Source organism: Lysobacter humi (ex Lee et al. 2017) (assembly GCF_054781815.1).
Genome location: NZ_BAAGTR010000010.1, coordinates 57,672 through 114,069, shown reverse-complemented (window position 1 = coordinate 114,069; position 56,398 = coordinate 57,672). Strand labels below are relative to the sequence as shown.

Here is a 56,398-nt window from a genome sequence, read left to right as displayed (position 1 = left end):
GAACATCGCGCGGGTCACCTCGCGGTCGACGAACCAGCTGAGCTCGTCGACGCCCATGCGGTCGGACGCCACCGCATAGGTCAGCAGCGAGCCGCCGATGTCGACCTTGTTGATGATCGGTTCCTGGATGTCCTGCGGCAGGTCCGAGCGGATCCGGCTCACCGCGGCGCGCGTGTCGTCGAGGGCGGTGGCGAGATCGGTTTCCAGTCGGAACTCGATCGCCGTGGTGCTCGCGCCCTCGCTCACGCTCGAGGTCACGCGCTTGACGCCGTTGAGCGTCGCCACCTGGTCCTCGATGCGGCGCGTCACTTCGGTCTCGAGCTGGCTCGGCGACGCGCCGGGCTGCGGCACGGTCACCGTCACCATCGGAAAGGCGATGTCGGGAAAGCGCGCGACCGGCAGCTTCCAGAAGCCCCACAGGCCCGCCACGCACAGCACGAAGAAGATCATCAGCGCCGGCAGCGGCCGGCGGATCGCCCAGGCGGAGACGTTGATCATGGCGCGCTGGCCTTCGCCGGCGGCGCGGCGGTGTCGGCGACCACGCGCACGGTGTCGCCCTCGCCGACGAACCCGGCGCCGCGCACGATCACGCGAATGCCGACCTCCAGACCGTCGAGGATTTCGGTCCAGCCCTGCGTGGTCGCGCCGGTGCGCACGCGCAGGCGGCGCACCAGGCCTTTGCCATCGACGCTGAAGACATACGGATTGCCGTCGCGCACCACCACCGCGGCGGCCGGGACCGCGAGCACGCGCGCCGCGCCCGTCAGGATGCGGCCGGGCACGTAGGCGCCGACGCGCAGGCCGTCGGGATCGTCGAGGTCGGCGTAGACCGTGCCGGTGCGCGTGGCCGCGTCGACGCCCGGGCTGACCGCGCGCACCTGGCCTTCCACGGTGCCGCCGCCCGGCACCTCGAGGACCACCGGATCGCCGACGTCGACGCGCGCGAGCTCGGCATCCGCGAGCTCGGCACGCCATTCCAGGCGGCCGTCGCGGATCAGGCGCAGCAGCTCGGTGCCCGCGGCGACGACCTGCCCGGGCTGCACGAGGCGCTTGGAGATCACGCCGTCGTCCGGCGCGCGCAGCTCGGCGAAATCGCGGCGCAGCTGCGCCGCGTCGAGCGCGGCGCGGGCGGTCGACACGCGTGCATTGGCCTGGTCGCGCGCGGCGCGCAGCTCGTCGAGCTGGCCGGCGGAGATGTACTTGCCGCGCGCGAGCGGCTCGGCGCGGCGCAGGTTCGCCTGCGCGAGCGTCGCACCGGCCTGCGCCTCGCGGTAGGCGGCCTGCGCCTGCGCGAGGTCACTGCCGAGCGTGCGCGCGTCGAGCTCGAGCAGCACCTGCCCGCGGCGCACGTACTCGCCCACGTCGACATAGAGCCCGGTGACGCGCAGCCCGCTCACCTCGACGCCGAGCTGCATCTCCTCCCAGGCCGACACCGGCCCGGAAACGCCGATCGCGCGCTCGATCTCGCGCAGCTGCGCGGGCTCGGCGGAGACCGCCATCGGCGGCGTCGCCTCCGGCGTGTCCGCGGCGTCGTCCTTCTTCGCACAGCCGGCGAGCACGAGGCCCGCCATGCCGATCCATGCCCAGTGCCGGAGCTTCGTCATCGCGTGGGGAGTCGAGTCGGGCGTCGTGCCCGTGGAGGCCGCAAGGATACGGGACGGTACGTGGCCGCCCCAGTGCCGCTCAGCCAACGGCGCCCGGGCCGATCAGGTCCCACAGCGTGCCGTAGAGGTCGCGAAACACCGCGACCGTGCCGTAGGGCTGCACGCTCGGCGGGCGCACGAATTCGACGCCGGCCGCGAGGTAGCGCCGGTAGTCGCGGTCGAAGTCGTCGGTATGCAGGAACAACGCGACGCGCCCGCCGGTCGCGTCGCCGATGCGCGCGGCCTGCTCCGGCGTCGACGCGCGCGCGAGCAGCAGTCCGGTGCCCGTCGATCCGGGCGGCGCGACCACCACCCAGCGCTTGCCCTGCTCGGGCATGTCGCGATCCTCGACGAGCGAAAAGCCGAGCCGGCCGACGTAGAAATCGAGCGCCTCGTCGAAATCGCGCACGACCAGGGTAACGAGCGCGATCGACTGGCGCATGGGTCAGCGCGCGGGCGGAAGGCGGAAGAAGGCGCGCGCGGTCGAGGTCGTCGCGGCTGCCGCGGTGTCGACCGCCTCGCCGCGGTCGCGCGCGAGCTCCTCGACGATGTGCGGCAGGAACGCCGGCTCGTTGCGGCGGTCCTTCGGCGACGGTTTCAGCGTGCGCGGCAGCAGGTAGGGCGCGTCGGTCTCCACCATCAACCGGCTGGCCGGCAGGTGCGGCACGATCTCGCGCAGGTGCTGGCCGCGGCGCTCGTCACACAGCCAGCCGGTGATGCCGATGTGCCAGTCGCGGTCCAGATACGCGAACGCTTCTTCGCGCGTGCCGGTGAAGCAGTGCACCACGCACGGGCCGATACGGCCCTCGAAGTTCTTCATGATCGCCACGAAGTCCTCGTGCGCATCGCGCTGGTGCAGGAACAACGGCTTGCCGGTGTCGACCGCGACCTGCAGCTGCATCTCGAACGCGCGACGTTGCGCCGGGCGCGGAGAGAAGTCACGGAAATAGTCGAGGCCGCACTCACCGACCGCGACGACCTCGTCGTGGGCGAGCAATGCGCGCATCTCGGCATCGCATCCGGCGGTGTATTCGACCGCGTGGTGCGGATGCACGCCGGCGGTGGCGAACAGCACGCCGGGATGGGCGCGCGCGAGCTCGACGGCCTTCGGCGAATGCTCGCGGCTCGCGCCGGTGACGACGAGCTGCGAGACGCCGGCCGCGCGCGCGCGCGCGAGCACGGCGTCGCGGTCGCGGTCGAAGGACTCGTGGGTGAGGTTCGCGCCGATGTCGATCAGTTCCATCGCGTGATTTTAGCCGGGCACCGCGGGCGCGACCGATAGAATCGCGCGGTGGCGTTCCCCATCGATCCCCTGCTGCCGCGCATCCGCGAGAGCCTCGCGGCGCATCCGCGCCTGGTGCTGGAGGCGCCGCCCGGCGCGGGCAAGACCACGCAGGTGCCGCCCGCGCTGCTCGAAGCCGAGTGGCTCGCGGGCCGGAAGATCCTGATGCTCGAGCCGCGCCGCGTCGCCGCACGTGCCGCGGCCGGCTTCATGGCCTCGCGGCGCGGCGAGGACGTTGGTGCGACCGTCGGCTACCGCATCCGCTTCGAGAGCCGCGTCTCGGCGTCCACGCGAATCGAGGTCGTCACCGAGGGCATCCTCACGCGCATGCTGCAGGACGATCCGATGCTCGAGGGCATCGGGGCGATCGTCTTCGACGAATTCCACGAGCGACACCTGGCCGCCGACCTCGGCCTCGCCCTCGCGCTCGACGTGCAGGCGCAGGTGCGCGACGACCTGCGCCTCGTGGTCATGTCCGCCACGCTCGACGGCGAACGGCTCGCGCAGTTCCTCGACGCGCCGAGGCTGTCGAGCGAAGGTCGCAGCCATCCCGTCGAGATCGCGCATTTCCCGGCACGCCGCGACGAGGCGCTCGAGCACCAGGTGCGGCGCGCGGTCGAGCATGCCTTGGCCGCGCATCCGGGCGACGTGCTGGTCTTCCTGCCCGGGCAGCGCGAGATCGCGCGCGTCGATGCGTTGCTCGGCCACGTCGATGCCGACGTGCTCGCCCTGCACGGCGAGCTGCCCGTCGAGCAGCAGTCGCGCGTGCTGCAGCCCGCGGCGGATGCGCGGCGCCGCGTGGTGCTGGCGACCAACGTCGCCGAGTCGAGCGTCACCCTGCCCGGCGTGCGCGTGGTGATCGACACCGGCCTCGCGCGCGAGCCGCGCTTCGATCCCGTGAGCGGCTTCGCGCGGCTCGACGTCGTGCCGATCGCGCAGGCATCCGCCGACCAGCGCGCGGGCCGCGCGGGCCGCGTCGCCGACGGCTGGGCGTATCGCCTGTGGCCGCAGTCGCAGCGGCTGGAGCCGCAGCGCCGGCCGGAGATCGCGCAGGTCGACCTGTCCGCGCTCGCGCTCGAGCTCGCGCTCTGGGGCGGTGGCGACCTGCGCTTCCTTGATGCGCCGCCGCCGGGTGCGCTCGGCGCCGCGCGCGACCTGCTCGCGCGGCTCGGCGCGCTCGACGGCGCGCAGGTCACCCCGCCCGGCCGGCGCATGCTCGCGCTCGGCACGCATCCACGGCTCGCCGCGATGCTGATCGCCCCGACCGACCCGCGCGAGCAGGCGCTCGCCTGCGACCTCGCCGCGCTGATCGAGGCGCGCGACCCGCTGCGTGCCGCGCCCGGGCTGCCGCGCAGCGACGCGCTCGCGCACCGGTGGCAGGCGCTCGCCGCGTTCCGCGAGGGCCGCACGCCGCCCGAGGCCTCGCGCGCCGGCCTCGCGCAGATCGACCAGGCGGCGAAGCAGTGGCGCCGTCGCCTGCGGCTCGACGCCACGCCGCCGCGCAGCCTCCCCGCGCATGCACTCGGCGATGTGCTCGTGCATGCCTTCCCCGATCGCATCGCGCGCCGACACGCGACCGATCCGCTGCGCTACCAGCTTGCGACGGGGCGCACCGTGCGCCTGTTCGATGCGAGCGCGCTGCACGGCGAACCGTGGCTCGTGGTCAACGAGTTGCGCGACGAGGCTCGCGACGCGCGCATCCTGCAGGCCGCGCCGGTCGACGAGCATCGCCTCGAACGCGACTTCCCCGCGCGTTTCGTCGGCGAGGACCGCGTGTACTGGGACGATGCCGCGCGCGCGATCGCCGCCGTGCGCGAGCGGCGCTTCGACCACATCGTGCTCGAGTCGCGGCCGCTGCCCCGGCCAGACCCCGCGCGCTGCGCCGACGCGCTCATCGATGCCGTGCGCCAGCTCGGGCTCGATGCATTGCCCTGGACCGACGCCCTGCGCCAGTGGCGCGAGCGCGTGCGCTGCCTGCGCGCATGGGCGCCGCTGCCGGTCGATGATCCGGGCGCGCTGCCGGATCTGGCCGACGTCGCACTGCTCGCCACGCTCGATGACTGGCTGCGCCCGGCCCTGCACGGACGCACGCGGCTCGACGCACTCGACCAATCCGCGTTCGGCGACGCCCTGCGCGCGCGCGTCGACTGGTCGCAGCGCCAGCGCATCGACCGCCTCGCGCCCGTCCGCATCGCCGTGCCCTCGGGCATGGAGCGCGCGATCACCTACGCCACCGATCCCGACGGCCAGCCGTTGCCCCCGGTGCTGGCGGTGAAGCTGCAGGAGCTGTTCGGCCTCGCCGACACGCCGCGCATCGTCGACGGCCGCGTCCCCCTCACCCTCCACCTGCTCTCGCCCGCGGGCCGCCCGCTGCAGGTCACGCAGGACCTGCGCGGCTTCTGGGAGCGCACGTACCCGGAGGTGCGCAAGGAGATGAAGGGCCGCTACCCGAAGCATCCGTGGCCGGAGGATCCCTGGAGTGCCCGGGCGACGCACCGCGCCAAGCCACGCGGCGGATGAGCGACTACGTCGGCCGACCGGGTGGCGACGGTGACGTGGCGGCCGCAACGCTGGGCCGGTTCGGTCGTGGTGTAGCCGCTAAGCGGCGATCGACTGCCCCAGCGCCGTAGTATTTTTCGACCGCGCAGTCCACGACGCGTTCTCGACACCGCAGATCGCTCGTCCACGCTTTCGCGCTGCAGCGGATGTCGATGCGCAGTTGAGAGCGCCCGCACGCCGATGCGAATGGACGACGGCAAGCGGCCGTTCAGCATCGGCGGACTGGGCTCACGCCGCTTCAACGAAAGCGGGTGGAGACTGGCCATCGATTCCCTGCAGGACCTCCCACATGAGCAAGTTGGATCTTCTGCCCGAACGCGCGCTCGATCTGGCGAGCCAGGCGGGCGATGCGCTGCGCACGATGGCGCCGAAGGCGTCCTCGCTCCTCGACACCGGCATGAAGCTCGGCGCCGCGCGCGCCGGTGCGAAGGCCGGGCTGATGCTCGTACGTCGCAATCCGGTGATCGCGGTCGCCACCCTCGCCGGCGCCGGCCTGGTCTGGTACGCCGCGCGTCGCCGTGCACGCAATGCCGAGGACGGCAAGGGCCAGACCCTCGAAGGCAGCGCGAAGCGCATCGAGGCGCGTCGCGAGGAAGGCGGGTCGAGCCGTCGCGGCAGCCGTAGCACGGGCACCGCACGCCGCAGCAGCGGCAGCCGGTCGCGCAGCACCGCCTCGCGCGAGCCGCGTACCGAGCACTGAGTTCCTCGTCGCTCCATCCACGCTGCCGGCCTCGCGCCGGCAGCGTCGTTTTCGGGCGCGAGCCCACGGCCGGGCATGCGGCGCATGGGACCCGATCGATGCATGCGACAAGTGGGCGAATGCCGATGGCAGACCCGCGATCCCGCAGCGACCGCGTTGGATGGTCAGCCCGACACGCGTCCCGGCGGATGCGCCGCGAACCAGTCGACGATGGCGCCCATGTGCGCCTCGAAGCCGCCCGGCACGCTGATGTTGAGTACGCCTGCCCGGACGTCGCCGGCGTTGCGGAAGTCGTGCACCGCGCCGCCCGGCGCCAGCACGAAGGCGCCCTTCGGGCAGTCGACCCAGGCGCCGTCGAGCAGGAAGCTCATCGTGCCTTCGAGCACGTAGAAGACGTCGTCCTCGTCGTGCGAATGCGCGTCGGGGCCTTGTGTGCCGGGCTCCAGCCACCATTCGGAGATCGAATAGCGATGCGCGGTCTCGACCTGGTCGGCTTTGAACACTGCCGACATCCCGCCCATCGCATAGGAGCGGCCCTGGCCCGGCTGCAGGACGATTGCGCGTCGGACTCGCTCTTCCATGCGTACTCTCCTGGCGTGCTGCGACGCACGGGCGGCCGCGGCTACGGTGGGGCGATGATGAAGGACACCAGCTGTGGCGAGGTCGGCTGCGGCACGGCGCCGAGCGATTCGTACAGCTTGATCGCGCGCCGGTTCGCGACGCGCACGCCCTGGATGACGAACTCCGTGCAGCCGCGCTCGCGCGCCTTCGCACGCAGCTGCTCGATCACCGCCGTGCCGTAGCCCTTCGAACGCTGCGCGCGCTCCATCTCGATCTTCTCCAGCACGAAGCGCGCACCGGGCTCGTACCAGCCGTAGGCGCGGCCGGCACGCTGGCCTTCGAGCCAGGCCTCGATCACGTAATGCTGGCGTGCCCCGCTTTCCTCGTACTGCCAGTCGGCCTTCAGGTGCAGGGGGCTGGGCTTCACGACGGGTCCGGCGATGCAGGGCCGCACACCTTACACGCGGCGCGCTCAGGCCTGCGGCAGCTCGATCACGAAGCGCGCGCCACCGCCCTCGCGATCCTCGTACCAGAGCTGGCCGCCGGCCTTCTGCACGATCTGCTTGGCGAGCGACAGGCCGAGGCCCGAGGAGATGCCGTCGTCGCCGTCGTGCAGGCGCACGAACGGCTTGAACAGCTCGCGCTGCTTGTGCGCGGGAATACCCGGGCCGCGGTCCTCGACCACCAGCTGCCCGAAGCCCGGTGCACCCGTGCGACCCGCGATCAGCAGCTCGCTGCCCGGTGCGTACTTCATCGCATTGGTCACGAGGTTCTCGCTGACCTGGCGCAGCACGCGCTCGTCGATGCGCACCCCGATGTCCCCGGGCGGGCGCGTGACGGTCACGCGGATCCCCTTGGATTCGAGCTGGTACTCGTAGCGCTGCACCAGCCAGTCGATGGTGTCGGTGAGCGAGGCGCGCTGCGCGGTCGCGCCGTCGTCGCCGCGTGCGGTGTTCTCGAGGTACTGGCGGATGTAGCCGAGCGCATCGGTCGCGCTCTCGTGGATCATCGTCATGTAGCGCGGCACGCGCTCGGGCTTGGTCGCGCCGGAGATCAGCATCTCGCTCGCGAACAGCACCGAGGAGAGCGGGTTCTTGAGGTCATGCGCGACGAGGTTGACGAGCTCCTCGCGCTCGCGCGCCACGCGCTCGAGGCGGTCGCGGGTGAGCTTGAGCCCGACGTGCGCGGACACGCGCGCGAGCAGCTCCTCGGGCAGGAAGGGCTTGGTGACGTAGTCGACCGCGCCGGCATCGAAGGCGCGCAGCAGCAGGTCGCGATCCTGCGCGGCGGTCACGAACACGACGGGCAGGCTCGGCGGCGCGGCGCCGGCGCGCATCTCCTCCATCACCTGGAAGCCGTCCATGCCCGGCATCATCATGTCGAGCAGCACGAGGTCCGGCGGATCGCTCTCGCAGATCTCGAGCGCCTTCGGGCCGTTCTCCGCGGTCACCACTTGGTAACCCTGGCGCGACAGAAGCATGCCGACCACCCGAAGGTTGGCCGGCTGATCGTCGACGACCAGGATCTTGGCGGCGGTACCGGTCTGACTGGCCATGCATCCTCGCGAAACGAGCCGGTCCGTCGACTCGGGGTAAGCGCCCGACCTTAGCAGAGCGTCACGATGTTATGCCGTGCGCCCTATTCAGGATCGGTGAACGGTTCACTGCCGTGAGCCGGCATCACGCCATGCGCCGGGCGCGAGATCGCCGAGCCGATGCACGCCGATCGCCACGCGCACCAGGCGCAGCGTGGGCAGCCCGACCGCCGCGGTCATGCGGCGCACCTGCCGGTTGCGGCCTTCGCGGATCACCAGCTCGAGCCACGCGTCGGGCACCGTCTTGCGGTAGCGCACCGGCGGATCGCGCGGCCACAGCGCGGGCGCGTCGATGCGCCGGGCCTGCGCCGGACGCGTCGGCCCGTCGTTGAGGAGGACGCCGCGTTGCAGCGTCTCGAGCTGCGCCGCCTGCGGCTCGCCCTCGACCTGCACCCAGTAGGTCTTGGCTTCCTTGTGACGCGGATCGGTGAGGCGGTGCGCGAGGCCGCCGTCGTCGGTGAGCAGCAGCAGCCCCTCGCTGTCGTGGTCGAGGCGCCCGGCGGGATAGACGTCCGGCGGCAGGCCGAAGCCGGCGAGCGTCGGGCGCGGCGGCGTGCTGCGGTCGGTGAACTGCGAGAGCACGCCGTACGGCTTGTTGAAGGCGATCAGCACGGCGACGGGCGGGCCTCAGGCGGCCGGCAGATCGCGCATGCGGGCGACGCGCAGGCCGGCGACGGCATGCAGCAGCGCGAGCGTCGCCGCGATCATCAGGTCCGCGCGGCCGGGCCAGACGAGTTCCGCCGTCGTGGCCGCGGCCACCGACACGATGCCGAGCGCGGCATAGGCCGGCGCGCGGTAGAGCCAGGCGTAGGGCAGGTAGTGCGCGCCCATCAGCGCGGCGATCGCGAGCGGCACGAGCGCCGGCACGCGCAGGAGCAGCACGAGCACGACCGGCCAGCCGAGCGCCTGGCTCGCGGTGATCGCACCGACCAGGCCTCGGAACGCGCTGCCGCGCGCGGTCAGGTCGCCGCCGAGCGCGCGGTTGACCGCGTAGCCGATCGGGTACGCGAGCGCGCCGCCGAGCACGAACAGCAGCGCACGCGTCGGCGCCTCCGGCCGGGCGGCGACGATCACGCCCGCGAGCGCGGCCCAGTACGCCGCGGCCGCGAGCGTCATGCCGGCGCCGCGACGGGTGATGCGCGCGAGGCGCATGCGCGCCTCGCCCAGCGGTGCGACGCCGTTCGCGCGGGGCTCAGGCACGCGGCTTGACGAAGCGCAGCGTCATTCGGTCGCTCTCGCCGATCGCCTTGTACTTCGCGGCGTCCTTCGCATCGTGGCGATTGGCCGGCGGCAGCATCCAGACGCCGTTCGGATGGTCCTTGGTGTCCTTCGGATTGGCATTGACCTCGCTCTGCCCGTCGAGCACGAAGCCCGCGGCCTGCGCCATCGCGATCACCTGCGCCTGGCCCACGTAGCCGGACTTGTCGGTGGCCGGTACGTCGGCCTTCGCGCGGTGCTCCACCACGCCGAGCACGCCGCCCGGCTTGAGCACGTCGAAGAAGCCCTTGAACATCGCCTCGGCGTTCCCGCTCATGCGCCAGTTGTGCACGTTGCGGAAGGTGAGCACGACGTCCGCGGAATTGGTCGCGCCGAACACGGGCGCCTTCTGGTTGAACGGGACGATCTGCGCGCGATCGAAGCGCGCGGCGTCGCCGGCGAACTTCGCACGCAGGTCCGCGAGGCCCTTGGCGTAGTAGTCGCGCGCGCGCTCGTTGGTCTCGCCCGCGGGGTCGATCACCGCCGCGACGTAGCGGCCGTCGTCGCGCAGGTAGGGCGCCAGGATCTCGCTGTACCAGCCGCCACCGGGGGTGATCTCGATGACGGTCTGGTCCGGGCGGACCATGAAGAAGGAGAGCGTCTCCTTCGGATGGCGCCAGACGTCGCGCGCGCGATTCTCGGGGCTGCGCCAGCTGCCGGCGATCGCCTCGTCGAGCGCGGCACCCATCGCATTGGTGACCATCGGCGCGCCGCCGTCGGCCGGCGCGGTGGCGCAGCCGAGCGGGAGCAGGCAGCAGGCGAGCAGCAGGCTGAGGCGGGAGGCGGTCATCGCGGGGGCTCCGGAAAGGGGGAGCGGCGAGCCTACTGCAAGCGGCGGGATTCCGCGTCCGCCGCACGCCGGCTACCATGCGGGCGGGCCACGGAATCGGCCGTGCGCAGCATTACGACAGGGAGTGTCGATGTTCCAGAAGCTCGCGATCGCCGTCCTCACCCTCGCCCTGCTCGGAGTCTCCGCCGCCTGGGGCTACAGCGAGTGGTCACGCCGCCCGGCGACCCCGAAGATCGTCGCGCCGCCGCCGACGGCCAAGCCCACCCCGGTCGCCACGATGGCGCCGCCCGCGCATGCGCCCGAGGCCGAGACCGAAGCCGCCGAAGGCACGCGCTTCCTCGTGGAGTACGTCGCCCCGCGTGACGAGGCGCTGCTCGAGCCCTACCGCCTCGCGCGCGACGTCGACCTGTTCACGCGCCTGCCCGAGGTGCGCGGGCTGAGCGGCATGCTCGTGCTGCCACGCCCGCTCAAGCTCCTCACCGCGGAATGCCGGCAGGTCAACGCCTTCTACAACCCGGACAAGGCGGAGGTGGTGCTGTGCTACGAGATGATCGACACCCTCCTGCGCCACGGCCACCGGCTGCAGACCGAGAAGCAGCTCGATGACGGCTTCGCGGTCGACTACCTGCGCGCGAACCTGCGCTTCATCGTGCTGCACGAGCTCGGCCATGCGCTCATCGACCAGCTCGACCTGAGCACGACCGGGCGCGAGGAGGATGCCGCCGACCAGCTCGCCACGATGCTGATGCTGCGCGCGATCGACCCGGCCGAGAGCCCGGAGGACGTCGCGCGGCAGCTGCAGATGGCGGCGAACTTCTTCGTCGCGGCCGGCGGCGCCGAGGCCGGCTACGACCTCGGGCATTTCGCCGACGAGCATTCGCTCGGCGAGCAGCGCTACTTCAATACGCTGTGCCTGCTCTATGGCAGCGATCCGGGCCGCTACCTGCGCGTGGTGACGCGCAGCGGCCTGCCCGAGGAGCGCGCACTGCGCTGCCCGGACGAGTCGCGCCGCGTGACGGGCGCCTGGGCGCGGCTGCTGATGCCGCACATCGCACCCAAGTACCGGATGAGCGCCGACGAAGGTGCGGTGCAGGTCGCGGAGCTGCGCCGCCAGCAGGCGGAGAACGGGGACTCGCCCTATGTGCGCGGCGACGAGGCTCGCGCGCGCGCTCCGGCGGCGCCGTCCGAGGCCGAGGCGCCCGTCGATGCGCCGTCGGACGGCGGCCGCGACGGGAACCCCTATACCGAGGAGTAGCCCGGCCCTCCGGCGCCACCCGCGGGCGTCGCCGACGCGCTGACCCGCTGACCCGCACCATGCGCCCGGGCCGCCGGGCGCCACCGCGCGCCTCGACCGCGCGCTCCGTCGGCTGCCTGCCGCCGATCCGTCATCCGCGCGGCATCGTGCTGTCATGCGCGCGGCCTAGCCTGCACGCATCGATCGGGCAGGAGGTCGCATGGAACTGTTTCGAAGTCACGGACTGGTAAGCGTCGAGCCGCAGCGCGGCGCGCGGGCGAGCTACGGCGCGCGTGCGCGGCGGCGCTATGGACGCCTGCATGCGGGTGCCACGGTCCCGCATGCGGCGGTGCCGACCGAGCGGACCCGCGAGGACGACCTGTTCCCTTGGGTGGACCAGGACTTCGAGGAGTACTTCTTCGAGTGACGCCCGTCGGGGGCGAGGGCCGGCGGCGCAGGGAGCGCGCCGCCGGCCTTGGGCTCAGCCGCGCAGGGCGTCGATCGCCGCGTTGAGCGTCGCGCTCGGGCGCATCGCGGTGGCGAGCTTGGCCATGTCGGGCTTGTAGTAGCCGCCGATGTCGACGCCGCGGCCCTGCACGTCGACCAGCTCCTGCAGGATCTGCGTCTCGTTCTCCGTCAGCGCCTTCGCCACCGGCGCGAACAGCGCGGCGAGCTCCGCATCCTGCGTCTGCGACGCGAGCGCCTGCGCCCAGTACTGGGCGAGGTAGAAGTGGCTGCCGCGGTTGTCGAGCTCGCCGACCTTGCGCGCGGGCGACCGGTTGTTGTCGAGGATCTGCGCATTGGCACGGTCGAGCGCGTCGGCGAGCACCTGCGCACGCGGCATCGATGCGAAGTTGGCCAGGTGCTCGAGCGAGGCGGCGAGCGCGAGGAACTCGCCGAGCGAATCCCATCGCAGGTAGTTCTCCTCGGTGAACTGCTGCACGTGCTTGGGCGCGGAGCCGCCCGCGCCGGTCTCGAACAGGCCGCCGCCCGCCATCAGCGGGACGATCGAGAGCATCTTGGCGCTCGTGCCGAGCTCCATGATCGGGAACAGGTCGGTGAGGTAGTCGCGCAGCACATTGCCGGTGACCGAGATGGTGTCCTGGCCGGCACGGATGCGCGAGAGCGAGGCCTTCATCGCCTCGACCGGCGACAGGATGCGGAGGTCGAGCCCGCTCGTGTCGTGATCCTTGAGGTAGCCCTCGACCTTCGCGATCAGCTGCGCATCGTGCGCGCGGTTCGCATCGAGCCAGAAGATCGCCGGCGTGTTCGACAGGCGCGCGCGCTCGACGGCCAGGCGCACCCAGTCGCGGATCGGCGCGTCCTTCGTCTGGCACATGCGGAAGATGTCGCCGGCCTCGACCGGCTGCTCGAGCAGCACGTTGCCGTCGCCGTCGACCACGCGCACGGTGCCGGCCGCGTCGAGCTGGAAGGTCTTGTCGTGCGAGCCGTATTCCTCGGCCTTCTGCGCCATCAGGCCGACGTTCGGCACCGAGCCCATCGACGCCGGGTCGAACGCGCCGTTCGCGCGGCAGTCGTCGATCACCGCTTGGTAGATGCCGGCGTACGAGCGGTCGGGAATCACCGCCTTGGCGTCCTGCAGCTTTCCTTGCGCATTCCACATGCCGCCACTGTCGCGGATCATCGCCGGCATCGAGGCGTCGACGATCACGTCGGACGGCACGTGCAGGTTGGTGATGCCCTTGTCGGAGTTCACCATCGCGAGCGCCGGGCGGTCGGCGTAGACGGCCTGGAGGTCGGCCTCGATCGCGGTGCGCGTGGCGTCGTCGAGCTGCGGCAGGCGCGCATAGAGGTCGCCGATGCCGTTGTTCGCATCGAAGCCGATGCGGTCGAGCGCCTCGGCATGCTTTTCGAGCGCGACGCGGTAGAAGCGCTTGACCACGACGCCGAACAGGATCGGGTCGGAGACCTTCATCATCGTGGCCTTCAGGTGCAGCGAGAACAGCACGCCCTGCGCCTTGGCGTCCTCGATCTGCGCGTCGATGAACGCAGCGAGCCTGGTGGTGGACAGCACCGCGGCGTCGATCACCTCGCCGGCCTGCAATGCGGTCTTCTCCTTCAGCACGCGCGTCGCGCCGTCGGCGCCGACGAATTCGATGCGCACGGTCGTGGCATCGGCGACGGTGGTCGATTTCTCGCTGCCGTAGAAATCACCGCCGTCCATATGCGCGACGTGCGACTTCGACTCCGCGCTCCACTTGCCCATGCGATGCGGATGCTTGCGCGCGAACGCCTTCACCGAGGCCGGCGCGCGGCGGTCGGAGTTGCCTTCGCGAAGTACCGGGTTCACCGCGGAGCCCATCACGCGCGCGTAGCGGGCGCGGGCGTCGCGCTCGGCGTCGGTCGACGGCTCGTCGGCGTAATCGGGCAGCGGATAGCCGGCGGCCTGCAACTCCTTGATCGCCGCCTTGAGCTGCGGCACCGAGGCCGAGATGTTCGGCAGCTTGATGATGTTCGCGTCCGGCGTGGTCGCCAGCTGGCCGAGCTCGGCGAGGTCGTCCTTCACCGCGCGGTCGCCGAGGACTTCCGGGAACTGCGCGAGGATGCGGCCGGCGAGCGAGATGTCGCGCGTCTCCACCGCGATCCCGGCAGTGCCGGCAAAGGCCTCCACGATCGGCAGCAGCGAGGCCGTGGCGAGGAACGGGGCTTCGTCGGTGAGCGTGTAGAGGATCTTCGGGGTCTTCGACATGGGGTTCTCGCGGACAGGCATGCGCGGGCGCATGCGGGGCGATACGGGGATCGCGGGGCCGCGCATTGTCGCGCCTGCGTCGGGACGCGGCAAAACCCGGACGGCCATCAGCTCATGCGCAGTGGCCGTGCGGCTGCGTACGTCACCGCGGCAGCTCGATCTCGGCCGCTACCGCGCGCAGCACGTCGATCAGCGCCCGCAGCTTGGGCTGCGACTGGCTGCGCATCGGGAAATAGAGCGACAGCCCGGGCGTGTCCGGCACCCAGCCGTCGAGCACGGTGACCAGCCGGCCGCCGGCGACGTCGTCCGCGATGCCCGCGCGGTCGACCAGCCCGATCCCGAGGCCGTCGCGCAGCGCCGCGAGCAGCAGGTCGCGGTCGTCGAGCACCAGCCCGCCATCGGGCTGCACGCGCAGGCGGCGGCCGTCGCGCTCGAGGTCCCAGGGCTCGACCTGCCCCGAGCCGGGCAGGCGGTAGGCGATCGTCGGCCAATCGGGCAGGGCGTCCGGCGACGCCGGCGCGGGCCGGCCGTCGAACAGCGCGGGCGCGGCGGCGAGCGTCCACGCCAGGGGCGGCGTGAGCGGGACGGCGACCATGTCGCGCTGCACGGCGTCGCCCAGGCGCAGGCCCGCGTCGAAACCCTCGGCGAGCAGGTCCACCGGCAGGTCGCTGACCGAGATCTCCAGCGCGAGCCCGGGCCAGGCGCGTCGGAGACGGGTCATCGCCGGCGCGACCAGCGGGCCGACCACCGCGCGCGGCACCGTCAGGCGCAGCCGGCCGCCGGCCACGCCGCGGCCGACCGCAGCGAGCGCATCGTCCACCTCGGCCGCCACGGGGCGCAGGCGTTCCGCGAGGGCCCGGCCGGCATCCGTGAGGGCCACGCGGCGGGTGGTGCGGGCGAAGAGGAGCACGCCCAGGCGGGTCTCGAGCGCGCGGATCGCCTGGCTCACCGCGCCGGGCGTGACGCCCAGACGACGCGCGGCTGCGGTGAAGCCGCCGGTATCGGCGACGGCGAGGAAGACATCGAGGCGCTCGAAGCGGCTGGCCATCGTCATTGTTTAGCACGACTACAAGACCCATCCAGCGAGAGCCGGTTTTTCCGTGCAATCGCCCGCGCGATGATGGCGCTCTTCCTCAGGAGCCCTGCCATGACCGACCTCGCCCTCGTCACCGGTGCCTCGTCCGGCATCGGCCTGGAGATCGCCCGCGAGCATGCCCGCCACGGCGGGCGCCTCGTGCTCGTCGCCCGCGGCGAGGCCGCGCTCGCGCGCGTGGCCATCGAGTTGAGGGCGGCCGGCGCGGCGGACGTGCAGGTGCTCGCCCGCGACCTCGCCGCGCCCGGCGCGGTGGCCGAGCTGGTGGAGACGCTCGATGCGCGCGGCCTGGCGCCGACCATCCTGGTCAACAACGCCGGCTTCGGCGGGCATGGCCTGTTCTGCGAGCGCGACTGGAGCGACGACGCGGCGATGATCGACCTCAACGTCCGCGCCCTCACCGAGCTCACGCGCAGCCTGCTGCCGCGCATGGTCCGCGCCGGGCGCGGGCACGTGCTCAACGTGGCCTCGACCGCCGCGCTCGTCCCCGGCCCGCTGCAGGCGGTCTACTACGCGACCAAGGCCTACGTGCTCTCGCTCGGCGACGCGCTCTCGGAGGAGCTGCGCGGTACCGGCGTGCACGTCACCACGCTGCTGCCCGGCGCCACCCGCACGGGCTTTGCCGCACGCGGCGGGCTGGAGGACACGCCGCTGTTCCGCGGCCGGGTCGCCGAACCGGCACAGGTCGCGCGCGAGGCCTATGCGGCGATGCGCGCGGGACGCCGGCGCGTGTACGGCGGCGTGCCGCTGGCCACGCGCCTGCAGCTCGCCCTCGCCCCGCTGATGCCGCGCGGGCTGCTGCTGCGGCGGGTCCGCGGCATGCAGGAGCGCGGCTGAAGGGCGGGACGCGGCGCGCGCCTCAGGCCTGGCCCCAGCGCCCGCTGCGTTTCATCGCACCCCACTGGTGCTTGCGCCGCGCGATCCATTGCCACATGCCGCGCACGCGCCAGAACGTGTTGAGCTGGCGGTAGCCGAAGTTCTCCAGCACCGCCATCGCGAACAGCACCAGCATGTCGCGGCCGCGGTCGTAGACGCGGAAGGACAGCGTCTCCAGCAGCAGGCCGTTGACCGACAGCAGGATGCCCATGCCGATCGCGACCGAGAGGAACACCACGAGCGCGACCGGCGAGATGATCCCGAGCAGCCAGCCGACGATCATGAAGACGTAGCCGCACAGTTCGATGATCGGCCCGATCCATTCGAACAGCGCCATGAACGGCCAGGCGAGCCAGCCCGCGGCGCCGGCGCGCCAGCCGAAGCGCCACGGCGGATGGAAGACCAGGCTCTCGGCGAGACCGCGCTGCCAGCGGCTGCGCTGGCGGCCGAGCGTGCCGGCGTCCTCCGGGCATTCGGTCCAGCAGATCGGATCGGGCAGATAGCGGATGCGGTAGGGCACGCGATGCTCGCGGTGCCAGCGGTGCAGGCGCACCACGAGCTCCATGTCCTCGCCGACGGTGTCGGTGCGGTAGCCGCCGACGGCCTCCACCTTCGCGCGGTCGAACAGGCCGAACGCGCCGGAGATGATCAGCACGCCATTGACCGGCGACCAGCCGAGCCGCCCGAACAGGAAGGCGCGCAGGTATTCGACGATCTGCAGACGCGCGAGCAGGTTGGTCGGCAGGCCGGATTTGACGAGGAAGCCGCCGCGCACTTCCGAGCCGTTGGCGATGCGCACGGTGCCGCCGGCGGCCACGGTGCGGCCGTCCTCGATGAAGGGCTGCACCACGCGCAGCAGCGAGTCGCGCTGCAGGATCGAATCGGCGTCGACCGCGCAGAACAGCGCATGCCGCGCGAGGCAGATGCCGACGTTGAGCGCATCGGCCTTGCCGCCGTTCTCCTTGTCCACCACGCGCAGGTTCGAATAGCGCAGGGAGCGGTACACGCCGCGGATCGGCTTGTGCGGCACCGCGTTGCGGACCACCTCCGGATGCGGGACGAGCTCGAATTCCTCGATCAGCACCTCGAGCGTGCGGTCCTTCGAGCCGTCGTTGATGACCACCACCTCGAAGTCCGGGTACTGCAGCTGCAGCATCGAGCGCACCGAGGTGCGGATCGTCGCCTCCTCGTTGAAGCCGGGCACCAGCAGCGAGATCGGCGGCTCGATGCCCAGGTAGGGCGCGTCGGTGCCGTACTCGGCGCGCTGGCGCATGTAGCTGCGCAACGAGAACATCGAGAGGATGTTCAGCAGCAGGTAGCCGCCGTTGAGCAGCACGAAGTAGCCGATGAAGAAGATCTGCGCGGCGAGGATGATCCGCTCGGTCACGGCGATGCTTCCGCGTTGCGCTCGGCGAGCGCGCGGGCGAGTGCCTCGCGGCCGTAGCGGTCCTCGATCGCCGGCACCAGCGCCTGCAGCTGCGCCTCGCTGATGCGTGGCAGCGCGACGAGCGTGTCGGCCGCGCGCCGCCGCACCCACCAGCTGCGGTCCGCGAGCAAGGGGACGAGCACGTCGACGTCGTCGGCGCGGCCCTGGCGCGCAAGCGCGTCCACCGCGGCCAGGCGCACGCCCGGGTCGTCGTCGACGAGCATCGCCGCGAGCAGGGCGTGGTCGCGCGGATCGGTGAGCTCGCCGAGCGCCTGCACCGCGGCCTGGCGGTTGCGCGGGTCGGGATCGCCGCGCATGCAGTCGCGCGCCCAGGGGGCGATGCGCGCGGGATCGGCGGCCGCGAGCAGCGGGCGGAGTCGCGCCGTGCGCGCGGGGTCGGCGCCGTCCAGCGCGTCGAGGAGCGCCGGGGTGACCGCCTCGCGCCCGGCGTGGCGGCACAGGCTCGCCAGCCGCTGGCCGCCCCAGTCGTCGCGCCGCAGCGCGACCGGCAACAGCCGGCGCATCGCGCGCGGGGGGTCGATGTCGATCAGCGCGTGCGCAGCGGCGAGCGCGACGAAGGGATTGCCCGCCTCCACCACCGGTGCGACAGCGCGCCAGTGCGCGTCGTCGCCCAGGTGCCGCAGCGTCTCCAGCGCGACGAGCCGGCCGCGCACGCCCGGCCGGCGCAGCAGGCGCAGGGCGTACCCGTCGAGGCCGAGCGCGCGGAGCAGCGCATTGAGACGATCACCGGCCTGGCCACGCAGCTGGCGCTGCATGCGGTTCCAGAGCATCAGCCACCACAGGCGCTGGCGGCCACGCGGCGCCGGCAGGTCGATCACGGCGTCGCCGGTGATGCTCGCCTGCGCCAGACGCGGCCGCCAGCGGCGTTCGAAGGCCTCGCGCCGCCGGCGCTCGCGCGTGGCGAGCGCGGAGACCGCGAGCACCTGCAGCAGTACCGCCAGCGTCACCGCCGCGAGCCCGAGCGCGGTCCATGCGGCGAGGCGCAGCGCGGGGTCGGGCGGCAGCCAGGCGAACGGAACCATGCCGGCCATGCCAGCGGCCGCGCCGACGGCGGCCGTCAGAAGCGGCGCTCCAGCCCGAGCCCGATGCCCCGGCGGGTGTAGAGATCACCCTGGTCGACGCCGCCGATGTTCCAGAGCAGGCGCCAGTCGGTCGCGAGCGGGTGGCGCCCGAACAGCGTGGCCGCGGTGACCTCGCTGGCCACCACCTGCGTGCCGAGCAGGGCGGCCTCGCGACCGGAGGCGACCTGCACACCGACCTCGCCGCCGTCGCCGTAGGCCCGCACCGCGCGCAGGTCATGGCCGGTGGCGTAGCGCCCGGCGAGCCGCGTGGTGTTGAGCGTGTAGCCGAAGCGCCAGTCGCCGGCGTAGCGCTCGATGCCGAGTGCGAGGCGCTGCACGTCCACGTCGCGGTAGCGGCTGTGGCGCAGGCTGGCCGCGCCCACCCAGCCGCCGGTCCAGACCTTCTGCAGGCGCAGGTCGCCGTACTGGCGCGGCAGCACGTCGGCGCCGGGCACCACGCCCAGTTCGGGTTGCAGTGTCCAGCCGTCGCCGAGCGGCAGCACCAGGCCCGCCTCGAGGCCGCGGTCGACGAGGCCGAAGCGGCGCTCGGCGAAGACCGCCCCGTAAGCGCCGACGCGATCGCGCGGGAGGGCCACCACGTCGAGCCGCAAGGCATCCCAGTCGTCGTAGGCGCCGTCGAGACGGTCGTGGCGGGCGGAGAGCACGAGGCGGCGCCGGCGGTCGGCGGTCGCCGGCGGCTCGGTCGGCGACGCGGACCCGTCGGCGACGGTGGCCGTGCCGGTCAGGGGCGCCGCGGGGTCGGGGATCACCGCCCCGGGTCCCGGGCCTGCGGCGCCGCCCGTCGCGCGACCGGCGTCGGGCGGCGGCACCGGGGCCGTCGTGGCGCGGGCCTGCGCGAGCAGGGTGACCACGTCGGCGTAGCCCGGGGCGAGGGCCAGTGCGCGCTCGAGCGCCGCCACGGCCTCGGCAGGACGGCCGGACCACAGCAGCGCCTGGCCGTAGCCGAACAGCACGTCGGGATCGTCCGGGCGCGTGGCGAGCATCGCCACATACATGGGCAGCGCGCGCTCCGGGTCACCGCCCCAGGCGGTCACGCGGGCGAGCAGCAGGCGGGCGTCGCCGTCGGCGGGCTGCGCGGCGAGGCGCTGCTCCAGCACGGCCGCCGCGCCGGCGAAGTCGCGGGCCTCCACGAGGCGCCGCGCCTGCGCGATCGCGTCCGGGGCCTGCGCTGCTGCCGGCAGTGCGGCCAGCAGCGCGAGGGTGAGCACGAGGCGGCGGCTCATCCCGCCCTCCGCAGCAGGCGGCGGATCCGGGCGAGCAGCTCCTCCGGCTGGAAGGGCTTGGTGACGTAGTCGTCGGCGCCGAGCTCGAGGGCGCGGACGATGTCGGCCTCGCGCGACTTCGCCGTCAGCATCAGCACGGGAGCGGCGGCCCAGCCGGGCGTGCCGCGCAGCCGCTCGACCAGCTCCAGGCCGTCGTGGAACGGCAGCATCAGGTCCATCAGCACGAGGTCCGGCACCGGCCCGGAGCGGATGCGATCGAGCGCGGCACGGCCGTCGGCGACGTGCTCGACCCCGAAGCCGTGGCGCTCGAGCAGGAAGCGGACGATGAAGGCGACGTCCTCCTCGTCTTCGACCATCAGCACCTGCGGATTCGACGTCATGGGGTCTCCTCGGAAGCCGCCGTGGCGGGCCAGTGGCGCAGATTCTCCGCGATCAGGCTCGCCAGCGCCGCGGCATCGCTGCGTGATTTCACCAGCCGCTGCAGCACGCCGCGGCTCTCCGGGAGTACGCGGTCCTGGGCAGAAAAGATGACGACCGGCACCGGCGGCCGCGCCTCGCCGAGCTCGGGCAGCAGCTCGGCACCGTCGCCGTCGGGAAGCATCAGGTCGAGCACGACGAGATCGTGCCGGCGGCGCGCCAGCTCGATCCGCGCCTCGGCCAGCGTGGCGGCGGCGTGCAGGTCCAGCGGTGCGCTCGCGAGCAGGCCGCGCAGCACGTCGCGCACGTCGGGATCGTCCTCCACGTGCAGCACCTGCGGCCGCTCGCGCCGACCCTGCAGGCAGCCGCGGATCGCGGCGGCCACCTGGCCGGGATCGAGCGGCTTGTCGAGCCAGTCGACCACCCCGACCGCGCCGCCGCGCAGCTCCGGCGCGGCCTCCACGCCGAGCAGCAGCACCGGCAGGTGGCGGTAGCGCGGCTGCAGGCGGACCTCGCGCAGGAAGGCCGGCGCCGCACCGCCCGGCAGCGCGAGGTCGATCGCCAGCCCGCGCACGCCCGGCGTGGCCAGGCGCGCGCGGGCCTGCGCGGGATCGGTGGCGAGGTCGCATATCACGCCCTGCATCGCGAGCAGGCGCACCAGTTCGGCGGCGACGGCGGGCTCGGCGGCGAGCAGCACGATGCGCGGCGCGTCGCCCGCGGTGGGCCGCGGCGCGGCCGTCGGGGCCGCCGCCGGCAGCCAGACCGCGAAGCGCGTGCCGGCGCCGGTCGCGGTCTCGAAGCTGATCCGCCCGCGCATCTGCTCGACCAGCGAGCGGGTGATCGCGAGCCCGAGGCCGGTGCCGCCGCGCCGGCGCACGTCGGAGGCGTCGGCCTGCGCGAAGCGCTCGAAGACGTGCGGCCGGAACGCCTCCGGAATGCCCTCGCCGGCGTCGGCCACCGTCAGGCGCAGGCCGTCGTCGACGCGCGCGAGGCCCACGTCGACGCGCCCGCCGGGCGGCGAATGCTTGATCGCGTTCGACAGCAGGTTCGCCATCACCTGGCCGAAGCGGTCCGGGTCGACCTCCGCCTCGCCGTCCTCGCCGGGCGCCAGCACCACCGCCACGCCGAAGCCGTCGGCATAGGGGCCGATCTGCTCGACCGCCTGCTGCGCGAGCGTGCGCAGGCCGCTCGTGCGCAGTTGCAGCTTCAGCCGGCCGGATTCGAGCTTCTCGATGTCGAGGATGTCGTTGATGAGCCGCACCAGGCGCTCGGTGTTCTTCTGCGCGATGTCCAGCAGCGGCCGCGCGCCCTCGGGGACCTCGCCCGCCAGCCCGCCGACGACCATCCCGAGCGCGCCGCGGATTGAGGTGAGCGGCGTGCGCAGCTCGTGGCTCACCGTGGAGATGAACTCGTCCTTGAGCCGCTCGGCGCGCAGGCGCGCGGTGATGTCGACGGCCACCGTGAGCACGTGGCGCGTGCCGTCGGCGAGCACCAGCGCGCGCTTGAGCACCTGCAGCCAGCGGTCGGCGCCGGCGGCATCGACGAGGTGCACCTGCGCGGCGCGCCATTCGTCCGCGCCGTCGGCGACCGCCGCATCGCCGTCCAGCAGCGGCGCGAGGCCCTCGTGCCCGGCGATGGCCTCCGGCGCGTGGCCCTCCACCTGCGATGGATCGAGCCCGACTACGTCGCAGAACGCGACGTTGCAGAGGCTGAAGCGACCGGCCGCGTCGCGGACCGCGATCAGGTTCTCGTCGGTGTCGACGATGGTGCGAAGGAACTCGCGCTGGTCGCGCACCGCGCGGCGGTTGCGCGACGCCTCGGTGATGTCGCGGACGATCACGAGGCGGCCTCCGCCCGCATCGACGCTGCGCACCTCGTACTCGGTGCCGTCGTCGGCCGCCCAGTCGAACGGCGCGGTGGCGCCGTCATCGCCGACGGGCTGCCCGCGCAGCCGGGCCTGCAGCGCGGCGTGCGGCGTCGACGGCGCGCCGGCCGACAGCCCCTGCGTGTGGCCGTCCGGCCCGAGCTCCCACAGCGTGTCGGGGATCGCGCGCAGCAGCGCGGCCTGGCGCGCCGCCGCGGCCTGCGCCTCGGCGGCGAGACGCCGGCGTACGCGGAGGCTGCGGTCGACCGAGGCCAGCGCCGCCAGCAGCAATGCGAGCGCACCGAGTCCACCGACGATCGTGAACAGCCGGCTCCGCTCGACGAGGCGTTCGACCTGGCGATGCTCGTCGGCGAGCCGATCGCGCTCGCGCGCCTCGAGCTCGCCGAGCAGTGCGCGCACCCGGTCCATGGCCTCGCGTCCGCCCGCGGTGCGCACGCGTTCGGCCGCGGCCGCCGCGCCCTCGACGCGACGCGCGTCGACGTTCGCGGCGGCGAGCTCGAGGCGGCGCTCGACGGCCGCGTCGAGCACATGCAGGCGATCGGATCGGTCGCGCACGGTGCCCAGCAGCGCATGCAGCTCACGCAGTCGCAGCGCGACGTCCGCACGCCCGGCGTGATACGGCCCGAGGAACGGCGCGTCGCCGGTGATCACGTAGCCGCGCATGCCGGTCTCGACGTCCTGCAGCGCCGACAGCGTGCCCTGGATGACGGTGATCAGCTGCAGGCTCCGCGTCACCGAGGCATTCGCCTGCAGCAGCGCGTCCTGCACGCGCCGCATCTGGATGCCGATGAGCGCGACCAGGGCGAGCGCGAGCGCGAAGCCCAGCATGTGCTGGCGGGACGGAGACAGCATTGAGGCATTCCGGGCGGACCGCCGGAAGGTTAGCCTCTTCGCGGTGAGCGTCGCCGTTCGCGATCCGGGCAGGCCCGGCCGCCGCGCGTCGTGCACCAGCCGCCACCCGGATGCCCGACATGCTTCTCCATCGACTGTTCGCCTTCTGCATCGCCTCGTCGATGCCGCTGTCCGCCACCGCGGGGGATGCCGGCATCGACGTCGACGAGCGTATCGAGACCTACGACGTGGACGGCGGCGATGCGACGACGCTCACCCGGCAGATGGCCGAGCGCGGTCCGCTGCATCAGGGGCGGCGTGCCTGGGCGTACACGGCGTGGGAGGTGCGCAGTCGGTACACGCCGGTCGCCGGCATTGCGGGCTGCCGCATCGAAAGCCCGCGCGTGCGGGTCGAGATCGTGACGACGCTGCCGCGCTGGACGGCCACGAACGCGGCGCCGCGGCTGCGGGCACGCTGGACGCGCCTCGTCGCGAACCTCGTCGAGCACGAGGACGTCCACCGGCAACACGCGCTCGACGCCGCGGACGGCGCGCAGGCCGCACTCGAAGCCCTGCCTGCCGAGCGCGACTGCGAACTCGCCGCCCTGCGCGCGCAGGAGGCGCTGCGCGCACAGGTGCAACTCGCCAAGCGTCGCAGCTATGAATTCGACCGTGCCACGAAGTTCGGCACGCGGGCCGGGGTCCGCCTCGAGGAGTGATCGCATCCGTCGGGGCTTGCGCATCGCACGAATCGCAATGTGTCACGACCGGTTGCGAAGCGGGTACCTTGGGGTACGTGCGCATGCGTCGCGGCGTCCATACCCGACTGCAGAGTAGGCGGCCGCTGGCCTGCCGCGCCCGTCACTGACCGCGGGCGGCGAGGATCGAGCCGAGCGAGCCGGGCTTGGCGAAGTAATACCCCTGCCCGAGCTCGCAGCCCAGGCTCATCAGCGCCTGCCGCTGCGCCTCGTTCTCGATGCCCTCGGCCACCACCTCGAGCTTCTGCGCGCGCGAGAGCGCCAGGATCGCCCGCACCACCGCGGTGCTGCCGCCCTCGTCCTCCAGCCGCAGGTCGTTGATGAAGGAGCGGTCGATCTTCACCGTGTGCAGCTTGAAGCGGTGCAGGTAGGAGAGTGACGAATAGCCGGTGCCGAAGTCGTCCAGCGCGATCAGCACGCCGTGCTCGCGCAGGCGGTCGAAGACCTGCCCGATCTGCTCGGGATTCTCCAGCAGCGCGCCTTCGGTGACCTCGATGCGTACCTGCGAGGGATCCACGCCCTTGGCGGCGATGAGTTCGAGGAAGCGCGTGTCCAGATCCGTGGAGCGGAAGTGCCGCGGCGAGAAGTTGAGGTTGACGTACTGGCCGGGCACGAGCAGCTTCGGGATCATCTCGAGCGCCTGCTCGAAGATCTGCCAGTCGAGCACTTCCATCGTGCCGCTGGCCTCGGCCACGTGCAGGAACGCACCCGGTGCGAGCACGCCGCGCTCGGGATGGTTCCACCGCATCAGCGCCTCGTAGCCGATCACGCGCGCGTCCGACAGGCGCACGATCGGCTGGAAATAGGGCTCGAACTCATGGCGCTTGAGGCCGCGGCGCAGGTCGCTCTCCACCTCGAGCAGCTGGAGCGCCTCGTCGTGCAGGTCCTCGTCGAACAGTTCGAAGCGGTGCCGCCCCCCGGCCTTCGCGCGGTACATCGCGATGTCGGCATCGCGCAGCAGGTCCTCCGGGCTCGAGTAGCGTGGCGAGCTGAGCGCGATGCCCACGCTCGCGCCGGTGAAGAGCTCCTTGCCGCCGACGCGCACCGGGTCCTTCAATGCATCGAGTACGCGTTGCGCCATGCGCAGCGGCGCGTCCGCACTGTCGACTTCCATCAGGATCGCGAACTCGTCGCCGCCCAGGCGGGCGACCATGTCGCGCCCCGGCCGGATGCAGGCCTCGAAGCGCCGCGCCACTTCCTTGAGAAGTGCATCGCCGACGAGGTGGCCGACCGAATCGTTGATCACCTTGAAGCGGTCGAGGTCCATGAACAGGACCGCGAAATGATGCGACGGATCGCGCTCGCGATGCGCGATCGCGCGCACCAGCTGGTCGCGCAGGTAGGCGCGGTTGGGCAGGCCGGTGAGCGAGTCGTGCAGCACCTCGTGCTTCAGGCGCAGTTCGACCTGCTCGCGCACCTCGATCTGCTCGGACAGCTCGCTCGTGCGCTCGGCGACACGGCGCTCCAGCCCGGCATAGGCGTTCTTGAGCTCGGCCGCGGCGCGCTGACGCTCCAGCCCGTTGGCGATCTGGTAGCTGATGAAGGTGAGCAGCTCGCGGTCGCGCGTGGTGTAGCCCACGCCCGGCGTGTAGCTCTGCACCGCGAGCGCGCCCATGACGCGGTCGCCGAGCACCAGCGGCACGCCGAGCCAGACGTGCGAGTCGGGGCCGGAGGTGACGATCTCGCCGCGGGCCTCGAGCTCGAGCATTTCCGCATGGCTCGCCGCGTCGTTGGCGTCGAAGAGGCAGGCACGGCCCTCGCGGATCACGTATTCGGTGAGCCCACGGCCGAGTCGCCGGCTCTCGCGCTGCTGTCGGAAGGCGTCGACGTAGTACGGGAAGTGCAGGTGCGCGCCATCCTCGGCCAGCAGCGCGATGTAGAAATTCCGCGCATCGATCAGCTCGCCGACGATGCGATGCACCGCGGCATAGAACTCGTCGAGGTCGGTCGCCGTGTGCGAGAGTTCGGCGATGCGGTAGAGCGTCTCCTGGATGCGCACCGAGCGCTGGCGCTCCTGCACCTCCAGCGTGAGCGCCTGCGTGCGTTCCTCGACGCGACGCTCGAGCTCCTCCTGCGCCATCTTGCGATCGAGCGCGGTGAGGATGTGGCTGCCGACGTACGACAGCAGCGCCTGGTCGGCGGGCGTGTAGCGCGGGCGCTCGACGTAGCTCTGCACGACCAGCACGCCGCGCACGCGGTCGCCGATCAGCACCGGCACGCCCAGCCAGTCGTAGCAGCCCACGCCGATCGAACGCTTGGGCCCGGTGATCTGCGCATGGATCTCGCTGATCGAGCCCATCAGCGGGCGCTTGTCACGGATCAGGTACCACGTCAGCCCGTGCTCCATCACCGACATCGGGATGAACTCGTTGGCGTCGCGGATGATCGGGTCTTTCGTGTCGACCAGGTAGATGAAGCGCAGCGCGTCGGTCTGCTCGTCGTACAGCGCGATGTAGAAGTTGTCGGCGTACATGAAGCGGCCGACGATCGCGTGCAGTTCACGCAGCATGGCATTGATGTCCATGCCCGAGCTCGCCATGTCCGCGATGGCGAACAGCGCCGACTGCAGCTGCTCGGAGCGCCCGAGGTCGTGCAGCGATTCGGTCAGCCGGATCTTCTGCAGCACCGCGCCGACCACCGGCGCGAGCAGGCGGCACTGCGCCTGGAGCGCGGTAGCCTGGCCGGGCGCGTCGTCGACGAGCAGGCCGAAGCCGGCGGCCTGCGGACCCGGCACGCAGGCGGCGATGCGGCCGGCGGCGTCGCCCACCACCCGGCCGGGTGCGGCCGAGGCGCGGTAGACGAGCGCGTAGTCCTCGTCGACCACGCTGCGTCCGGCGCCGGTGTGCAGCGCGCCGGCCGCGCCGGTCCACACCAGAGGCCGGTCGAAGCCGGCGGCCTCGAGGTAGGCGACGATGCGCTCGGCGAGATCGCCCAGCGACGGCGCGCCGAGCAGGTCGCCCAGGCTGCGCGCGAGCGGGCGCACCGAGGGATCGGCGTCCGGAACCGGCAGGGGCACGGGGGCGATGGCCATGGAGCGGACGGGTCGACAGCGGGGCGCTGAGAACGGCTATCGACCGTACCGCGGGTTTCTTGACCGCCGTGTCAGGCCGCCGTGCCGCTCCCGCAGCACTTCTTGTACTTGCGGCCGCTGCCGCAGGGGCACGGCTCGTTGCGCGCGGGCCCCGCCTCGCGGCGGATCGGCTCGCGCGGTGTGAGCATGTGGATGCGGTGCTGGTGCAGGTCGTTGAGCATGGCCGGCAGCGAGCCGATGATCTCCAGCCGCTGCTTGTACTCGATCGGCTCGCCCGGCTGCGTGGGGTCCTCGGCGACGATCTCGCCGCTGGCGAGACGGTCGAGGAGGTCGAAGATCTCCTCGATCCAGTCGTTCTCGTCGAGCCAGCCCTCCCACTCGGCCTCGCGCAGCTCGACCGCGGCGAAGAAGCCGGCCGCCCAGTCGCGGCCGACGTCGAGCTCGTCGTCCTCGTGCTCGTCGAGGTTCTCCGGCAGCCACAGCAGCGGCGCGAGCGTGTCGGGCAGGTCGTCGTCGCCGAAGCGCACGCGCTGCTCGGCCATCGCGGCATGGCTGGCGAGCAGGCCCTGCACCTCGCGCGCCTCGTCCTCGTCGGCCCACCGCGGCGGCGCGCTGCCCCACACCGGCGGCGACCACTCCTCCACCGGCACCGCCGACGGCGACAGCGCGATCGCGGTGAGGTAGCCGTCGAGCGCCTCGAGGTTCAGGCCGCGGAACGGAACGGCGCGCTGGTCGAGCAGGTCGGCGAGGCGTTCGATCTGCGCGTCGGTGAGCGGCGGGGTGGCTTTCATGGGCGGGGCCGGGCGATGGGGGCGCCATGGTAGTCCGCGGCGTGCGAGGCGCAAAAAAACGGCGCGACTCGTCGTCGCGCCGGGTCGCCCCGCACTGCGGACCTCTTCAAGCGGCGGTCGCGACCGCGATGAGCGGCGGGCACGACGTCTGAGCGGCAGCCGGCGCACGCGCCGGTGAGTCGACGGCCAGCGTCGCCGCCGACGCGTTAAGCCGGAGGGACGCCCGTGTTAATCCGCGACGCGCATCACTGCCGTTCGTCGCGTGCCGCCGCCGGCGCCGGCGTGCCGGGCGTCGCCCGCCATGGATTGATGTCGAGCCCGCCGCGCCGCGTGTAGCGCGCCTCGACCGACAGCCGCTCCGGCGCGCCGGCGGCCTGCAGGTCCACGAAGATCCGCTCCACGCACTGCTCGTGGAACTCGCAGTGGTCGCGGAAGGAGACGAGGTAACGCAGCAGGCTCGCATGCTCGAACGCCGCGCCCCGGTAGGCGACGGTGACGCGCGCCCAGTCCGGCTGGCCGGTGACCGGGCAGTTCGACTTGAGCAGCGCGCTGGTCAGCACCTCGTCGACCGTGCCCCGCGCGGGGTCGAGCGCGATCAGGCCGGCATCGGGCGGACCGTAGTGGGTGATGTCGGTCTCGATCGCATCGAGCAGTACCGCCGGCTGGCGGCGATCGATCGGCGGCAGGCCGAAGGTGACGCTGACGTCCGCACCGGCCGCATGCGAGACGTCCGCGGCGATGCGCGCGCGCACCTCCTCGTAACCGTCGAACACCGTCGAGTTGAACGAGTTGAGGTAGAGCTTGAGCGACTTCGATTCCACGAGGTTCGGCGAGCTCGCCGGCACGCACAGCGTCGCCGTGGCGACATGCGGCTTGCCGCGGCGATCGAGCCACGACAGCTCGTAGGCATGCCAGCGATCGTGACCCGTGAACGGCAGCGGCGCGGCGATGCCGAGCCCGGCGCGGCCCTGCGCGCGCGGGATCGGAAACAGCAGCGCGGCATCGTACTCGCGCGGGTAGTCGACACTGCGCCCCAGCGGGATCGCCGGATCGAGCGTCGTGCTCATGTCGCCTTCCCGTGCAGGAAGTCGAGCGTGGCCTGCAGCATCGTGCGCAGGCCAACGTCGAGCGCGCCCTCGTCGAGGCGGAACTCGGGCGAATGGTTACTTGGCGCGGCGGCCGGATCGGTGCCCTTCGACGTCGCGCCGACGAACCAGAACAGGCCCGGCACTTCCTTCGCGTAGTACGAGAAGTCCTCGGCGCCCATCTGCAGCGGGGGCTCGAGCAGGTTCGCATCGCCCACCACCGCGGCCAGGCTGGGGCGCATGCGCGCGGTGAGGTCGACGTGGTTGAAGGTGACCGGATTGCCCGGCGCGTCGGGCACCTGCGCATCCACCGTCGCGCCGTGCGCGGCGGCGACGTGCGTGGCGACGTTCTTCAGGTCCGCGAACACCTTCTGCCGCATCGCCTCGTCGAACGTGCGGATGGTGCCGATCATCTGCACCTCGTCGGGGATGATGTTGTAGCGGATGCCGCCGTGCACCGCGCCGAAGCTCACCACCACCGGGAGCCTGGCGATGTCGGTGCGGCGCGCGACGATCGACTGCGCGCTCGTGACGACTTCCGCCGCCGCGGCGACCGGATCGATGCCGCCCCACGGCCGCGAGCCGTGCGTCTGCCGGCCCTTCACGGTGATCGCGAAGCGGTCGGACGCCGCCATCAGGGGGCCCGGCCGCACCGCCACCTGCCCGACCTGCAGGGTCGAGAAGACATGCAGGCCGAAGATCGCGTCGGGCTTGAAGTCGCGGAACAGGCCTTCCTCCAGCATCAGCGCGGCGCCGCCCTTTTCGCCGGTGGGCGCGCCTTCCTCGCTCGGCTGGAAGACGAGCATCACCTGCCCGGGCAGCTCGGCGCGCATCTTCACCAGCGACTGCGCGATGCCGAGCAGGATCGCGGTGTGCGCATCGTGCCCGCAGGCATGCATCACGCCCGTCGTCTGGCCGTTGAACGTGGTCGTGACCTTCGACGCGAACGGCAGGTCGACGCGCTCGGTGACCGGCAGCGCGTCCATGTCGGCGCGCAGCGCGAGCTTCGGGCCGGGGCGGCCGCCTTCGATGATCGCGACCACGCCGTGGTTCGCGATGCCGGTGCGCGGCTTCAGCCCCATCTTCCGCAGCGCATCGGCGACCTTCTTCGCCGTCTGCACCTCGCGGTTGGAGAGCTCCGGGTACTGATGGAAGTCGCGGCGCCAGGCGACGACCTGCGCGCCCACCGCCTGCGCGGCGGCATCGACTTCGGGCCGCGCGGCGGCGCGAGCGTCGTGCACGGAGAGCGCGGCGAGCGCCGCGGCGAGGGAGGCGGTGACGAGCGTGGGGCGCATGGGGGCACTTCGTGAGCGGGGCATCGATGCTATCCCAGCTTTCCATGGCCTCGGCTGCAAAAGCGCGCGCGGCATGCGACGCTGCGCGCACTTTCCATTCATCGGGCTGACCGTGGCCAACGACTCCTCCCGCCTGCTGCAGGGCGATGCCGCACTCGTCCGCGCCATCGGCGTGTTCGCGCTCGCCGCGGCGGTGATCAACTCCACCATCGGCGGCGGCATCTTCCGCATGCCCGGCGCGCTGTCGGCGCAGGTCGGGCAGGCGGCGCCGCTCGCGCTGATCGTCGGCGCCTTCGCGATCATCCCGATCGCGCTGTGCTTCGCCGCCGCCGGCAGCCGCACGCATGCCACCGGCGGGCCGTACACGTACCTCTCGGTCGCCTTCGGGCCGTTCGTGGGCTTCGTCGCCGGCGCGCTGATGTGGATCAGCCACGTCGCCTCGAGCGCAGCGGTGGCGGCCTCGTTCTCGCAGCAGGTGGCGAACCTCGCGCCTTCGCTGGGCGGCGACGGCGCGCGCGCCGCGCTCATCATCGGCACCTACGGCCTGCTGTTCGCGCTCAATGCCTTCGGCGTCAAGCTGGGCGCGCGCGCGGTGGCCACCCTCGCCACGATCAAGCTGGCGCCGCTCGCGCTGCTGGTGCTGATCGGCCTGCCGTTGGTGGACTGGAGCCAGGTGAGCTTCGCACCGGGTGACGTGCCTTCGCTCGCCGCGCTCGGCGGTTCTCTGGTGCTGGTGATGTTCGCCTACTCCGGACTGGAGACCGCGCTGGTGCCGTCCGGCGAATTCGACGACCCCGCGAAGAACGTGCCGCGCGCGACGCTGGTGGCGATCCTGCTGGTGGTCGCGCTCTACCTCGGCCTGCAGATCGTCGGGCAGGGCCTGCTAGGCGCGCGGCTGGCGACCAGCGACGTGCCGCTGGCGGAGACGGCCGGCGAGATCTTCGACGGCGGCCGCACGCTGCTGCTCGTCACGACCTGCGTGTCGATGGCCGGCTTCCTGCTCGGCAACCTGCTCGGCTCCTCGCGCCTGCTGTTCGCGCTCGGGCGCGACGGCTACCTGCCGGGCGCCTACGGCCACGTGAGCGCCGGCCACCGCGTGCCGCTGATGGGCCTGGCCACGCACGCGGGCCTGGCCTGCGTGCTCGCGGTGGGCGGCACGTTCGACGCGCTCGCCGCGATCTCCGGCGGCGCGATCTGCCTCGTCTACGCCGCGGTGGCGCTGGGCGCGTGGCAGCTGCAGCGTCGCGGCATCGCCGAGCGCGGCGCGCCCTTCCGCATGCCCGGCGGCGCGCTGATGCCGATCGTCGGCTTCGCGATCATGGCGGCCATCTGCACCACGCTGAAGCCCGAGGAATGGCAGGCGATCGGCATCTCGCTCGCCGCGCTCGTGCTCGTCTACGCAGGCCTGCGGCTGATGCGCCGCCGCGTGCACGTGCCGGCGCCCTGACGACGCGACGTTGGCCGCGGCACGGGCGGCGACGCATCGCCACCGCGACGGCTGCCCCGATACCGCCCGCATCGCGCCTCAGCCGCGCAGCATCTCCGCATGGTGCGCGAGGTGCTCGTCGATGAAGGACGCGATGAAGTAGTAACTGTGGTCGAAGCCCGGCCGCAGGCGCAGCTCGAGCGGATGGCCGGCCGCCTCGCAGGCCTCGCGCAGGCGCTCGGGCTGCAGCTGCGTCTCGAGGAATTCGTCGGCCAGGCCCTGGTCGACGAGCAGCGGCAGGCGCTCGGGCGCGGACGCGACGAGCTCGCAGGCGTCCCAGTCGCGCCAGGCTTCGCGGTCGGGACCGAGGTAGGCGGAAAACGCCTTCTCGCCCCAGGGCACCTGCGTCGGCGCGACGATCGGCGCGAACGCCGACACGCTGCGGTAGCGCCGCGGATTGCGCAGTGCGATCACCAGGGCGCCGTGCCCGCCCATCGAATGCCCGCTGATGCCGCGCGCCTCGCTGGCCGGGAAGTTCGCCTCCACCCACGCCGGCAGCTCGTCGACGACATAGCGGTGCATGCGGTAGTGCGCGGCCCACGGCGCCTGTGTCGCATCGACGTAGAAGCCGGCGCCGATGCCGAGGTCGTAGCCGTCGGCGTCGGGCACGCCCGGCCCGCGCGGCGAGGTGTCGGGCGCGACGAGGATCAGGCCGTGGTGCGCCGCGCACTTCTGCGCGCCCGCCTTGGTGATGAAGTTCTGCTCGGTGCACGTCAGACCCGAGAGCCAGTACAGCACCGGGCACGGGCCTGTGAGCGCTTGCGGCGGCAGGTAGACGCCCACGCGCGTGGTGGTGCCGAGCGTTTGCGAATCGAGTTCGTAGACGTCCTGGAACCCGCCGAACGATGCATGGCGCTCGATGCGCCTCATCGGAAGTGCACCACGCTGCGGATCGACTCGCCCGCGTGCATCAGGTCGAACGCGCGGTTGATGTCGTCCAGCGGCATCGTGTGCGTGACGAACGGCGCGAGCTCGATGTCGCCGCGCATCGCGTCCTCGACCATCCCCGGCAGCTGGCTGCGGCCTTTCACCCCGCCGAAGGCCGTGCCCAGCCATCTGCGCCCGGTGACGAGCTGGAACGGCCGCGTGGAGATTTCCTGCCCGGCGCCCGCGACACCGATGATCACGCTCTGGCCCCAGCCGCGGTGCGCGCATTCCAGCGCCGCGCGCATCACCTCGACGTTGCCGATGCATTCGAAGGAATGGTCGACGCCCCAGCCGGTCATCTCGACGATCACCTGCTGGATGGGCTTGTCGTGATCCTTCGGGTTCACGAAGTCGGTCGCGCCGAACCGGCGCGCCATCTCGAACTTCGACGGATTGGTGTCGATCGCGACGATGCGGCCCGCCTTCGCCTGGCGCGCGCCCTGGATCACCGCGAGCCCGATGCCGCCGAGGCCGAACACCGCGACCGAGTCCCCTTCCTGCACCTTCGCCGTGTTGTGCACCGCGCCGAGGCCGGTGGTGACGCCGCAGCCGAGCAGGCAGACATGCTCGGGGTTCGCGTCGGGATTCACCTTGGCGAGCGAGACCTCGGCGACGACCGTGTATTCGCTGAAGGTGCTGCAGCCCATGTAGTGGTAGAGCGGCTGGCCCTCGTAACTGAAGCGCGAGCTGCCGTCCGGCATCACGCCCTTGCCCTGCGTGGCGCGCACCGCGACGCACAGGTTGGTCTTGTTGGATCTGCAGAACAGGCATTCGCCGCATTCGGCGGTGTAGAGGGGGATCACGTGGTCGCCGGGCCTCACCGAGGTCACGCCCTCGCCGACCTCGACCACGACACCCGCGCCCTCGTGGCCGAGCACCACCGGGAACAGGCCTTCCGGATCGTCGCCCGACAGCGTGAACGCGTCGGTGTGGCAGACGCCGGTGTGCGTGATGCGCACCAGCACCTCGCCGGCGCGCGGCGGGGCGACGTCGATCTCGACGATGCGGAGCGGTTCACCGGGGGCGAAGGCGACGGCGGCGCGGGATTTCATTCGGGACGGCTCGGGACGGGGAAGCGTGATCCTACGGCGAACATGAACCCGCGTGCCGCGACCGGCCGGGGGCCGCGGACGTACACGGCCTTTTGACATAGCCTTCACTCCAATAGGCCGTTTCGCCGCACCGCCGGGACCCACGATGTCGATCCAAGAGCGCCACCACGTCACCACTTGCGGCGAAGGCGCGCCCGCGTTCGTGTTCGCCCATGGCTTCGGCTGCGACCAGTCGATGTGGCGTTTCGTCGCCCCGCACTATGCGCGGCGCCACCGGACCGTCTGCTACGACCTCGTCGGCAGCGGCCGGTCCGACCTCGCGGCATACGAGCCGCGGCGCTACTCGAGCCTGCAGGCGCATGCCGACGACCTGATCGAGGTGATGCGCGCGACGACCGACGGCCCGGCCGTCTTCGTCGGCCACTCGGTCAGCGCGATGATCGGCCTGCTCGCCGGCATCAAGGCGCCCGAGCTGTTCGCGGCGCAGATGTGGCTCGGGCCCTCGCCCTGCTACATCAACGACGGCGACTACGTCGGTGGTTTTTCGCGCGCGGACGTCGACTCGCTGCTCGAGACGCTCGACAGCAACTACCTCGGCTGGGCCAGCACGATGGCGCCGGCGATCATGGGCGCGCCGGACCGGCCCCATCTGGGCGAGGAGCTGACCAACAGCTTCTGCCGCACCGATCCGGAAATCGCGCGCCACTTCGCGCGCGTGACGTTCCTGTCCGACAACCGCGCGGACCTGCCGCGCCTGCAGGTGCCGACGCTGATCCTGCAGTGCAGCGACGACCTCATCGCGCCGCAGAGCGTGGGCGAATACCTGCATCGCCAGCTGCCCCGTTCGAGCCTGCGCGTGATCCAGAACGTGGGGCACTGCCCGCACCTGAGCGCGCCCTGCGAGAGCATCGAGGCCATGGACGGCTTCCTCGAATCGCTCGGCGTGGTCCGTGAGCCCGCCTGAGGATCCGACGCGCGGCGAGAGCGACGCGCTGTACGAGGACGCGCCCTGCGGTCTGCTGATGACCGGGCGCGACGGCACGATCCTGCGCGCGAACCGCACGTTCTGCCGCTGGGTGCAGGTCGAGCCCGATGCACTGGTCGGCCGCCGGCGCTTCCAGGACCTCCTCACCGTGGGCGGCAAGATCTTTCACCAGACGCACTTCGCGCCCCTGCTGCAGATGCAGGGCTCGGTGTCGGAGGTGAAGCTCGACCTCGCCCGCCCCGACGGCCCGCCACTGCCGATCGTGCTGAACGCAGTGCGGCACCCGCGCGACGACGGCTGGGAGGACGCGATCGCCGTGTTCGTCGCCCAGGACCGCCACGCCTACGAGCGCGAGCTGATGCTCGCGCGCAAGCGGGCCGAGGAGCTCGCCGCGCGCCAGCTCGAGGCGCAGGAGCAGCTGCGCCGCGCCGACCGTCGCAAGGACGAGTTCCTGGCGATGCTCGCCCACGAGCTGCGCAATCCGCTCGCGCCCATCAGTACCGCCGCGCACCTTCTCGCCAGTGCGACCGAGCAGGCGCAGCTGCAGCGGATCGCCGACATCATTGGCCGGCAGGCGTCCCACCTCACGCACCTGGTCGATGACCTCCTCGACGTCTCGCGCGTCACCCGCGGCCTGATCCAGCTCGAGCGCGAGACCCTCGACCTCGCCGACGCGGTCGAGGCCGCCGTGGAGCAGACCCGCCCGCTGGTGGTCGCCCGCGCGCATGCACTGCAGGTCCGCGTCCCGCGCGGCACCTACGTCGATGGCGACCGCACGCGCCTCGTGCAGGTCCTGGCGAACCTGCTCAACAACGCGGCGAAGTACACGCCGCAGGGTGGGCGGATCGAGGTCGACCTCGAGGTCGACGGGCCGCATGCGGTGGTCACGGTGCGCGACGACGGCCTCGGCATCGATGCGGCGCTGCTGCCGCACATCTTTGACCTGTTCTCGCAGGCCGAGCGCACGCCGGACCGCTCGCAGGGCGGCCTCGGGCTCGGCCTCGCGCTGGTGAAGAGCCTCGTGGCGCTGCACGGCGGCGACGTCGCTGTCCACAGCGACGGCCTGCACCAGGGCAGTCGCTTCAGCGTCCGCCTGCCGCACACCGTGCAGGCGCCGCAGGCATCCGGGGTACCGGTGTCGCCCGCGGTCGTCGCGCCGCGCCCGCTGCGCGTGCTGGTGGTCGACGACAATGCCGATGCGCTCGAGATGCTCGTCGCGGTCCTCGACATCGCCGGGCATGCCACGCGGTCCGCCGCGACGGCGGAAGGCGCGCTGCGGATCGCCGACGCGTCCATCGACGTCTGCGTGCTCGACATCGGCCTGCCGGACATCTCCGGCTACGAGCTCGCCACGCGCCTGCGCGAGCGCGTGCCCCGCGCGGTGCTCGTCGCGCTCACCGGCTACGGCCAGGCGCACGACCGCGTGCTGTCGAAGGCAGCCGGCTTCGAGCACCACCTCGTCAAGCCGGTGGACATCGAACGCCTGCTCGCCCTGCTCGCCTCCATCGCGGTGGACGTGCAGGCGCGCGCGCCGGCCTGAGCCTGCGTCGTCAGTCGAGGTAGTCGAGCGCGATGCCGACGTTCACCGCGCGCCCGGCACCCGGCTCGAACGCGCGGCCGTTCGCCTCGTTGACGATGACCGAGCCGACGTGCCGGCGGTCGCCGAGGTTGGTGACGCCGCCGAAGACACGCCCGCGCCAGCGCCGGGTCTCGAAGCCGTAGCCGGCGCTGGCATTGAGCAGCGTGTACCCCGACGCGCGTGCGGCGCCCGCGGTGTCCGCGCTGACGCCGCCCACGTGCTGCGCTTCGCCCTGCACGTGCCAGCCGAGCGCGCCGCCGCGACGCAGCACGAGGTGCGCCTGCGTGCGCGGCACGCCCGGAATGCGCGTGCCGGGCGCGACGACCGCGGCAGGCGTCGCGCAGCCCGGGCCCGCGCAGGCCGGGAACGGCGTGCGGTAGGTCGCGTCGAGCCAGGTGACTGCGATGCGCGCCTGCCAGGCGCCGCCGAGATCCGCGCGCACCGCGGCTTCGACGCCCTGCCGGCGCGCGTCGCCCGCATTGCGGAAGACGGTGCGCCCGCCGCTGCTGCTGCCGACGGCGAGCTCGTCGCGCGTGGTCGCGCGGAAGGCGGTGAGCTCGCCGCGCAGGCCGGCGCGATCCAGCCGCAGGCCGAGTTCCGCGTTGCGCGAGCGCATCGGGCGCAGCCGGAAGTTCGGTCCGCTGCCGCCGTCGGCGCGGTAGGCGAGCTCGTTGAAGGTCGGTGTCTCGAAGCCGTGGCCGTAGGCCGCATGCAGCGACACGCCCGGTGCGGCGCGCCAGGTGGCGCCGAGCACCGGCGACGTGCCGCGGTAGTCGACCCCGCCGCTGTCGTCGGGATTGCCCGCGGTGACGTAGCGGTCGCGCGAGCGGAAGCGCACGCGGCTCGCACGCAGGCCCGCGGCGAGCGTCCAGGCATCGCTCGCGTCCCAGTGCGCCTGCACGTAGGGCTCGACGCTGCGCACGTCGTCGTCCTGCTGCTGGCGCAGACGCCCGCGCACGCCGAGCGCGGTGCCGGTGAAGTTCTCGTAGCCGCGTCGATCCTGGCGCTGCGCCTGCACGTCGAGGCCGGCAACGACGTCGACCGGCCGGCCGCGCATGCGGCCCTGCCAGGTCCAACGCGCATCGACGCCCGCGGAGGGCGAGCGCAGGTCGATCCAGCCACCCGCGCTGAGCGGGCTGGCCTGCGCCGCGACCGGCGTGCCGAGCACCTGCTCGATGCGGCGCTCGCCGCCATACGCGAGCAGGCGCAGCTCACCGTCCGCGAGCGGCTGCGTCCAGATCGCGCCCAGCTGCAGCTGGCGGGTGGACTTGCGCGTATCGAACGCGAGGGCAGCGGCGCTCGCCTGTCGTGGATCCGCCGCGGCCTGCGCGGCGGTGAGGCCCTGCGGATCCTCGACGTCCGGCGCGTCGAAGCCGTTGAGCACGAGCGTGAGCCGTCCGCTGCCGAGCGTGCGCGACGCCTTGGCATGCAGCCCGTCGCGGCGCGTGCGGCTGTGCGCGCGGTAGCCGTCGGTGCGCAGGTAGGTGCTCGACGTCGAATACGCCCAGTCGCCGAGCGCGCCGGCCGAGCCGGTGCTGAGCCGCCACGTGTCGAAGCTGCCGCCGACGAGCTCCATGCCGAGCTGCCCGGGCGCGCCGCCGTCGCGCGTGAACGCCTGCACCACGCCGCCCGCACCGTTCCCGTAGAGCGCCGCGAACGGCCCGCGCAGCACCTCGATGCGCGCAAGCCCCGCGAGCGGCACCTGCGCGACCTGGCCCTGCCCGTCCGGCGACGTCGCCGGCAGGCCATCCACAAAGACGCGCACGCTGCGGATGCCGAACGTGGCGCGCGTGCCGAAGCCGCGGATCGAGACCTGCTCGTCCTGCGCATAGTTCTGGCGCGTGCGCGCGAGCACGCCCGGAACACCCGCGAGCGTCTCGGCCAGCGCGGTGCCCGCGGTGTCCGTGCGCAGCGCGTCGCCCGCGACCACGGTCATGGCGGCCGGCGTGCGGTCCAGCGGCCGCGCCACGCGCGTGGCGGTGACCTGCACGCGGTCGAGCTCGGCGGCGTCGGGGGCCTGTGCGCCTGCGGTGGGCGCGATGCCCAGCAGCAGGGGCGCGAGGCACCGCGCGGGAATCGTGTTCGGAGGGCGCACGGAGGCCATCGGCGGCAGCGGGCTCGCGAGCATGCGCAGGCGCCGATCAAGCAGCCGTGAGGTCAGCCGCGGTGTTCGAGTGCGAGGTATTCCGCCGACCGCATCTCGATCAGGCGCGAGGCGGTGCGCTCGAAGGCGCCGCCGAGGCGGTCGCCGGCATAGAGCTCGGTCGGCTCGGCGTCGGCGGTGCAGACGAGGTTGACGTGGCGGTCGTAGAACTCGTCGACGAGGTGCACGAAGCGTCGCGCCGCGTCGCCGCGCGTGTCGTCGAGCCGCGGGATGCCGCCGACCAGCACGGTGTGGTGCTCGGTCGCGATCTCGATGTAGTCGGCGGCCGCGCGCGGGCCCTCGCAGAGCGCGGCGAAATCGAACCAGGCATGGCCTTCGACGCGTCCGCGCGTGGGGATCTCGCGGCCGTCGACCACGAGCGGGCCGGGCTCCACCGGTGCGCCCGCGGTGAGCTCGCGCCAGCGCGTCGCGAGCCAGGCGTCCGAATCGGCGTCGAGCGGCGCGCGGTAGACCGGCGACTTCGTGAGCGCGCGCAGGCGGTAGTCGGTCGCGCTGTCGAGGAAGACCACGCGGCAGTGCGTTTCCAGCAGCGCGATCGCCGGCAGGAAGCGCTCGCGCTGCAGGCCGTGCAGGTAAAGGTTCCTGGGTTCGGTGTTCGAGCTCGTCACCAGCGCGACGCCTTCGGTGAACAGGCGCTCGAGCAGGCGCCCGAGCAGCATCGCATCGCCGATGTCGTTGACGAAGAATTCGTCGAGCACGAGCACGCGCATCGACTCGCGCCAGCCGCGCGCGATCGCCACCAGCGGATCGCGCTCGCCGGCGTGCTCGCGCAGCGCGGCATGCACCTCGCGCATGAAGCGGTGGAAATGCGTGCGGCGCTTCTGTTCGAAGGGCAGGCCGTCGAAGAACAGGTCGATGAGATAGGTCTTGCCACGGCCGACGCCGCCCCAGAGATACAGGCCCTGCGGTGGCGCCGGCGGCGCGCCGAACCAGCGGTCGAGCAGGCCGCGCGCGACCGGTGCGACGAGCGCGTCGTGCAGGCGGTCGAGCTCGGCGAGTGCCGGCTGCTGCGCCGCGTCGAAGCGCATGTCGCCACGGGCGACGGCCTCGGCATAGCGCGCCGACGGGCGCGATGCGGGCTCAGCCATGCGCCGGCGCCGGCAGGTGGTCGCGAACGCCGGCCTTGATCGCGCCGCGCAGGTCCATGAGCCGGCCGTGGAAGAAGTGGCTCGTCTCCGGGATGCGGATCAGCTCGGGTGCCGCACGCAGCGTGCTCACGTGCTCGATCCAGCGGTAGACCTTGTCCGGCGCGACGATCTCGTCGGCATCGCCCTGCACCACCAGCCACGGGCCGGTGTAGAGCGGCATCGCGTCGAAGTCCCAGCTGCGCCCCGCGGGCGGCGCAACGGAGATCAGCAGGCCCGGCTGCAGCTCCGCCGCGTTGCGCAGGCTGACGTAGGCGCCGAAGCTGAAGCCGCCGAGCCACAGCGCCTGCGACGGATGCGCGGCGCGCACCCAGTCGACCACGCAGCGCAGGTCGTCGGACTCGCCCTCGCCCTCGTCGAACTCGCCGGCCGACTTGCCCACGCTGCGGAAGTTGAAGCGCACGGTGGTGGCGCCGAGCTCGCGCAGCGCGCGGCAGGCCATCGTCACCACCTTGTTGGACAGGCTGCCGCCCTCGGTCGACAGCGGATGGCAGAAGACGACGACCAGCGGGAGCGCCGCGACATCCGCCTCGGGCGCATCGACCACCGCCTCGAGGGGGCCGGCGGGGCCGTCGAGCAGGACCGCGACGCTCGCGCCCGCGAGCAGGGCGGCACCGGTGGGGAACGGGGGCTGGGGCATGCGCGAGAGCCTAGCGGGCGGGGCCTTGAGGCCGGGTGGAGGCCGGAAACGACGACGCCGCCCGGAGGCGGCGTCGGTCGCGATCGGGGCGCGGCTTACTTGAGGTTCGCCAGCATCCAGTCGACGGTGGCGACGACCTGCTCGTCGGTCAGCGCCGGGTTGCCGCCCTTGGCGGGCATCACGCCGGCATTGCCCTGGTAGCCCTCGATCGCATGCTTGTGGAGGGTGTCCTTGCCCTGCGCGATGCGGCCGCCCCACTGCGCGGCGACGAGCGTCGGCGCGCCGCCGGCGCCCGAGCCGTGGCAGCCGGCGCAGAGCTGGCCGTAGATCACCGAGCCGTCCTTGGTGCCGCCGTAGGCGACCTGCGAGGCGGCCGCCGCCGCTGCAGCCGCCGCCGCGGCGGCCTGCTGCGCGGCGCCGGTCTGGCCCGCGTAGACCGCGCCGACCGGCGCGATGCGCGACTCGGTCACGCGGTTCATCGCCGGGTCGCGCTCGGGCGGCAGCGCGCCGTGCAGGTAGAGCGCGCCCAGGATCAGGCTGAGCATGACCAGGAACAGGAACCCGATCAGCATCGAAAACTTCTTGAGGAACTCGAGGTCGTAATTACGCACGATCCACCTTGGGCGCGCCGCGGGGCGCGTATGACCGGTTGAATCCGGGATCCGGAACGGACGCGGTGGGCGCGCGAACGGCTCCACCGGGCACGCCAGTTTATCACCGCCGCCCGGTGCGGAGCGCTCAGGACATCGGTTCCGGCGGCGGCGTGGGCTCCGGAAGCGGGATGAATTCCGCATCGTCGAAGTCGGGGAGCTTCATGCGCCCGGCGCGCCAGTCGGCCTTGGCCTGCTCGATGCGGTCCTGCGACGAGGCCACGAAGTTCCATTCGATGTAGCGCGGGCCCACCGGCGCGCCGCCGAGCGCGATCACCGTGGCCGGCCCGTCGACCGCGCGGTAGTCCACGCCCGCGCCCGCGGGCAGGACCAGCATGTGGCCCGGCGCGTAGCGCGTCCCCTCGACCTCGACGGTGCCGCGCGCCACGTACAGCGCGCGCTCGGCGTGCTCGGCGGGCAGCGGGCCGGTGGCGCCGGCGTCGAGCTCGAGGTGCAGGTAGAAGAGCGGCGAATGCACCGGCACGGGCGCGACGAGCCCGAAGGCGCTGCCCGCGACGAGCCGACCGCGCAGGCCGCGCTCGCCGAACGCCGGCAGGGCGTCGGCATCGAGATGGACGAAGCCGGGATCGGTCGCCTCGTCCGCCTCGGGCAGCGCGACCCAGGCCTGCAGGCCGTCCAGCCGCCCGCCTTCGATGCGCGCGCGCTCGAACCGCTCCGAGTGCGTGATGCCGCGGCCCGCGGTCATCCAGTTCACCTCGCCCGGCCGGATCGGCTGCACCGAGCCCACGCTGTCGCGGTGCATGATCTCCCCGTCGAGCAGGTAGGTGAGCGTGGACAGGCCGATGTGCGGATGCGGACGCACGTCGACGCTGCGCGGCAGCCCCGGCGCGAAGTCCACCGGGCCCATGTGGTCGAAGAAGATGAAGGGCCCGACCATGCGACGCAGCGGCGCGGGCAGCACGCGGCCGACCTCGAAGCCGCCGAGATCCTTGCGACGGGCGGGGATGACGAGTTCAGGCATGGCGGCAGCTCACGGGGACTGACGACGTTATAGGCCGCGAAGGCCCCGGGCCGATGCACGCCGGTGCAACGGATCAGTGCGGCGCAGTGCGGGGCGCCGCGGGGCGCGCCGTGTCAGTCGGACGCAGCATCGCCCGTATGCTCCGGACGACCGCCCCGGGAGCCGCCATGCATCGACCCAGCGAGATCGCCCGCGTCCGCCGCCGCCTGGAGCGCGACAGCCTGCCGCGCCTGCAGATGAGCGCGATCGTGCTGCTCACCGCGGCCGTCGGGCTGCTCGCCTCGTGGATGTTGCACGCGGCGGGGATGGACGCGATGTGGCTGCGCTATCCGCTCGCCGCGGCGCTCGCCTACGTGGCCTTCCTCGTGCAGTTGCGCCTGTGGCTCGCTTGGCGCGACGAGCCGGGCTCGCTCGTCGATGCGCTGCCGTCGGGCTCCGGCTCCGGCGGTGGGGGCGGGAGCGGGACCGGGGCATGGAGCGGCGCGGGCGGGCGCAGCGGCGGCGGCGGTGCGAGTGCCGGCTGGGACGCCGGCACGCTCGATGCCGCGAGCAGCGGCGGCATGCTCGACGGCATCGATCTGCCCGGCGACGAGGCGGCGATCCCGGTGCTCGCGGCGGTCGTCGCGGCCGTGGTCGTCCTCGGCGGCGTGATCGCGATGGCGTGGATCGTGTGGAGCGCGCCGGTGCTGATGGCCGAGCTCGTGGTCGACGCCGCGATCGCCGGCGGGCTCTACCGGCGGCTGCGGCGCATCGAGGCCGAGGGCTGGTGGCGCGTGGCGCTGCGCCGCACGATCGCGCCGTTCGCGGCGGTGGCCGTCGGTGCGCTGCTGCTGGGCGGGGTGCTGCACGTCGTCGCGCCGGGTGCGAGCACGCTGGGCGAGGTCGGCGCGGCACGCGCGTCGCGCTGACCGCTCAGCGCGCGAGCACACGCAGGCCGATGCGGGCCCAGGCGCCGCTGTCGGCGAGTGCGGTGAGCGTGTGCTCGCCGGGCGTGTCGAGGGCCAGCGGCGTCGGCGAGTCGCCGACGGCCTGCGCGACGAGGCGGCCGTCGAGCAGCCAGCGCACCGGTCCGTCGGCGCCGAGCGCGCGCACCTCGATGCGCACCGGCCCGCCATCGCCGGCCGCCAGCCGCGCGCCGTCGCGCACGCCATCGATGTGCAGCGCGGCGGTGGCGGCGCGGCCGTCGTCGGCGCAGTCCGGTGCGAGCGGCGGCAACGTCGAGGCCTCGCGCTCGCGCGCGGTGAGCCAGGGCACGGCGAGCACCGGCCAGCGTGCGATCGCGACCGCGCGCGGCACGTGCGGGCGCGTGCACTCGGCCGACAACCGCGCACCGGTCGCGGCATCGAGCTCGAGCTGCTCGACCCCGGCGTTCCAGGCACGGCCCTGGCGCTCGGGCAGCGTCGGCGGCACCGTGCCGTCGAGCGACCAGGCACGCAGGCGGCGATGGCAAAGCGCCGGGTCCTGTGCCTCCGCGGCCGTGCCGAGCGGCCAGCAAATGTCGACCGCATCCACCGAGGCCGGCGGCCGCGACGGCGCATCGCCGCGCCCGCGCGGCAGGCTGTCGACAATCTCGAACAGCAGCGGGAGCGCGGTCAGCGCGCCGTACTGGCCGGGCATCGCGGTGCCGTCGGGCCGGCCGACCCAGACGCCCACCGTGTACCGCCGCGTCGCGCCGAGCGCCCAGGCGTCGCGATAGCCGTAGCTGGTGCCGGTCTTCCAGGCCACGCGCGTGCGCCCGGTGGCATCGAACAGGTCGGCGACGCTGCCCGGCCGCGGCGTGCGCTCGAGCATGTCGCGCACGATCCACGCCGCGCCCTCGCTCAGCACGCGTCGCTCGACCAGCGCATCGCCGGGCCGGTAGCGCACGCGCGCCGCGACACCGCCACGCTGCAGCGCGGCATAGGCGCCGACGAGGTCCTCGAGCTTCGCGCCGGTGCCGCCGAGGATCATCGACAGGTTCGGCGTCGCGCCCGCCGGCCACTTCAGGCGGATGCCCGCATGCGCGAGCCTTGCATCGAAGCGCGCGGGGCCGACGCGGTCGAGCAGGTCCACCGCCGGCACGTTGAGCGACAGCCGCAGCGCGTCGGCGGCACTGACCGGGCCGTTGAAGGCGACGTCGAAGTTGCCCGGGCGGTAGTCGCCGAACGACTGCGGCGCATCCACGAGCAGGCTCTCCGAATGGATCAGGCCCTCCTCGAGCGCGAGACCGTAGAGGAACGGCTTGAGCGTGGAACCGGGCGAGCGCCAGGCGCGCACCATGTCGACGTGGCCCAGCCGCGCGGCATCGTCGATGTCGAGCGAGCCGACGTAGGCGCGCGCCTGCATCGTCGCGTTGTCGACCACGAGCAGCGCGGCCGACGTGCGCTCGGGCAGCGACGAGAAATAGGCGGCGACGCGCGCCTCGACCACGCGCTGCAGGTCGAGGTCCACCGTCGACGCGATCCGCGCGGCGCGCGTGCCCTGCCGCAGGCGCTGGGCGAGCAGCGGCGCATGCCGCGGGGCGCGCAGGCTGCGCGCGACGACCGGCTCGATGCGCGCCTCGCGCACGGTTGACGCCGGCCAGATGCCCTGCCGCGCGAGGCGCGCGAGCACCTTGTCGCGCGCCGCCCGCGCGGCCTCGGGCTCGCGATCGGGGCGCAGCCGGCTCGGCGCCTGCGGCAGCACCGCGAGCAGCGCCGCCTCGGCATGCGACAACCGCGCCGACGACTTGCCCAGGTACGCCCAGCTCGCCGCCTCCACGCCCTCGACGGCGCCGCCGAACGGCGCGCGGTCCAGATACAGCTGCAGGATGCCGCGCTTGCCGACGTGCACCTCGAGCTGCAGCGCGCGCAGCACCTGGCGCAGCTTGCCGAGGGGCGTGCGCGGATGCGGATCGAGGATGCGCGCGACCTGCATGGTGAGCGTCGAGCCGCCGGAGACGACGCGCCGGTTCGTCGCCGCCTGCCAGCCCGCGCGCACCAGCGCCACCGGATTCACGCCCGGATGGCGATGGAACCAGCGGTCCTCGTAGCCGATCAGCGCCTCGAGATAGCGCGGCGAGACCTGCGCGGCGCGCACCGGATAGCGCCAGACGCCGCGCGCGTCGGCGAAGGCGCGCAGCGGCGTGCCGTCGCGCGCGAGCACCACCGCGCCGCCATCGCGCGGATCGGGCAGCGGCAGCGGGAAGGCGAGGTCCAGCAGCAGCGTGGCGATGACCACGAGCTCGAACACGAGCAGCGCGCGCAGCCGACGACGGCGCCGCCTATGCGCGGGCAGGTCGATCGACATCGCCGCGCTCGCGCCTCAGCGAAGCGCCGGCGGGATCGAGGCCAGGAACGCCTCGCCGAAGCCGACCAGGCGCATGCCGCGCTCGTCGATGCGCGTCGGCCGCACGAGCCGCGCGCGGATCGCAGTGACGGCGAAGACGACGCACGCCGCGAGCAGGCACAGCAGGCCCAGGCCGACGCGATCGGACGAGAACGCCGCGAACATCGCGCCGAATGCGCCGAGCCCGAGGCCGACGCCGATCCAGCGCGTGCGGCGCACCTGCGCGGCGTGCAGCGCACACAGGCCCGGCGAGGCCTCGGCGCGCCTGCGCACGATCAGCGCCACCACCGCATACACCAGCAGGCCGATCGCGATGAGCAGGTAGAGCCAGGGCGAATGCCAGTACAGCGTGCGCCGCTTGCGCGCGCCGGCCACGGGCGCATTGCAGCGCACGCAGCGCGCGGGCAGGTCGGCGCCGCGCGGCACGTAGACGCCATCCCGGCCGTCGCGATGGCAGCCGTCGCCGGCGGGAAGGCCGACGTCGACGGACGGCGGCCGATAGGGATTCACGACGACCACGACGGGCTCCTCTTGCGGGCTCAGCGCCCGGGTTCGACCACGCTGATCTTCGCCACGCGCGAGGTGCCGACGCCGCGCAGCCAGGGCCGGTACATGTCCTCGACGAGCGGCGGCGGCACCGCATACGAGCCCGGCGTGACCGCGCGCACGAGGTAATAGACCCGCGACGTGCCGTAGCCGTCGAGCTCCAGCGCGGCGACGTAGCGATCGTCGCGGAACTCTTCGTGGCGTACCTGCGCCGCGCCCTCGCGCTCGTCGAGCTCGATGCCGTCCACCACGACGTCCGCCCATTGCGCGCCATCGCCGAGGTTGAGGTTCTCGATCTCCAGGCCCGCGGGCAGCAGGTCGGTGAGCAGCGCATCGCGCATGCGTTCGCGCGCGGTGATGCGCACCTCGACGATCAGCGCCTCGCCCTCGGCGAGCGTGCCGCCGCTCCAGGGCGAGCCGTCGGTGACGTAGTAGCGGCGCTCGACCGACAGGTGCGTGTCGTCGGCCTTCGGTGCCTGCCGCGGCACGCCCGCGACGTCGACCGTCGCATAGACCGGCCCGGTACCGGTGGGCGCGAAGGCGACGCCCGCACGAAGGCCGGCGCCCTCGATGCGGCGCGCATGCAACGGCGCGGCGGCGACGTCGGCGCGCACGTCACCGGTGCGCCACTGCCCGGCCACGGTGCGGCCGCGCACGAGCATCAGCTGGCGTCCGAGCCGCGCGATCGCGACCTGCTCCTGCGTGCTCAGCCACAGCGGCCCGTCGCGACCGCGTGCGGCGAGCTCGCGGCTCAGCGTGAGCAGCCGCGTGTCGAACGCGCGCGGCGCCAGCGCGTGCCGGCGCACGAGGGCGAGCATGAGCGCGTCATCGCGGATGCGGCTGCCGTAGTCGAACAGGTGTGTCGGGCGCGTCGCGGTGTCGTGGTCGAAGCCGGCCTGGATCGCGGCGGCGCCGCGCGTGCGGTCGCCCTGCAGCGCGAGCGCGAGCCCCAGGTGCACCAGTGGGAGCCCGGTGAGCGACTTCTTCCGGTCGGTGTCGTACAGCCCGCGAAGCGTGCCGAGCGGCGCGCGGCCGACCCGCGCGAGCACGTAGCCGGCATGCGCCTGGTAGGCGAAGCGCAGGTGCTCGCGATGGTCCTGCCCGTAGAAGCCGCTGCTGCCGGCGAGCAGGTCCTCGCCGAGTGCCTTGAGTGCCTTCTGCAGCATCGCCTCGGGCACCGCGAAGCCGCCCTCGCGCGCATCGAGCAGGAACTCGGCGACGTAGGGCGTGAGCAGCGGATCGGCGGCATCGTCGCCGCCCCACAGCGAGAAGTGGCCGGACGCGGCCTGCATGCCGGACAGCCGCGCGAATGCGCCTTCCATGCGCTGGCGCCGCTTGGCGGCGTCGAGCCCGCGCACGCCGAGCATCTTCGCGGTGCTCGCATCGAGGATCAGCCCGGCGTAGGCCTTGCTGGTGGTCTGCTCGACGCAGCCGTACGGGTAGCCGAGCACGCCGTCGAGCACCGCGGCGAACGGGATCGCGGGCGATGCGGTGACCGTCATGCGCGCCTCGATCGAATCGTCGATCAGGCCTTCGGCGAGCGTGGCCGGCAGCTCGAGCGTCGCGGGCGCGGTGACCGCGAGGCTGCGCGAGCGCAGCACGGAAGGCCACGCCGGGCGCACGGGCAGGTCGTAGCCGCGGTCGGCGGCGAAGCCGTTGCCGCTCACGCGCACCCGTACGCGCCCGGTGCCGAGGCCTTCGGTCGCCGACAGCGGGAACGTCAGGCTCGCCTTCTGCTCGCGCCGCAGCGTGAGGCTGCGCGTCGCATCGCCGAGCGCGAGCGGGCCGGTCGCGTCGACGTCGACGCGGAAGCTGCCGTCACGACCGGTGAAGTTCTGGACGTCGAGCGTGAGGCGGCTGGTGTCCCCGGGCGCGAGCACGCGCGGCAGGCTCGGCTCGGCGAGGATCGGCGCGCGCACGCGTGTCTCGCGCGCGGCGCTGCCGTACTGCCCGCCGGCGTACACGACCGCCGACAACCGCAACGTGCCGTTGAAGTCGGGCACGCGCAGCGGGATCTTCGCGATGCCGCGCGCATCGAGCGCGATCGGGCCGCTGTAGAGGTCGACGGTCTGCACGCGCGAGGTCGGCCGCCGCGCCTGCGGCAGCGCGGGCAGCGCCATGTCGCCGCCGAAGCGCAGCTGCGCGGTGCCGCCCTCGAAGCTCTCGATCACGCGGCCGTACATGTCGTAGGCATCAACGCCCAGCCGGCGCTGCGCGAAGAAGTGCTTCGCGGCATCAGGCACCGGAAAGCGCGTGATGTTGAGGATGCCGACGTCCACCGCCGACACCACCACGTGCGCGGTCCTGCCCGCGAGCTGCGGCGCGGCGACGGTGACCGGCAGGTCGCGCTCCGGGCGCATCTGCGCGGGTGCCGCGAGGCCGACGGCGACGCTGCGCTCGCGCCGTGCCATCGGTACGTGCGCCACGCCGACCGCGCGCGCGGGCGTGGTCACGTCCTTCGCATTGCCGCCGCGGAACACGAGTGCGGTCACGTAGACGTCGTGGCGCTCCCAGTCCTTCGTCACCGGGATGTCGAACGTGCTGCCGGCGCGCACGTCGACCTCGCGCACGTGCAGCATGCGATCGCTCTCGACCATCAGCAGGCCGCGGCCGGCATGCGGCGGCGTGAGCGTCACCCGCAGCGTGTCGCCGGCGCGGTAGCCGGTCTTGTCGAGCGCGAGCTTGACCTTGTCGGGGCGCGCGTCAAGGCCGCGGTTCTCGTCGTTCCAGCTCCAGCCCGCGGTGAAGGGCAGGCGCGTGGTGAGCTTGGTCGACGGGTCGAAGACGTCGAGGCGGTACTCGCCCCATTCGACGGGGAAATCGATCGGGGTCGGCGTGGCGCCGGCATCGAACGTGCGCGTCTGCACCGTCTCGAAGCGCCGGGTGAAGGCGTAGTCCCAGCCGGCGTCCTCGTCGAAGTCCCAGTGGTAGTCGCGGTGCTCGCGCACCAGCGAGACGCGCAGGCCGCGCGCGGGGCGCTTCACACCCTGCGCATCGACCCGCGTGATCTGGAAGCGCGCGTTCGCATTCGCGTCGGCCCCGTCCTCCGGATCGAACAGCGGGCGCACGCCGACCAAAGCATCGGCGGGCCACAGCACGCGCTTGAGCGAGCGGTTCACGCTGCGTCCGCCGGTTTCATACACGCTGCCGTTGACCAGAACCGCGATCGGCGCCACCGGGCGCGCCTCCTTCGGCAATGCGAGGTCGGCGGTGAGCCTGCCCTGCGCATCGAGCGGTTGGTCGAGCACGTCGACGGCCTTGTCGGGCAGCGCGAGCGTGGCATCGCCGAAGAACCAGCCGGGCAGCTGCTCGAGCGGATGCTGCTCGACCTCCACCGCCATCTTCGCGGTGAAGCGATTGCCGGCGGCGGGCGCGCCGTAGAGGTAGTCGCCCTGCACGGCGAGCTTGAGCGGCTGCCCCGGGCGCAGCACGGGCTGCGCGGCGAGGTCGAGCTTCAGGCGCTCGGGCAGGAACTCCTCGATGCGCAGGGCCATGCCCTGCACCGCCTCCTTGCTGCCCGGATCGGTGCGGAACTCGGCGCGCCAGCGTCCCGTGGGCGCATCGGCGGGGATCACCTGATCGTGGCGCACGTAGCCCTGCGCATCGGGGGCCAGGCGTGTCTCGATGAGCGTCTTGCCGTCGGGCTGCACGTAGCGCAGCCACACCGGCTGCGGCGCCTTGCCCTTGCCGGCGGCGAGCGGGCGGCCGTCGTGGTCGCGCAGCAGCGCCGAGAGATGCACCGTCTCGCCGGGCCGGTAGAGGTCGCGCCCGGCCCAGGCGAAGACGTCGAACCAGGCCTGCTCGCGGCCGGCCACCGCGAACTCTGAGAGGTCGAGCGCGGGCTGGTTGAACGGCAGCATCGTGACGTCGCGGCCGGCGCGCGCGATCAGCACGTGGCCGGCGTCGAGCTTGTAGTCGAGCAGTGCGTGGCCGTTGGCGTCGGTGCGGCCGCGGAAGACCGGCTCGCCTTTCGCGTCGAGCACGCGCAGCTCCACATCCGAGCGGCCGCGGCCGTCGAGCAGCGAGGCGACGTGCACGAACAGGCGGTCCTTGTAGGCGCGCGTGTGCAGCCCGAGGTCGCTGACGGTGAAGAAGGCGGTCTCGTACTCGTCGCGGAAGGCGCCCGCCTTCTTCATGACCGCGAAGTACAGCCCCGGCTGCTGCAGCTCGGCGATGTCCTGGATCGGCAGGTAGGTCAGCACGCGTTCGTTCGGCCGCCCGCCGAGCACGAAGCGGTTGACGTAGACGGGGTCGGCCATGCGCGCCAGGCGCTTTTCGCCGTCGTCGTCGTCGTCGCCTCCGCCCAGCTCCCAGCTGCCGCGGCGCCCGCCGCGCTGGTACTCGGCGAAGAACTTCGGCAGCTCGCCCTCGCGCACGCGCAGGAACTCGACGTCGACTTCCGGCACGTTGATCGACACCACCGGCAGGCCGCGCGTCTCGCGCGCGGGCAGCACGCTGCCCTGCGACGCGAAGCCCACCACCGGCTCGAGCGGGCCGGTGTAGACCTTCTTCTCCAGCGCACGGCCGAGGCGGCTGCCGTCGGCGGCGGTCAGGCCTTCGAGCACGCGCACGGTGTAGTGCCGATCGGGCTGCGCGCGCGGGAAGCGCAGCGCACGTGCGCCGTCCTCGAGCACCCAGCCGCCGGCGACACGCGCGCCCCTGTCGTCCTGCACGACGAGCAGGCGGTCGAATTCCTGCGTCGCGGCGAGCGGGCGGCTGAATTCGGCGACGAGGTCGACGCCATCCTCGCCCTTCGACGGATACACCGACGCCAGTGCGAAGCCCGCATGGGCGACGCGTTCGGCCTGGATCTTCTCGCCGCTCGGGGCGGGCAGGTCGCCGTCGGGATCGCGGGCGCAGCCGGCGAGGGCGAACACGGCGGCGAGCAGCACCGCCACGGACGCGCGCACGCGGCGCGCGGACGCGGATCCATCCGCGAAGTGCATGCACGGCATGCGTCGATCCCCTGGTGAGTGCGCGCAGTATAGGCGCGTACGGCCGCTCGCCCGGGGCAAGCACGAGCGCCGTACATCGGATCGCGCGCGCCGGCGGGCAGGGGCGCTTCGATCACGCGATCGGTGCAGGGCATCGTACGCACTGCGGTCGCGCGGGCACCCAAGTCGCGGTGTCGCGCACCTGCATCCGCGTGCGGCCGACGCGGGCCGCGATGCACGTGCAGCGTCGTCACCCTACGCGTTCATCGCGGCGAGCGATGCCTCGTCACGCCACGCGCCCGTGCAACCCGGAACCGGCGCACGGCACCTGCGACAGGCACCCGGCACCTACGCCAGGTCTTGCTCCTGCAGGTCTGCAGGCCTGCAGCCCGACGACGCCCCGGCTCAGCCCGGGCGATCCCCCGTGCGGCGGCTCGGCGTCGACGCGGCCTGCGTCCGCGACGCGGTGGCGCGTCGCGAGGGGACGGCCTCCATGCGCAGGCGCAGGCCGCCTTCGGCGAGGGCCGCGCGGACGTCGTAGAAGCTCACCCACTCGGGCACCGCCGCGAGCGCCTCGACGATGAGCGCGGGATCGCCGGCCTCCATCGCCGCACGCAGGTGCGCGAGCGCATAGGCCGACGACTGCAGCGAGGGCGACGGCGGATGCGGGGGATCGTGGCGGGCGTAGGACGAGGGGGTCATCACGACGACATGGGGTGGAGGGTGCCCGCGACGGTGCGCGCCGATCGGCGACGCCGCCACCGGCCTGCGCTTGCGCTTCGGACGCATCGCATCGGCGCGGCCGTGGCGCGCTGAACGTGTTCACGCTCGCGGCGCCGCGTATCGCGGGCGGGAGGGAGACTCGCCGCCGGCGCGTCAGCGGCCCGTCACAGCGACGGTGCGGCGCCGGACGGGCGCTGAACGCGCCGGTGCCATCAGAAGTCGTTGAGCAGGATCGGCGCACCGGGCGTGGCGCGTGGCGGCGGCACGATCGGGCCCTGCAGCGCCTGGCGAACGGCGTCCGCGTCGCGGCCGGCCACCGCGCAGGGCTCGCCCTCCGCCAGGCGCCCGCGGACGAACGCCGACAGAAGCGTCTCGTCGACCTCGCAGGTGCCGAGCGCGACGGCCGCACCGGTGGTGCGCGGCAGCGCATCGGGAGAGGGGAGCGACGCGAACACCATCAGGGTCTCGTCGCCGCGTTCGTAGACGTGCACTCGCATGGCAGCCGATCGAAGAGGACGGGGGGGCCGTCTCGACGCAGGCGTGGACGGTGGGGCGTCGACGATATGAACGCCGCGGTGATCCGACGGTGAGCGCCGTCTCAGGCGCCGTCGACGTCGTCCGGCGGCGCCTTCGCGGGTGCGCCGCGCAGCGCATCGATCTGCGTGCGCAGGAACGTGCCCAGGCGCGCCAGGCGCTCGGCCTCGGCGCCGCGTAGCCGCGGACTCAGTGCGGCCGTTCCCGCGGCCTGCCGCCACAGCGGCACCAGCACGTCGCGCACCTGCGCATGGCGGTCGAGCACGCTGCGCCCGAGCGCGAGCGCGGTCGACAGGTGCGCGCGCGAGGCCTGCCAGGCCGCGGCGATCGCCTCGAGCTGCGTGAGCCGGCGCAGCATCGGGTCGAACGCGCGCGCCGCATCGTCGGCGGTCTCGACGCCGGGCACCGCGCGGCCGCGCTCGAGCACCTGGTCGAGCACCCGGCGCTGCTGGTCGAGCAACGTGGCGGCCGCCTCGAGCTCGCAGAGGTGCCGTTCCAGCGTCAAGGCCTGCGTGGCGGCCGTGGCCAGGTGCGCGCGCACGCGGTAATCCGCCGGATCCGGCGACGTCCGGGTGGCGAGCTCGCGCCCGAGCATCCGCCCGACCACGCCGCGCCGGGGCGCCTCGTGCGCGTCCGCCGCCGTCGCCAGCACCTTCACGATGGCATCGAGCTCGGCGAGCAGCGGCGCCGTCGGCAGCGCGTCGAGCCGTGCCGCGATCGCCTCGAGGTCGACGCGCTCGACGACTTCGCGGCCGACGCGCCCGAGCGCCTCGACCGGTGCATCCTGCTCGTTCAGTGCCACGGATCGGCTCCGCGCAGGCGGCGGCCCGCCGACGCACCGGGCATGGCGCGAGCGCGGCCGGACGGCCGATGGTCTGTGGGGGTCGCGGCGCACGGCGGGAGGATCGAGGCGGAGCGCGTCACGTCGGGCCTCTCCTCGTGCAGCGCGTGCGTCCCCGAGCGGGACAGCGATCGAGATGGCGCGCCTGGAGGGATTCGAACCCCCGACCAATGGCTTCGGAAGCCACTACTCTATCCGGCTGAGCTACAGGCGCGTATTGCGTGGCGATGCACCGCGGAGATCGGGCGACGGGCACCGCAGGCCGCGCAGCGGGCCGCGCGGGAGGGGCATTCTAGCCGCAAACGTCCGCGCGGGGCCGTATCGCGGTGCCGGAGGTCATGCGGCCTTCCGGCCGATGACGACGCGCGCCGAAGGGGCTGGAATCGACCGGTCCCCATGGAGGCCCGCCATGCGCATCGCCCTGCTCGCCGCCGTCCTCGCCCTGCCCACCGTCGCGTCCGCACAGTCCGCGCCGAGCCGAGAGCACTTCGCGCCGCCCGGCATGGAGGGCGCCTACCACCGGTGGCACTACAGCCCGGTGGTGCGCGTGGGCGACACCGTCACCGTCTCGGGCATCCCGGCAGGCCGCGGCGCCACGTACGAGGAGAAGGTCCGCGGCATGTTCACCGCGCTCGAAGCGCATCTCGCCACGGCGGGCGCAAGCCTCGCCGACGTGGTCGAGATCACCACCTACCACGCGGGGCCGACCGATCCGCAGGCCTTCCAGGCCGAGTTCGCGAAGTTCGCGCCGATCCACCACGAGTTCTTCCCCCGCCACTACCCGGCGTGGACGGCGGTGGCGGTGAGCGCGCTGCTCCAGCCGGGCGCGCCGGTGGAGATGCGTGCGGTGGCCGTGATCGGCTCCGGCCGCGCGCCACGGGCCGACATCCCCGCGCCGCCACCGCGCTGATCCGAAGTGGGGCGTCCCGCTACCATGCGCACGCCGCGGCCCGCGGCGCTGCGATGCCGCGATGACCGCCTCCCCCGACGCGACGCCGTCCTGGCGTCGCCGCCTCGCCCTCTACTGGACCCTCGTCCGCGGCGACCGCCCGATCGGCTGGCTGCTGCTGCTGTGGCCGACGTGGTGGGGCCTGTGGCTCGCCGCGCGCGGGGTGCCGCCGCTGTGGACGCTGCTGGTCTTCAGCCTGGGCGTCTGGCTCACGCGCTCGGCCGGCTGCGTGATCAACGACTACGCCGACCGCTGGCTCGATCCGCACGTGGAGCGCACCAAGGATCGCCCGCTCGCCACCGGCGCCGTGCGCGGGCGCGAGGCGCTCGCAGTGTTCGCGGTGCTCATGCTGGTCGCCTTCGCGCTCGTGCTCACGCTGAATGCGCTCACGGTCGCGATGAGTGCGGTCGGGGTACTGCTGGCAGCGAGCTATCCCTACCTCAAGCGCTACACGCATTTCCCGCAGGTGTATCTGGGCCTGGCGTTCGGTTGGGGCATCCCGATGGCGTATGCCGCCGTGCGCGGGCACGTGCCGCTCGAAGGCTGGCTGCTGTACGCGGCGAACATCGTCTGGGCGACCGCCTACGACACCTGGTACGCGATGGTCGACCGCGAGGACGACCTGCGCATGGGCAGCCGCTCGACGGCGATCCTGTTCGGGCGCTACGACCTCGCGATGCAGGCGCTGCTCTATGCCGGTTTCCTCGCGCTGCTCGTGCTCGTCGGGCACATCGCGGGGCGCGGTTGGGCGTACTGGTCCGGCGTCGCGATCGCCGCGGTGCTGATCGTCGACCAGTTCCGCATCGCGCGGCATCGCGGGCGCGCCGAATGCTTCCGCGCCTTCCTCGCCAACCACCGCGTCGGCGGGGTCGTGTTCGCCGGGCTCGCGGTCGACCTCGCACTGCGCTGAGGCTCAGCCCCAGTCGGGCCGCGACGGCGGCAGTGATGGCGTCGCGGGGTCCTCGGCGATCGCGAGGTCGGATTCCGGTTCGTCCTCCCAGCTGTAGCGCACGAGCGCCGGCAGCGGATCGGCCGCGCGCAGCAGCCAGCCGCCGAAGGCGCCGGCCACCGCACCGCCCAGGTGCGACTGCCAGGAAATGCCGGGCTCGCGCGGAAGCACGCCCAGCAGCGCGCTACCGAACAGCGTCAGCGCCACCAGCATCGCGGCGACCGAGGGGCGGTCGCGGCGCAGCAGGCCGAGCATCACGAGCAGAAAGACGAGACCGCTGACCACGCCGCTCGCGCCGAGGTGGCGCGACCCCGGCACCCCGAGCCACCAGGCGCCGAGGCCGGCGCCGAGCCACGCGAGCGGCACGGTGGCGCGCGCCGCCTTCGGATACAGGCCGAAGGCGAGCGTGCCGAGCACCAGCACGCCGAAGGCGTTGCTGGCGAGATGCGCGAGCGAGCCGTGCAGCAGCGGCGCGGTCAGCACGCCCCAGAGCCCGTCGAGCCGGCCCGGTCGCACGGTGAGCGCCACGGCGTCCAGGTCCTGCTGCAGCGCGAAGGCCGCGATCAGCACCAGCACCGCGCCGAGGCTCAGGTTGAAGGCCCCGCGCCAGCGCCGCAGGTCCTGCGCGCGCTGGGCGGGGGAATCGGGAAGGTCGGGCGTCGGCAGGTGCATCCCGTCGACATGGCGCCGCCGCGCCCCGGTGCAAGGGTGCGCGGCGTGGGTTTCAGTGTCCCGTCCCGTCGGCCGCGGCCCGCGGGCCGTCGATTCGCGCCGGCGCCGGCCGCAGCAGGCTCAGCACCACCGTCGCGCCGATGGTCAGCGCCACCACCGCGAGCGAGGCGAGGATCGGGATCTTCACCACGTCGATCAGCAGCATCTTGGTGCCGATGAACATCAGTACCAGCGCCAGGCCGTAGGGCAGCAGGTGGAAGCGGTCGGCGAGCCCGGCGAGCAGGAAGAACATCGCGCGCAGGCCGAGCACCGCGAATACATTCGAGGTGAGCACGATGAACGGATCGTCGGTGATCGCGAAGATCGCCGGGATCGAGTCGACCGCGAAGATCAGGTCGGTCACGCCGATCATCACGATCACGATGAAGAGAGGGGTGTAGAGGCGCTTGCCCCCCTCGAGCACCGAGAGCTTCGAGCCGACGTACCCGCGCGTCATCGGCACGTGACGCGTCAGCCAGCGCAGGATCGGATTGTTCTCGAGGTCCGGCTCCTTGCCCGCGGCCCACAGCATCTTCAGGCCGGTCAGCAGCAGGAAGGCACCGAAGACGTAGAGGATCCAGTGGAACTTCGCGAGCAGGAAGGCGCCGGCGAAGATCATGATCGCGCGCAGCACGATCGCGCCGAGCACGCCGATCACCAGCACTTTCTGGCGCTGCTCCTCCGGCACCGCGAAGTAGGTGAAGAGCATCAGGAAGACGAAGATGTTGTCGACCGCGAGCGACTTCTCCACGAGGTACCCGGTGAAGTACTCGAGCGCGACGCGCTGGCCGGCGTCCGCGCCGGACTGCCCGGTGACGTACCACCACAGCCAGCCGCCGAAGGCGAGCGCGAGCACGACCCAGCCGATCGACCACCCAAGGGCCTCCTTGAAGGTGACGCGGTGCGGCCCGCCGTGGCGCATGAGCACCAGGTCGACGAGCAGGGCGAGGACGACGAGGCCGCCGAAGGCGGCCCAGAGAACGGGTGAGGCGATGCTGTCCATGGAGACTCCGGAGTTCGCGTGGACACGGCGGCACCCGTCATGGACGGACCTTCGCCGCGATGGGCGAAGGTCTTGCTCGCGGCCTGCAGGCCGCCGCCGGACCGGAGCACGGGGCTCGTAGTGACGATCCGGACGTTGGGAGCTACTC

Annotated in this window: 48 protein-coding genes and 1 tRNA gene (1 of these 49 running past the window's edge); 12 read left to right on the top strand and 37 right to left on the bottom strand. The window is 72.9% G+C overall.

Annotation, left to right across the window (positions count from 1 at the left end; genetic code table 11):
• From ACYVJJ_RS10945 to ACYVJJ_RS10930, 4 genes are all read right to left on the bottom strand, one after another.
• Positions 1-498 carry the 5' portion of an efflux RND transporter permease subunit gene (locus ACYVJJ_RS10945; protein WP_460833530.1) on the bottom strand. 2,586 nt of this gene lie to the left of the window's left edge, so 498 of the gene's 3,084 nt are visible here — the first part of the coding sequence; it begins with the start codon at positions 496-498; the stop codon falls past the left edge of the window.
• Positions 495-1,604: an efflux RND transporter periplasmic adaptor subunit gene (locus ACYVJJ_RS10940; RefSeq protein ID WP_460833529.1), complete on the bottom strand. Its 1,110-nt coding sequence runs from the start codon at positions 1,602-1,604 to the stop codon at positions 495-497. The genes ACYVJJ_RS10945 and ACYVJJ_RS10940 overlap by 4 nt, the downstream gene beginning before the upstream one ends.
• 79 nt (positions 1,605-1,683) lie before the next feature.
• On the bottom strand, positions 1,684-2,085 hold the full coding sequence (locus ACYVJJ_RS10935) for a VOC family protein (RefSeq protein ID WP_460833527.1): 402 nt from the start codon (positions 2,083-2,085) through the stop codon (positions 1,684-1,686).
• Positions 2,086-2,088: 3 nt separating this feature from the next.
• Positions 2,089-2,886, bottom strand: coding sequence for a TatD family hydrolase (locus ACYVJJ_RS10930; RefSeq protein WP_460833526.1), 798 nt, complete (start codon positions 2,884-2,886; stop codon positions 2,089-2,091).
• Positions 2,887-2,934: 48 nt separating this feature from the next.
• Between ACYVJJ_RS10930 and hrpB the strand changes: the two genes are divergently transcribed.
• Positions 2,935-5,445, top strand: a complete 2,511-nt coding sequence (hrpB, locus tag ACYVJJ_RS10925; protein WP_460833524.1) for an ATP-dependent helicase HrpB — start codon at positions 2,935-2,937, stop codon at positions 5,443-5,445.
• A gap of 328 nt (positions 5,446-5,773) precedes the next feature.
• Positions 5,774-6,184, top strand: a complete 411-nt coding sequence (locus tag ACYVJJ_RS10920; protein WP_460833522.1) for a hypothetical protein — start codon at positions 5,774-5,776, stop codon at positions 6,182-6,184.
• Between the two features lie 164 nt (positions 6,185-6,348).
• Here the strand turns inward: ACYVJJ_RS10920 and ACYVJJ_RS10915 are convergent, their stop codons facing one another.
• From ACYVJJ_RS10915 to ACYVJJ_RS10890, 6 genes are all read right to left on the bottom strand, one after another.
• Positions 6,349-6,765 (bottom strand): cupin domain-containing protein, encoded by a 417-nt coding sequence (locus ACYVJJ_RS10915; RefSeq protein WP_460833521.1) that lies wholly within the window; start codon positions 6,763-6,765, stop codon positions 6,349-6,351.
• 41 nt (positions 6,766-6,806) lie between these two features.
• Entirely contained in the window at positions 6,807-7,172 is a 366-nt protein-coding gene (locus ACYVJJ_RS10910; RefSeq protein WP_460833519.1) for a GNAT family N-acetyltransferase, read from the bottom strand.
• A gap of 45 nt (positions 7,173-7,217) precedes the next feature.
• Entirely contained in the window at positions 7,218-8,300 is a 1,083-nt protein-coding gene (locus tag ACYVJJ_RS10905) for a hybrid sensor histidine kinase/response regulator (protein WP_460833517.1), read from the bottom strand.
• Positions 8,301-8,405: 105 nt separating this feature from the next.
• Positions 8,406-8,951 carry a pseudouridine synthase gene (locus tag ACYVJJ_RS10900; protein WP_460833515.1) on the bottom strand — a complete coding sequence of 182 codons (546 nt, stop codon included), beginning with the start codon at positions 8,949-8,951 and terminating at the stop codon, positions 8,406-8,408.
• Positions 8,952-8,966: 15 nt separating this feature from the next.
• Entirely contained in the window at positions 8,967-9,539 is a 573-nt protein-coding gene (locus tag ACYVJJ_RS10895) for a DUF7010 family protein (protein ID WP_460833513.1), read from the bottom strand.
• On the bottom strand, positions 9,532-10,386 hold the full coding sequence (locus ACYVJJ_RS10890) for a class I SAM-dependent methyltransferase (protein WP_460833512.1): 855 nt from the start codon (positions 10,384-10,386) through the stop codon (positions 9,532-9,534). The genes ACYVJJ_RS10895 and ACYVJJ_RS10890 overlap by 8 nt, the downstream gene beginning before the upstream one ends.
• 130 nt (positions 10,387-10,516) lie before the next feature.
• On the opposite strand from ACYVJJ_RS10890, the gene ACYVJJ_RS10885 reads away from it, so the two are divergent.
• Both ACYVJJ_RS10885 and ACYVJJ_RS10880 read left to right on the top strand, forming a co-directional pair.
• The gene (locus ACYVJJ_RS10885; RefSeq protein WP_460833510.1) at positions 10,517-11,641 is read left to right on the top strand and encodes a DUF4344 domain-containing metallopeptidase; all 1,125 of its coding nucleotides are present in this window, start codon (positions 10,517-10,519) and stop codon (positions 11,639-11,641) included.
• A 199-nt stretch (positions 11,642-11,840) separates the two neighbouring features.
• Positions 11,841-12,047, top strand: coding sequence for a hypothetical protein (locus ACYVJJ_RS10880; protein WP_460833509.1), 207 nt, complete (start codon positions 11,841-11,843; stop codon positions 12,045-12,047).
• Positions 12,048-12,101: 54 nt separating this feature from the next.
• Here the strand turns inward: ACYVJJ_RS10880 and ACYVJJ_RS10875 are convergent, their stop codons facing one another.
• Positions 12,102-14,330, bottom strand: a complete 2,229-nt coding sequence (locus tag ACYVJJ_RS10875; RefSeq protein WP_460833507.1) for an NADP-dependent isocitrate dehydrogenase — start codon at positions 14,328-14,330, stop codon at positions 12,102-12,104.
• Between the two features lie 142 nt (positions 14,331-14,472).
• Positions 14,473-15,378, bottom strand: a complete 906-nt coding sequence (locus ACYVJJ_RS10870; protein WP_460833506.1) for a LysR family transcriptional regulator — start codon at positions 15,376-15,378, stop codon at positions 14,473-14,475.
• A gap of 99 nt (positions 15,379-15,477) precedes the next feature.
• On the opposite strand from ACYVJJ_RS10870, the gene ACYVJJ_RS10865 reads away from it, so the two are divergent.
• Positions 15,478-16,260 carry an SDR family NAD(P)-dependent oxidoreductase gene (locus tag ACYVJJ_RS10865; protein ID WP_460833504.1) on the top strand — a complete coding sequence of 261 codons (783 nt, stop codon included), beginning with the start codon at positions 15,478-15,480 and terminating at the stop codon, positions 16,258-16,260.
• 22 nt (positions 16,261-16,282) lie between these two features.
• Here the strand turns inward: ACYVJJ_RS10865 and ACYVJJ_RS10860 are convergent, their stop codons facing one another.
• From ACYVJJ_RS10860 to ACYVJJ_RS10840, 5 genes are read right to left on the bottom strand one after another with little or no spacing between them, the layout of a single operon-like run.
• Positions 16,283-17,686, bottom strand: coding sequence for a glycosyltransferase family 2 protein (locus ACYVJJ_RS10860; protein WP_460833502.1), 1,404 nt, complete (start codon positions 17,684-17,686; stop codon positions 16,283-16,285).
• Entirely contained in the window at positions 17,683-18,777 is a 1,095-nt protein-coding gene (locus ACYVJJ_RS10855) for a HEAT repeat domain-containing protein (RefSeq protein ID WP_460833501.1), read from the bottom strand. The genes ACYVJJ_RS10860 and ACYVJJ_RS10855 overlap by 4 nt, the downstream gene beginning before the upstream one ends.
• A gap of 26 nt (positions 18,778-18,803) precedes the next feature.
• Complete coding sequence (locus ACYVJJ_RS10850) at positions 18,804-20,051, bottom strand: YaiO family outer membrane beta-barrel protein (RefSeq protein ID WP_460833499.1); 1,248 nt, start codon at positions 20,049-20,051, stop codon at positions 18,804-18,806.
• Entirely contained in the window at positions 20,048-20,431 is a 384-nt protein-coding gene (locus ACYVJJ_RS10845) for a response regulator transcription factor (RefSeq protein WP_460833497.1), read from the bottom strand. The genes ACYVJJ_RS10850 and ACYVJJ_RS10845 overlap by 4 nt, the downstream gene beginning before the upstream one ends.
• Entirely contained in the window at positions 20,428-23,205 is a 2,778-nt protein-coding gene (locus tag ACYVJJ_RS10840; RefSeq protein WP_460833496.1) for a CHASE3 domain-containing protein, read from the bottom strand. The genes ACYVJJ_RS10845 and ACYVJJ_RS10840 overlap by 4 nt, the downstream gene beginning before the upstream one ends.
• A gap of 119 nt (positions 23,206-23,324) precedes the next feature.
• On the opposite strand from ACYVJJ_RS10840, the gene ACYVJJ_RS10835 reads away from it, so the two are divergent.
• Positions 23,325-23,903: a DUF922 domain-containing protein gene (locus tag ACYVJJ_RS10835; protein ID WP_460833494.1), complete on the top strand. Its 579-nt coding sequence runs from the start codon at positions 23,325-23,327 to the stop codon at positions 23,901-23,903.
• Between the two features lie 142 nt (positions 23,904-24,045).
• On the opposite strand, the gene ACYVJJ_RS10830 is transcribed toward ACYVJJ_RS10835, so the two are convergent.
• The 4 genes from ACYVJJ_RS10830 to ACYVJJ_RS10815 all read right to left on the bottom strand — a co-directional run bounded on the left by ACYVJJ_RS10830 (position 24,046) and on the right by ACYVJJ_RS10815 (position 30,144).
• The gene (locus ACYVJJ_RS10830; protein ID WP_460833492.1) at positions 24,046-26,973 is read right to left on the bottom strand and encodes a bifunctional diguanylate cyclase/phosphodiesterase; all 2,928 of its coding nucleotides are present in this window, start codon (positions 26,971-26,973) and stop codon (positions 24,046-24,048) included.
• Positions 26,974-27,044: 71 nt separating this feature from the next.
• Positions 27,045-27,764 (bottom strand): UPF0149 family protein, encoded by a 720-nt coding sequence (locus ACYVJJ_RS10825; protein WP_460833490.1) that lies wholly within the window; start codon positions 27,762-27,764, stop codon positions 27,045-27,047.
• A 245-nt stretch (positions 27,765-28,009) separates the two neighbouring features.
• Positions 28,010-28,831 carry an NADPH-dependent 7-cyano-7-deazaguanine reductase QueF gene (queF, locus tag ACYVJJ_RS10820; protein WP_460833488.1) on the bottom strand — a complete coding sequence of 274 codons (822 nt, stop codon included), beginning with the start codon at positions 28,829-28,831 and terminating at the stop codon, positions 28,010-28,012.
• Complete coding sequence (locus ACYVJJ_RS10815; RefSeq protein ID WP_460833486.1) at positions 28,828-30,144, bottom strand: amidohydrolase; 1,317 nt, start codon at positions 30,142-30,144, stop codon at positions 28,828-28,830. The genes queF and ACYVJJ_RS10815 overlap by 4 nt, the downstream gene beginning before the upstream one ends.
• 112 nt (positions 30,145-30,256) lie before the next feature.
• Between ACYVJJ_RS10815 and ACYVJJ_RS10810 the strand changes: the two genes are divergently transcribed.
• The gene (locus ACYVJJ_RS10810; RefSeq protein WP_460833485.1) at positions 30,257-31,591 is read left to right on the top strand and encodes an APC family permease; all 1,335 of its coding nucleotides are present in this window, start codon (positions 30,257-30,259) and stop codon (positions 31,589-31,591) included.
• Between the two features lie 78 nt (positions 31,592-31,669).
• Here ACYVJJ_RS10810 and fghA read toward each other — a convergent pair whose 3' ends face one another.
• The gene (gene fghA, locus ACYVJJ_RS10805; protein ID WP_460833483.1) at positions 31,670-32,500 is read right to left on the bottom strand and encodes an S-formylglutathione hydrolase; all 831 of its coding nucleotides are present in this window, start codon (positions 32,498-32,500) and stop codon (positions 31,670-31,672) included.
• Positions 32,497-33,609, bottom strand: a complete 1,113-nt coding sequence (locus ACYVJJ_RS10800; protein WP_460833482.1) for an S-(hydroxymethyl)glutathione dehydrogenase/class III alcohol dehydrogenase — start codon at positions 33,607-33,609, stop codon at positions 32,497-32,499. The genes fghA and ACYVJJ_RS10800 overlap by 4 nt, the downstream gene beginning before the upstream one ends.
• Before the next feature lie 145 nt (positions 33,610-33,754).
• Here ACYVJJ_RS10800 and ACYVJJ_RS10795 point away from each other — a divergent pair, with 145 nt between their 5' ends.
• Together ACYVJJ_RS10795 and ACYVJJ_RS10790 are read left to right on the top strand one after the other, a co-directional pair.
• Complete coding sequence (locus ACYVJJ_RS10795) at positions 33,755-34,573, top strand: alpha/beta fold hydrolase (RefSeq protein ID WP_460833480.1); 819 nt, start codon at positions 33,755-33,757, stop codon at positions 34,571-34,573.
• A complete protein-coding gene (locus ACYVJJ_RS10790) occupies positions 34,560-36,134 on the top strand; it encodes a hybrid sensor histidine kinase/response regulator (protein WP_460833478.1) in 1,575 nt (524 codons plus the stop codon). Before ACYVJJ_RS10795 ends, ACYVJJ_RS10790 begins: the two co-directional genes overlap by 14 nt.
• 10 nt (positions 36,135-36,144) lie before the next feature.
• Here the strand turns inward: ACYVJJ_RS10790 and ACYVJJ_RS10785 are convergent, their stop codons facing one another.
• The 5 genes from ACYVJJ_RS10785 to ACYVJJ_RS10765 all read right to left on the bottom strand — a co-directional run bounded on the left by ACYVJJ_RS10785 (position 36,145) and on the right by ACYVJJ_RS10765 (position 41,754).
• Positions 36,145-38,301 carry a TonB-dependent receptor family protein gene (locus tag ACYVJJ_RS10785; protein ID WP_460833477.1) on the bottom strand — a complete coding sequence of 719 codons (2,157 nt, stop codon included), beginning with the start codon at positions 38,299-38,301 and terminating at the stop codon, positions 36,145-36,147.
• A gap of 29 nt (positions 38,302-38,330) precedes the next feature.
• Positions 38,331-39,425: a cell division protein ZapE gene (zapE, locus tag ACYVJJ_RS10780; RefSeq protein WP_460833475.1), complete on the bottom strand. Its 1,095-nt coding sequence runs from the start codon at positions 39,423-39,425 to the stop codon at positions 38,331-38,333.
• Entirely contained in the window at positions 39,418-40,122 is a 705-nt protein-coding gene (locus tag ACYVJJ_RS10775) for an alpha/beta hydrolase (protein ID WP_460833474.1), read from the bottom strand. Before ACYVJJ_RS10775 ends, zapE begins: the two co-directional genes overlap by 8 nt.
• Before the next feature lie 95 nt (positions 40,123-40,217).
• Positions 40,218-40,733, bottom strand: coding sequence for a c-type cytochrome (locus ACYVJJ_RS10770; protein ID WP_460833472.1), 516 nt, complete (start codon positions 40,731-40,733; stop codon positions 40,218-40,220).
• A 127-nt stretch (positions 40,734-40,860) separates the two neighbouring features.
• Positions 40,861-41,754, bottom strand: a complete 894-nt coding sequence (locus ACYVJJ_RS10765; RefSeq protein ID WP_460833471.1) for a pirin family protein — start codon at positions 41,752-41,754, stop codon at positions 40,861-40,863.
• A gap of 167 nt (positions 41,755-41,921) precedes the next feature.
• Between ACYVJJ_RS10765 and ACYVJJ_RS10760 the strand changes: the two genes are divergently transcribed.
• Positions 41,922-42,662, top strand: a complete 741-nt coding sequence (locus tag ACYVJJ_RS10760; protein WP_460833469.1) for a hypothetical protein — start codon at positions 41,922-41,924, stop codon at positions 42,660-42,662.
• Positions 42,663-42,666: 4 nt separating this feature from the next.
• Here the strand turns inward: ACYVJJ_RS10760 and pbpC are convergent, their stop codons facing one another.
• From pbpC to ACYVJJ_RS10725, 7 genes are all read right to left on the bottom strand, one after another.
• The gene (gene pbpC, locus ACYVJJ_RS10755) at positions 42,667-45,021 is read right to left on the bottom strand and encodes a penicillin-binding protein 1C (RefSeq protein ID WP_460833467.1); all 2,355 of its coding nucleotides are present in this window, start codon (positions 45,019-45,021) and stop codon (positions 42,667-42,669) included.
• Between the two features lie 15 nt (positions 45,022-45,036).
• Entirely contained in the window at positions 45,037-45,579 is a 543-nt protein-coding gene (locus tag ACYVJJ_RS10750) for a hypothetical protein (RefSeq protein ID WP_460833465.1), read from the bottom strand.
• A 20-nt stretch (positions 45,580-45,599) separates the two neighbouring features.
• Positions 45,600-50,552 carry an alpha-2-macroglobulin family protein gene (locus ACYVJJ_RS10745; RefSeq protein WP_460833553.1) on the bottom strand — a complete coding sequence of 1,651 codons (4,953 nt, stop codon included), beginning with the start codon at positions 50,550-50,552 and terminating at the stop codon, positions 45,600-45,602.
• A 393-nt stretch (positions 50,553-50,945) separates the two neighbouring features.
• Positions 50,946-51,242, bottom strand: a complete 297-nt coding sequence (locus ACYVJJ_RS10740) for a hypothetical protein (RefSeq protein WP_460833463.1) — start codon at positions 51,240-51,242, stop codon at positions 50,946-50,948.
• A gap of 233 nt (positions 51,243-51,475) precedes the next feature.
• Positions 51,476-51,760: a hypothetical protein gene (locus ACYVJJ_RS10735; RefSeq protein ID WP_460833461.1), complete on the bottom strand. Its 285-nt coding sequence runs from the start codon at positions 51,758-51,760 to the stop codon at positions 51,476-51,478.
• A 101-nt stretch (positions 51,761-51,861) separates the two neighbouring features.
• Positions 51,862-52,599 carry a hypothetical protein gene (locus ACYVJJ_RS10730; RefSeq protein WP_460833460.1) on the bottom strand — a complete coding sequence of 246 codons (738 nt, stop codon included), beginning with the start codon at positions 52,597-52,599 and terminating at the stop codon, positions 51,862-51,864.
• Between the two features lie 176 nt (positions 52,600-52,775).
• Positions 52,776-52,852: transfer RNA gene (locus tag ACYVJJ_RS10725), tRNA-Arg, on the bottom strand.
• Positions 52,853-53,047: 195 nt separating this feature from the next.
• On the opposite strand from ACYVJJ_RS10725, the gene ACYVJJ_RS10720 reads away from it, so the two are divergent.
• Both ACYVJJ_RS10720 and ubiA read left to right on the top strand, forming a co-directional pair.
• A complete protein-coding gene (locus ACYVJJ_RS10720; RefSeq protein WP_460833458.1) occupies positions 53,048-53,548 on the top strand; it encodes a Rid family hydrolase in 501 nt (166 codons plus the stop codon).
• Positions 53,549-53,609: 61 nt separating this feature from the next.
• A complete protein-coding gene (gene ubiA, locus ACYVJJ_RS10715) occupies positions 53,610-54,497 on the top strand; it encodes a 4-hydroxybenzoate octaprenyltransferase (RefSeq protein ID WP_460833457.1) in 888 nt (295 codons plus the stop codon).
• 3 nt (positions 54,498-54,500) lie between these two features.
• On the opposite strand, the gene ACYVJJ_RS10710 is transcribed toward ubiA, so the two are convergent.
• Together ACYVJJ_RS10710 and ACYVJJ_RS10705 are read right to left on the bottom strand one after the other, a co-directional pair.
• Positions 54,501-55,208 carry a rhomboid family intramembrane serine protease gene (locus ACYVJJ_RS10710; protein ID WP_460833456.1) on the bottom strand — a complete coding sequence of 236 codons (708 nt, stop codon included), beginning with the start codon at positions 55,206-55,208 and terminating at the stop codon, positions 54,501-54,503.
• A gap of 52 nt (positions 55,209-55,260) precedes the next feature.
• On the bottom strand, positions 55,261-56,250 hold the full coding sequence (locus ACYVJJ_RS10705) for a TerC family protein (RefSeq protein WP_460833454.1): 990 nt from the start codon (positions 56,248-56,250) through the stop codon (positions 55,261-55,263).
• Positions 56,251-56,398 lie beyond the last annotated feature (148 nt).

Excerpts from the sequence above, each read along its gene's own strand:
- ACYVJJ_RS10855 (WP_460833501.1), bottom strand. The coding sequence starts at position 18,777 with ATGGCCGGCATGGTTCCGTTCGCCTGGCTGCCGCCCGACCCCGCGCTG.
- fghA (WP_460833483.1), bottom strand. The coding sequence starts at position 32,500 with ATGAGGCGCATCGAGCGCCATGCATCGTTCGGCGGGTTCCAGGACGTC.
- ACYVJJ_RS10795 (WP_460833480.1), top strand. The coding sequence starts at position 33,755 with ATGTCGATCCAAGAGCGCCACCACGTCACCACTTGCGGCGAAGGCGCG.
- ACYVJJ_RS10890 (WP_460833512.1), bottom strand. The coding sequence starts at position 10,386 with ATGACCGCCTCCCGCCTCAGCCTGCTGCTCGCCTGCTGCCTGCTCCCG.
- ACYVJJ_RS10800 (WP_460833482.1), bottom strand. The coding sequence starts at position 33,609 with ATGAAATCCCGCGCCGCCGTCGCCTTCGCCCCCGGTGAACCGCTCCGC.
- ACYVJJ_RS10745 (WP_460833553.1), bottom strand. The coding sequence starts at position 50,552 with ATGCACTTCGCGGATGGATCCGCGTCCGCGCGCCGCGTGCGCGCGTCC.
- ACYVJJ_RS10815 (WP_460833486.1), bottom strand. The coding sequence starts at position 30,144 with ATGCGCCCCACGCTCGTCACCGCCTCCCTCGCCGCGGCGCTCGCCGCG.
- queF (WP_460833488.1), bottom strand. The coding sequence starts at position 28,831 with ATGAGCACGACGCTCGATCCGGCGATCCCGCTGGGGCGCAGTGTCGAC.
- ACYVJJ_RS10765 (WP_460833471.1), bottom strand. The coding sequence starts at position 41,754 with ATGCCTGAACTCGTCATCCCCGCCCGTCGCAAGGATCTCGGCGGCTTC.
- ACYVJJ_RS10840 (WP_460833496.1), bottom strand. The coding sequence starts at position 23,205 with ATGCTGTCTCCGTCCCGCCAGCACATGCTGGGCTTCGCGCTCGCGCTC.
- ACYVJJ_RS10710 (WP_460833456.1), bottom strand. The coding sequence starts at position 55,208 with ATGCACCTGCCGACGCCCGACCTTCCCGATTCCCCCGCCCAGCGCGCG.
- ACYVJJ_RS10885 (WP_460833510.1), top strand. The coding sequence starts at position 10,517 with ATGTTCCAGAAGCTCGCGATCGCCGTCCTCACCCTCGCCCTGCTCGGA.
- pbpC (WP_460833467.1), bottom strand. The coding sequence starts at position 45,021 with ATGTCGATCGACCTGCCCGCGCATAGGCGGCGCCGTCGTCGGCTGCGC.
- ACYVJJ_RS10835 (WP_460833494.1), top strand. The coding sequence starts at position 23,325 with ATGCTTCTCCATCGACTGTTCGCCTTCTGCATCGCCTCGTCGATGCCG.
- ACYVJJ_RS10720 (WP_460833458.1), top strand. The coding sequence starts at position 53,048 with ATGCGCATCGCCCTGCTCGCCGCCGTCCTCGCCCTGCCCACCGTCGCG.
- ACYVJJ_RS10915 (WP_460833521.1), bottom strand. The coding sequence starts at position 6,765 with ATGGAAGAGCGAGTCCGACGCGCAATCGTCCTGCAGCCGGGCCAGGGC.
- ACYVJJ_RS10930 (WP_460833526.1), bottom strand. The coding sequence starts at position 2,886 with ATGGAACTGATCGACATCGGCGCGAACCTCACCCACGAGTCCTTCGAC.
- ACYVJJ_RS10760 (WP_460833469.1), top strand. The coding sequence starts at position 41,922 with ATGCATCGACCCAGCGAGATCGCCCGCGTCCGCCGCCGCCTGGAGCGC.
- ACYVJJ_RS10880 (WP_460833509.1), top strand. The coding sequence starts at position 11,841 with ATGGAACTGTTTCGAAGTCACGGACTGGTAAGCGTCGAGCCGCAGCGC.
- ACYVJJ_RS10830 (WP_460833492.1), bottom strand. The coding sequence starts at position 26,973 with ATGGCCATCGCCCCCGTGCCCCTGCCGGTTCCGGACGCCGATCCCTCG.
- ACYVJJ_RS10865 (WP_460833504.1), top strand. The coding sequence starts at position 15,478 with ATGACCGACCTCGCCCTCGTCACCGGTGCCTCGTCCGGCATCGGCCTG.
- ACYVJJ_RS10920 (WP_460833522.1), top strand. The coding sequence starts at position 5,774 with ATGAGCAAGTTGGATCTTCTGCCCGAACGCGCGCTCGATCTGGCGAGC.
- ACYVJJ_RS10740 (WP_460833463.1), bottom strand. The coding sequence starts at position 51,242 with ATGACCCCCTCGTCCTACGCCCGCCACGATCCCCCGCATCCGCCGTCG.
- ubiA (WP_460833457.1), top strand. The coding sequence starts at position 53,610 with ATGACCGCCTCCCCCGACGCGACGCCGTCCTGGCGTCGCCGCCTCGCC.
- ACYVJJ_RS10940 (WP_460833529.1), bottom strand. The coding sequence starts at position 1,604 with ATGACGAAGCTCCGGCACTGGGCATGGATCGGCATGGCGGGCCTCGTG.
- ACYVJJ_RS10935 (WP_460833527.1), bottom strand. The coding sequence starts at position 2,085 with ATGCGCCAGTCGATCGCGCTCGTTACCCTGGTCGTGCGCGATTTCGAC.
- ACYVJJ_RS10870 (WP_460833506.1), bottom strand. The coding sequence starts at position 15,378 with ATGGCCAGCCGCTTCGAGCGCCTCGATGTCTTCCTCGCCGTCGCCGAT.
- zapE (WP_460833475.1), bottom strand. The coding sequence starts at position 39,425 with ATGGCTGAGCCCGCATCGCGCCCGTCGGCGCGCTATGCCGAGGCCGTC.
- ACYVJJ_RS10735 (WP_460833461.1), bottom strand. The coding sequence starts at position 51,760 with ATGCGAGTGCACGTCTACGAACGCGGCGACGAGACCCTGATGGTGTTC.
- ACYVJJ_RS10850 (WP_460833499.1), bottom strand. The coding sequence starts at position 20,051 with ATGAGCCGCCGCCTCGTGCTCACCCTCGCGCTGCTGGCCGCACTGCCG.
- ACYVJJ_RS10705 (WP_460833454.1), bottom strand. The coding sequence starts at position 56,250 with ATGGACAGCATCGCCTCACCCGTTCTCTGGGCCGCCTTCGGCGGCCTC.
- ACYVJJ_RS10825 (WP_460833490.1), bottom strand. The coding sequence starts at position 27,764 with ATGAAAGCCACCCCGCCGCTCACCGACGCGCAGATCGAACGCCTCGCC.
- ACYVJJ_RS10875 (WP_460833507.1), bottom strand. The coding sequence starts at position 14,330 with ATGTCGAAGACCCCGAAGATCCTCTACACGCTCACCGACGAAGCCCCG.
- ACYVJJ_RS10905 (WP_460833517.1), bottom strand. The coding sequence starts at position 8,300 with ATGGCCAGTCAGACCGGTACCGCCGCCAAGATCCTGGTCGTCGACGAT.
- ACYVJJ_RS10845 (WP_460833497.1), bottom strand. The coding sequence starts at position 20,431 with ATGACGTCGAATCCGCAGGTGCTGATGGTCGAAGACGAGGAGGACGTC.
- ACYVJJ_RS10785 (WP_460833477.1), bottom strand. The coding sequence starts at position 38,301 with ATGCTCGCGAGCCCGCTGCCGCCGATGGCCTCCGTGCGCCCTCCGAAC.
- ACYVJJ_RS10775 (WP_460833474.1), bottom strand. The coding sequence starts at position 40,122 with ATGCCCCAGCCCCCGTTCCCCACCGGTGCCGCCCTGCTCGCGGGCGCG.